This is a genomic window from Rhizobacter sp. Root1221, assembly GCF_001425785.1.
In the GTDB taxonomy this organism is placed as follows: domain Bacteria; phylum Pseudomonadota; class Gammaproteobacteria; order Burkholderiales; family Burkholderiaceae_C; genus Rhizobacter.
The window spans coordinates 169,167-224,274 of the sequence record NZ_LMDI01000034.1 but is presented as its reverse complement, the minus strand read 5'-3'; the positions used below and the strand labels follow the sequence as shown (position 1 = coordinate 224,274).

Annotated in this window: 60 protein-coding genes (2 of these 60 only partly in view); 20 read left to right on the top strand and 40 right to left on the bottom strand. The window is 68.9% G+C overall.

Translation table 11 applies throughout. The annotated features are described in order from the left end of the window. The 6 genes from ASC87_RS21955 to ASC87_RS21930 form a co-directional block, all read right to left on the bottom strand. Positions 1-382: the 5' portion of a 1-acyl-sn-glycerol-3-phosphate acyltransferase gene (locus ASC87_RS21955; protein ID WP_056667391.1), read on the bottom strand. It extends 368 nt beyond the left edge of the window; 382 of the gene's 750 nt are visible here — the first part of the coding sequence; the start codon lies at positions 380-382; its stop codon lies off the left edge, out of view. 6 nt (positions 383-388) lie between these two features. Next, positions 389-985, bottom strand: a complete 597-nt coding sequence (gene gmhB, locus ASC87_RS21950) for a D-glycero-beta-D-manno-heptose 1,7-bisphosphate 7-phosphatase (protein WP_056667386.1) — start codon at positions 983-985, stop codon at positions 389-391. A 13-nt stretch (positions 986-998) separates the two neighbouring features. After that, complete coding sequence (gene glyS, locus ASC87_RS21945; protein ID WP_056667384.1) at positions 999-3,110, bottom strand: glycine--tRNA ligase subunit beta; 2,112 nt, start codon at positions 3,108-3,110, stop codon at positions 999-1,001. Between the two features lie 5 nt (positions 3,111-3,115). After that, complete coding sequence (gene glyQ, locus ASC87_RS21940; protein ID WP_056667381.1) at positions 3,116-4,036, bottom strand: glycine--tRNA ligase subunit alpha; 921 nt, start codon at positions 4,034-4,036, stop codon at positions 3,116-3,118. A 79-nt stretch (positions 4,037-4,115) separates the two neighbouring features. Beyond that, positions 4,116-5,636, bottom strand: coding sequence for an apolipoprotein N-acyltransferase (gene lnt / locus ASC87_RS21935; protein ID WP_056667658.1), 1,521 nt, complete (start codon positions 5,634-5,636; stop codon positions 4,116-4,118). Positions 5,637-5,736: 100 nt separating this feature from the next. After that, on the bottom strand, positions 5,737-6,627 hold the full coding sequence (locus tag ASC87_RS21930) for an HlyC/CorC family transporter (protein WP_056667377.1): 891 nt from the start codon (positions 6,625-6,627) through the stop codon (positions 5,737-5,739). A gap of 167 nt (positions 6,628-6,794) precedes the next feature. Between ASC87_RS21930 and ASC87_RS21925 the strand changes: the two genes are divergently transcribed. The 5 genes from ASC87_RS21925 to hslU all read left to right on the top strand — a co-directional run bounded on the left by ASC87_RS21925 (position 6,795) and on the right by hslU (position 12,584). Continuing rightward, a complete protein-coding gene (locus ASC87_RS21925) occupies positions 6,795-7,829 on the top strand; it encodes a GTP-binding protein (protein WP_056667375.1) in 1,035 nt (344 codons plus the stop codon). A gap of 199 nt (positions 7,830-8,028) precedes the next feature. Further along, on the top strand, positions 8,029-8,946 hold the full coding sequence (dksA, locus tag ASC87_RS31005) for an RNA polymerase-binding protein DksA (RefSeq protein WP_235582241.1): 918 nt from the start codon (positions 8,029-8,031) through the stop codon (positions 8,944-8,946). Between the two features lie 16 nt (positions 8,947-8,962). Continuing rightward, positions 8,963-10,621 carry an STAS domain-containing protein gene (locus ASC87_RS21905; protein WP_056667362.1) on the top strand — a complete coding sequence of 553 codons (1,659 nt, stop codon included), beginning with the start codon at positions 8,963-8,965 and terminating at the stop codon, positions 10,619-10,621. An 83-nt stretch (positions 10,622-10,704) separates the two neighbouring features. Further along, positions 10,705-11,241, top strand: a complete 537-nt coding sequence (hslV, locus tag ASC87_RS21900; RefSeq protein ID WP_056667354.1) for an ATP-dependent protease subunit HslV — start codon at positions 10,705-10,707, stop codon at positions 11,239-11,241. Next, positions 11,238-12,584, top strand: coding sequence for an ATP-dependent protease ATPase subunit HslU (hslU, locus tag ASC87_RS21895; RefSeq protein WP_056667351.1), 1,347 nt, complete (start codon positions 11,238-11,240; stop codon positions 12,582-12,584). The genes hslV and hslU overlap by 4 nt, the downstream gene beginning before the upstream one ends. A gap of 114 nt (positions 12,585-12,698) precedes the next feature. Here the strand turns inward: hslU and ASC87_RS21890 are convergent, their stop codons facing one another. Both ASC87_RS21890 and ASC87_RS21885 read right to left on the bottom strand, forming a co-directional pair. Then, on the bottom strand, positions 12,699-13,466 hold the full coding sequence (locus ASC87_RS21890; RefSeq protein WP_056667348.1) for a type III pantothenate kinase: 768 nt from the start codon (positions 13,464-13,466) through the stop codon (positions 12,699-12,701). 22 nt (positions 13,467-13,488) lie between these two features. Continuing rightward, positions 13,489-14,133: a hypothetical protein gene (locus ASC87_RS21885; RefSeq protein WP_157604194.1), complete on the bottom strand. Its 645-nt coding sequence runs from the start codon at positions 14,131-14,133 to the stop codon at positions 13,489-13,491. Positions 14,134-14,312: 179 nt separating this feature from the next. Here ASC87_RS21885 and ASC87_RS21880 point away from each other — a divergent pair, with 179 nt between their 5' ends. After that, on the top strand, positions 14,313-15,149 hold the full coding sequence (locus ASC87_RS21880; protein WP_056667340.1) for a PPK2 family polyphosphate kinase: 837 nt from the start codon (positions 14,313-14,315) through the stop codon (positions 15,147-15,149). 91 nt (positions 15,150-15,240) lie between these two features. Here ASC87_RS21880 and ASC87_RS21875 read toward each other — a convergent pair whose 3' ends face one another. The 3 genes from ASC87_RS21875 to ASC87_RS21865 all read right to left on the bottom strand — a co-directional run bounded on the left by ASC87_RS21875 (position 15,241) and on the right by ASC87_RS21865 (position 17,179). Then, positions 15,241-15,846, bottom strand: coding sequence for a hypothetical protein (locus ASC87_RS21875; RefSeq protein WP_157604193.1), 606 nt, complete (start codon positions 15,844-15,846; stop codon positions 15,241-15,243). Positions 15,847-15,923: 77 nt separating this feature from the next. Continuing rightward, complete coding sequence (locus ASC87_RS21870) at positions 15,924-16,217, bottom strand: 2Fe-2S iron-sulfur cluster-binding protein (protein WP_056667336.1); 294 nt, start codon at positions 16,215-16,217, stop codon at positions 15,924-15,926. Continuing rightward, entirely contained in the window at positions 16,214-17,179 is a 966-nt protein-coding gene (locus ASC87_RS21865) for a GlxA family transcriptional regulator (RefSeq protein ID WP_056667334.1), read from the bottom strand. The genes ASC87_RS21870 and ASC87_RS21865 overlap by 4 nt, the downstream gene beginning before the upstream one ends. 110 nt (positions 17,180-17,289) lie before the next feature. Between ASC87_RS21865 and ASC87_RS21860 the strand changes: the two genes are divergently transcribed. Together ASC87_RS21860 and ASC87_RS21855 are read left to right on the top strand one after the other, a co-directional pair. Further along, positions 17,290-17,928 carry a cysteine hydrolase family protein gene (locus ASC87_RS21860; protein WP_056667332.1) on the top strand — a complete coding sequence of 213 codons (639 nt, stop codon included), beginning with the start codon at positions 17,290-17,292 and terminating at the stop codon, positions 17,926-17,928. A 43-nt stretch (positions 17,929-17,971) separates the two neighbouring features. After that, on the top strand, positions 17,972-18,586 hold the full coding sequence (locus tag ASC87_RS21855; protein WP_157604192.1) for a histidine phosphatase family protein: 615 nt from the start codon (positions 17,972-17,974) through the stop codon (positions 18,584-18,586). A gap of 67 nt (positions 18,587-18,653) precedes the next feature. Here the strand turns inward: ASC87_RS21855 and ASC87_RS21850 are convergent, their stop codons facing one another. Next, on the bottom strand, positions 18,654-19,511 hold the full coding sequence (locus tag ASC87_RS21850) for a DUF72 domain-containing protein (protein ID WP_056667655.1): 858 nt from the start codon (positions 19,509-19,511) through the stop codon (positions 18,654-18,656). Between the two features lie 116 nt (positions 19,512-19,627). On the opposite strand from ASC87_RS21850, the gene sugE reads away from it, so the two are divergent. Beyond that, a complete protein-coding gene (sugE, locus tag ASC87_RS21845) occupies positions 19,628-19,942 on the top strand; it encodes a quaternary ammonium compound efflux SMR transporter SugE (protein ID WP_056667652.1) in 315 nt (104 codons plus the stop codon). Here sugE and ASC87_RS21840 read toward each other — a convergent pair whose 3' ends face one another. Continuing rightward, positions 19,943-20,473: a glycine zipper 2TM domain-containing protein gene (locus ASC87_RS21840; RefSeq protein WP_056667325.1), complete on the bottom strand. Its 531-nt coding sequence runs from the start codon at positions 20,471-20,473 to the stop codon at positions 19,943-19,945. It abuts the gene before it with no gap. Positions 20,474-20,557: 84 nt separating this feature from the next. After that, positions 20,558-20,932: a hypothetical protein gene (locus ASC87_RS21835; RefSeq protein WP_056667322.1), complete on the bottom strand. Its 375-nt coding sequence runs from the start codon at positions 20,930-20,932 to the stop codon at positions 20,558-20,560. Positions 20,933-21,089: 157 nt separating this feature from the next. Between ASC87_RS21835 and ASC87_RS21830 the strand changes: the two genes are divergently transcribed. Beyond that, positions 21,090-21,278, top strand: coding sequence for a hypothetical protein (locus ASC87_RS21830; protein ID WP_056667317.1), 189 nt, complete (start codon positions 21,090-21,092; stop codon positions 21,276-21,278). Positions 21,279-21,490: 212 nt separating this feature from the next. After that, complete coding sequence (locus ASC87_RS21825; protein WP_056667314.1) at positions 21,491-22,993, top strand: AMP nucleosidase; 1,503 nt, start codon at positions 21,491-21,493, stop codon at positions 22,991-22,993. On the opposite strand, the gene ASC87_RS21820 is transcribed toward ASC87_RS21825, so the two are convergent. The 10 genes from ASC87_RS21820 to ASC87_RS21775 form a co-directional block, all read right to left on the bottom strand. Beyond that, entirely contained in the window at positions 22,987-23,685 is a 699-nt protein-coding gene (locus tag ASC87_RS21820) for a 4'-phosphopantetheinyl transferase superfamily protein (protein ID WP_056667311.1), read from the bottom strand. The two genes, ASC87_RS21825 and ASC87_RS21820, sit on opposite strands and share 7 nt — an antisense overlap. Continuing rightward, the gene (locus ASC87_RS21815; RefSeq protein WP_056667308.1) at positions 23,667-24,905 is read right to left on the bottom strand and encodes a beta-ketoacyl-ACP synthase; all 1,239 of its coding nucleotides are present in this window, start codon (positions 24,903-24,905) and stop codon (positions 23,667-23,669) included. The genes ASC87_RS21820 and ASC87_RS21815 overlap by 19 nt, the downstream gene beginning before the upstream one ends. After that, on the bottom strand, positions 24,902-25,636 hold the full coding sequence (locus ASC87_RS21810) for a 3-ketoacyl-ACP reductase FabG2 (RefSeq protein ID WP_056667305.1): 735 nt from the start codon (positions 25,634-25,636) through the stop codon (positions 24,902-24,904). Before ASC87_RS21810 ends, ASC87_RS21815 begins: the two co-directional genes overlap by 4 nt. After that, positions 25,633-26,085 carry a hypothetical protein gene (locus tag ASC87_RS21805; protein WP_056667301.1) on the bottom strand — a complete coding sequence of 151 codons (453 nt, stop codon included), beginning with the start codon at positions 26,083-26,085 and terminating at the stop codon, positions 25,633-25,635. The genes ASC87_RS21810 and ASC87_RS21805 overlap by 4 nt, the downstream gene beginning before the upstream one ends. 1 nt (position 26,086) lies before the next feature. Then, positions 26,087-27,268 carry a beta-ketoacyl-ACP synthase gene (locus ASC87_RS21800; protein WP_056667298.1) on the bottom strand — a complete coding sequence of 394 codons (1,182 nt, stop codon included), beginning with the start codon at positions 27,266-27,268 and terminating at the stop codon, positions 26,087-26,089. Next, on the bottom strand, positions 27,265-27,828 hold the full coding sequence (locus ASC87_RS21795) for a DUF3261 domain-containing protein (RefSeq protein ID WP_056667294.1): 564 nt from the start codon (positions 27,826-27,828) through the stop codon (positions 27,265-27,267). Before ASC87_RS21795 ends, ASC87_RS21800 begins: the two co-directional genes overlap by 4 nt. Then, on the bottom strand, positions 27,825-28,907 hold the full coding sequence (locus tag ASC87_RS21790; RefSeq protein ID WP_200954443.1) for a class I SAM-dependent methyltransferase: 1,083 nt from the start codon (positions 28,905-28,907) through the stop codon (positions 27,825-27,827). Before ASC87_RS21790 ends, ASC87_RS21795 begins: the two co-directional genes overlap by 4 nt. A 42-nt stretch (positions 28,908-28,949) precedes the next feature. Further along, positions 28,950-30,182 carry an NAD(P)/FAD-dependent oxidoreductase gene (locus ASC87_RS21785; RefSeq protein ID WP_056667291.1) on the bottom strand — a complete coding sequence of 411 codons (1,233 nt, stop codon included), beginning with the start codon at positions 30,180-30,182 and terminating at the stop codon, positions 28,950-28,952. Positions 30,183-30,197: 15 nt separating this feature from the next. Then, complete coding sequence (locus ASC87_RS21780; protein ID WP_056667288.1) at positions 30,198-31,079, bottom strand: class I SAM-dependent methyltransferase; 882 nt, start codon at positions 31,077-31,079, stop codon at positions 30,198-30,200. Between the two features lie 86 nt (positions 31,080-31,165). Continuing rightward, positions 31,166-32,161 carry a succinylglutamate desuccinylase/aspartoacylase family protein gene (locus tag ASC87_RS21775; protein ID WP_056667280.1) on the bottom strand — a complete coding sequence of 332 codons (996 nt, stop codon included), beginning with the start codon at positions 32,159-32,161 and terminating at the stop codon, positions 31,166-31,168. Between the two features lie 33 nt (positions 32,162-32,194). Here ASC87_RS21775 and ASC87_RS21770 point away from each other — a divergent pair, with 33 nt between their 5' ends. Then, positions 32,195-33,502: an MFS transporter gene (locus tag ASC87_RS21770; protein WP_056667277.1), complete on the top strand. Its 1,308-nt coding sequence runs from the start codon at positions 32,195-32,197 to the stop codon at positions 33,500-33,502. Positions 33,503-33,645: 143 nt separating this feature from the next. Next, positions 33,646-33,858, top strand: coding sequence for a hypothetical protein (locus ASC87_RS21765; RefSeq protein ID WP_056667646.1), 213 nt, complete (start codon positions 33,646-33,648; stop codon positions 33,856-33,858). Here the strand turns inward: ASC87_RS21765 and ASC87_RS21760 are convergent. The 15 genes from ASC87_RS21760 to purT form a co-directional block, all read right to left on the bottom strand. Continuing rightward, positions 33,842-36,169, bottom strand: coding sequence for an MMPL family transporter (locus tag ASC87_RS21760; RefSeq protein WP_056667273.1), 2,328 nt, complete (start codon positions 36,167-36,169; stop codon positions 33,842-33,844). The genes ASC87_RS21765 and ASC87_RS21760 overlap by 17 nt on opposite strands. After that, positions 36,150-36,767 (bottom strand): outer membrane lipoprotein carrier protein LolA, encoded by a 618-nt coding sequence (locus tag ASC87_RS21755; RefSeq protein WP_056667270.1) that lies wholly within the window; start codon positions 36,765-36,767, stop codon positions 36,150-36,152. Before ASC87_RS21755 ends, ASC87_RS21760 begins: the two co-directional genes overlap by 20 nt. Beyond that, on the bottom strand, positions 36,764-37,183 hold the full coding sequence (locus ASC87_RS21750; protein WP_056667268.1) for a thioesterase family protein: 420 nt from the start codon (positions 37,181-37,183) through the stop codon (positions 36,764-36,766). Before ASC87_RS21750 ends, ASC87_RS21755 begins: the two co-directional genes overlap by 4 nt. Positions 37,184-37,216: 33 nt before the next feature. Then, positions 37,217-38,770, bottom strand: coding sequence for a histidine ammonia-lyase (gene hutH / locus ASC87_RS21745; RefSeq protein ID WP_056667266.1), 1,554 nt, complete (start codon positions 38,768-38,770; stop codon positions 37,217-37,219). Then, positions 38,767-39,687, bottom strand: coding sequence for an acyltransferase (locus tag ASC87_RS21740; RefSeq protein WP_056667643.1), 921 nt, complete (start codon positions 39,685-39,687; stop codon positions 38,767-38,769). Before ASC87_RS21740 ends, hutH begins: the two co-directional genes overlap by 4 nt. Beyond that, complete coding sequence (locus ASC87_RS21735) at positions 39,684-40,436, bottom strand: glycosyltransferase family 2 protein (protein WP_056667264.1); 753 nt, start codon at positions 40,434-40,436, stop codon at positions 39,684-39,686. Before ASC87_RS21735 ends, ASC87_RS21740 begins: the two co-directional genes overlap by 4 nt. After that, positions 40,429-42,123 carry an AMP-binding protein gene (locus ASC87_RS21730; protein ID WP_056667260.1) on the bottom strand — a complete coding sequence of 565 codons (1,695 nt, stop codon included), beginning with the start codon at positions 42,121-42,123 and terminating at the stop codon, positions 40,429-40,431. The genes ASC87_RS21735 and ASC87_RS21730 overlap by 8 nt, the downstream gene beginning before the upstream one ends. After that, entirely contained in the window at positions 42,116-42,682 is a 567-nt protein-coding gene (locus ASC87_RS21725) for a hypothetical protein (RefSeq protein ID WP_056667250.1), read from the bottom strand. The genes ASC87_RS21730 and ASC87_RS21725 overlap by 8 nt, the downstream gene beginning before the upstream one ends. 25 nt (positions 42,683-42,707) lie before the next feature. Continuing rightward, positions 42,708-42,962: an acyl carrier protein gene (locus ASC87_RS21720; RefSeq protein ID WP_056667247.1), complete on the bottom strand. Its 255-nt coding sequence runs from the start codon at positions 42,960-42,962 to the stop codon at positions 42,708-42,710. Positions 42,963-42,990: 28 nt separating this feature from the next. Further along, positions 42,991-43,263 (bottom strand): phosphopantetheine-binding protein, encoded by a 273-nt coding sequence (locus tag ASC87_RS21715; protein ID WP_056667243.1) that lies wholly within the window; start codon positions 43,261-43,263, stop codon positions 42,991-42,993. Then, positions 43,250-44,026 (bottom strand): 1-acyl-sn-glycerol-3-phosphate acyltransferase, encoded by a 777-nt coding sequence (locus ASC87_RS21710; RefSeq protein WP_056667240.1) that lies wholly within the window; start codon positions 44,024-44,026, stop codon positions 43,250-43,252. Before ASC87_RS21710 ends, ASC87_RS21715 begins: the two co-directional genes overlap by 14 nt. Further along, positions 44,019-44,759, bottom strand: a complete 741-nt coding sequence (locus tag ASC87_RS21705; protein ID WP_056667234.1) for a beta-ketoacyl synthase chain length factor — start codon at positions 44,757-44,759, stop codon at positions 44,019-44,021. The genes ASC87_RS21710 and ASC87_RS21705 overlap by 8 nt, the downstream gene beginning before the upstream one ends. Before the next feature lie 191 nt (positions 44,760-44,950). After that, complete coding sequence (locus ASC87_RS21700) at positions 44,951-45,343, bottom strand: hypothetical protein (protein WP_157604190.1); 393 nt, start codon at positions 45,341-45,343, stop codon at positions 44,951-44,953. Between the two features lie 234 nt (positions 45,344-45,577). Then, entirely contained in the window at positions 45,578-46,288 is a 711-nt protein-coding gene (locus ASC87_RS21695; RefSeq protein ID WP_157604189.1) for a hypothetical protein, read from the bottom strand. 179 nt (positions 46,289-46,467) lie between these two features. After that, positions 46,468-47,673, bottom strand: a complete 1,206-nt coding sequence (gene purT, locus ASC87_RS21690; RefSeq protein WP_056667226.1) for a formate-dependent phosphoribosylglycinamide formyltransferase — start codon at positions 47,671-47,673, stop codon at positions 46,468-46,470. A gap of 86 nt (positions 47,674-47,759) precedes the next feature. On the opposite strand from purT, the gene ASC87_RS32800 reads away from it, so the two are divergent. The 4 genes from ASC87_RS32800 to ASC87_RS21670 all read left to right on the top strand — a co-directional run bounded on the left by ASC87_RS32800 (position 47,760) and on the right by ASC87_RS21670 (position 51,347). Beyond that, positions 47,760-48,527, top strand: a complete 768-nt coding sequence (locus tag ASC87_RS32800) for an ABC transporter ATP-binding protein (RefSeq protein WP_056667223.1) — start codon at positions 47,760-47,762, stop codon at positions 48,525-48,527. Beyond that, positions 48,524-49,315 (top strand): ABC transporter permease, encoded by a 792-nt coding sequence (locus ASC87_RS32795; RefSeq protein ID WP_056667220.1) that lies wholly within the window; start codon positions 48,524-48,526, stop codon positions 49,313-49,315. Before ASC87_RS32800 ends, ASC87_RS32795 begins: the two co-directional genes overlap by 4 nt. A gap of 15 nt (positions 49,316-49,330) precedes the next feature. Then, positions 49,331-50,344 carry an ABC transporter substrate-binding protein gene (locus ASC87_RS21675; protein ID WP_056667217.1) on the top strand — a complete coding sequence of 338 codons (1,014 nt, stop codon included), beginning with the start codon at positions 49,331-49,333 and terminating at the stop codon, positions 50,342-50,344. A 166-nt stretch (positions 50,345-50,510) separates the two neighbouring features. Further along, positions 50,511-51,347: an HDOD domain-containing protein gene (locus ASC87_RS21670; protein ID WP_056667214.1), complete on the top strand. Its 837-nt coding sequence runs from the start codon at positions 50,511-50,513 to the stop codon at positions 51,345-51,347. Positions 51,348-51,444: 97 nt separating this feature from the next. Here ASC87_RS21670 and ASC87_RS21665 read toward each other — a convergent pair whose 3' ends face one another. After that, positions 51,445-52,338: an alpha/beta fold hydrolase gene (locus tag ASC87_RS21665; protein ID WP_056667211.1), complete on the bottom strand. Its 894-nt coding sequence runs from the start codon at positions 52,336-52,338 to the stop codon at positions 51,445-51,447. Between the two features lie 206 nt (positions 52,339-52,544). On the opposite strand from ASC87_RS21665, the gene ASC87_RS21660 reads away from it, so the two are divergent. The 3 genes in view from ASC87_RS21660 to ASC87_RS21650 are tightly spaced (at most 58 nt apart) and all read left to right on the top strand, a layout consistent with a single transcriptional unit that may run on beyond the window. After that, a complete protein-coding gene (locus ASC87_RS21660; RefSeq protein ID WP_235582240.1) occupies positions 52,545-53,702 on the top strand; it encodes a hypothetical protein in 1,158 nt (385 codons plus the stop codon). Continuing rightward, positions 53,693-54,826, top strand: coding sequence for a hypothetical protein (locus ASC87_RS21655; protein WP_056667208.1), 1,134 nt, complete (start codon positions 53,693-53,695; stop codon positions 54,824-54,826). Before ASC87_RS21660 ends, ASC87_RS21655 begins: the two co-directional genes overlap by 10 nt. 58 nt (positions 54,827-54,884) lie before the next feature. After that, positions 54,885-55,108, top strand: the 5' end (the start) of a protein-coding gene (locus ASC87_RS21650; RefSeq protein WP_056667205.1) for a hypothetical protein. It continues 427 nt past the right edge of the window; the window shows 224 of its 651 coding nt (coding positions 1-224); the start codon lies at positions 54,885-54,887; its stop codon lies off the right edge, out of view.

The following is a 55,108-nucleotide window of genomic DNA, read 5'->3' as shown; positions in this document are numbered from 1 at the left end:
TGCGGTCGATGTGGATCATGTCGATGCGGCCCATCGCCCAACCGAAAAACGGGATGTACAGCAGCTCGCGCTTGAACACGTAGCAGAGCGGCCGCGGCATGATCGTGGGGTACGCGAACGTCTCCCACGTGCTCTGGTGTTTCGACAACAGGACCACCGGCCCGTCGGGCAGGTTCTCCATGCCGTGCACGCGCTTTTGCACACCACAGATCACCTTGCAGCCCCAGATGGCCGTGCGCAGCCAGCCGGCACACAGCCAGTAGATGGGCGCCCCGCGCACGAACATCGAGTAGATGAGCACCGCGATGGCCCAGGGCACGACGGTGATGGACATCCAGAGCAGGAACAGGATCGACCGGATCGCGGTCAGCAGGTTGGTCATCAAGGTTCAGTCAAGTCGTCCGAGGCTGGCTTCGCCCAGCCCGGCATTGCCGCGCACGAGTCGTTCCTGCTGGATCATGTGTTCGGCAAAGGCTGCCAGGTCGTCGTGCACCACGGTGCCAGGCACCAGCTGCGACACGCCGGGTTCGGTGGCTGCGCCCTTGCCGGTGCGCACGAGGTGGGGCTTGCAGCCCAACGCCACGCCGGCCTGCAGGTCGCGCAGTGAATCGCCCACCACCGGCACGGTGGAGAGGTCCACGCCGTACCGTTCGCCGATCTGGCGGAACAGGCCCGGCAGCGGCTTGCGGCATTCGCACGTTTCGTCGGGAGTGTGCGGGCAGAAGAACACCGCGTCGATGCGGCCGCCCACCTTGGCGAGCAGCGCATTCATCTTCGCGTGCATCGCATTCAGCGAGGCCATGTCGAACAGGCCGCGGCCGAGGCCCGACTGGTTGCTGGCGATCACCGTGTGCCACCCCGCGTGGTTGAGCCGCGCGATGGCCTCGAGCGAGCCCGGGATGGGCAGCCAGTCGTCCGCCGATTTCACGTAGTCGTCACGGTCTTCGTTGATCGTGCCGTCGCGGTCGAGGATGATGAGGTTCATCGCGGGAGTCCAGTCAGGATGCGAGCTTCGAGAGGTCGGCCACGCGGTTCATCGCGGCGTGCAGGCTGGCCAGCAGCGCCAGGCGGTTCGCACGCAGCGCCGGGTCTTCGGCGTTGACCATCACGCCGTCGAAGAACGCATCCACCGGGGCCTTCAGCACGGCCAGCGCCTGCAGCGAGGCGCTGTAGTCGCCCCGCTCGAACGCGGCGGTGGACGGGCCGTTGGCCGTGCGCAGCGCCTCGAACAGCGCCTGCTCCTGCGGTTCCACGAACCGGGCCGGGTCGGGCACGGTGCCGGCGACCCCTTCGGATTTGTTCAGGATGTTGCCTACGCGCTTGTTGGCGGCGGCCAGGCTCGCGGCCTCGGGCAACGCGGCAAAGGCCTTCACGGCGGCCAGCGCACGCGGCACCTCGTGCACCCGGCTGCTGCGGCGGCTCAGCACCGCGTCGATCTCCTGGGCGGCATACCCCTGGTCGCGCAGGCTCACCGCCAGGCGGTCGAACATGAAGTCGACCACGAGGCCCACGGTCTTGGCGGGGTCGGCGATCAGCGGGCCGAACGTCTTCACCGCGGTGTCGATCAGCGCGTCGATGTCGAGCGCCAGCTCACGTTCGACGAGCATGCGCACCACCCCGAGGGCGTGGCGGCGCAGCGCGAACGGGTCCTTGTCGCCGGTGGGCAGCTGGCCGATGCCGAACAGGCCCACGAGCGTCTCGAGCTTGTCGGCCAGGGCCACGGCCACCCCGACGTCGTTGCGCGGCAGTTCGTCGCCGGCGAAACGCGGCTTGTAGTGGTCCTCGATGGCGGTGGCGATGGTGTCGCCTAGGCCGTCACCTCGGGCGTAGTAGCCGCCCATGATGCCCTGCAGCTCGGGGAACTCGCCGACCATGTCGGTCAGCAGGTCGGCCTTGGCGAGGTTCGCCGCGGTGTCGGCCTGCGCGGCCAGGTCGGCGCCCCCCAGGCGTTCGCCGATGGCACGGGCGATGCCCCGCACGCGCTCGACGCGTTCACCCTGCGTGCCCAGCTTGCCGTGGTAGACCACCTTGGCCAGGCCCTCGACACGGGACGCGAGCGTCTTCTTGCGGTCCTGGTCGAAGAAGAACTTGGCATCGGCCAGGCGGGGGCGCACCACCCGCTCGTTGCCACCGACCACGCGGCTCGGGTCGGCCGGGCGGATGTTGCTGACGATCAGGAACTTGTTCGTGAGCTTGCCCGCGGCATCGAGCAACGGGAAGTACTTCTGGTTGGCCTTCATCGTCAGGATGAGGCATTCCTGCGGCACCGCGAGGAACTCCTCCTCGAACTGGCACAGCAGCACGTTCGGGCGCTCGACCAGTGCGGTGACCTCGTCGAGCAGCGCCGGGTCGTGGATGGGCACGAGGCCTTCGCGGTCGGCCGCCACCTTGAGCTGGCGGGCGATCTCGGCGTGGCGGGCGGCAAACCCGGCGATCACGGCGCCCTGCTCCTCGAGCTGGCGTGCGTAGTGGTCGGCGTCCTGCACCACCACCGGGTCCACGTCCGCCTCGAAACGGTGGCCATGGGTTTCGCGGCCCGACACCAGGCCCAGCGCCTTGATGGACACCAGGTCGGCGCCGTGCAATGCCACGAGCCCGTGGGCCGGGCGCACGAAGTTCACGCTCGTCCAGCCGTCGGCCAGCTGGTACTGCATGACCTTCGGGATGGGCAGCTTGGTCAGCGCTTCATCGAGCGCCTTCTGCAGGCCGTCGGCCAGCGTGGCGCCCTTGACCACCGTGTCGAGGAACAGCGCCTCGGCCTTGCCATCGGGCTGGCGCTTGAGCTGAGGCACCACGGCCGCATCGAACCCGAGGGCGCCGAGCTTCTTCAGCAGCGCGGGCGTGGGGTTGCCGGCGGCGTCGAGTGCCACCGCCACGGGCATCAGCTTCTGCGACACCGGTTTGTCGTCGGCGTGGGCGCGCACGCCACTGATGTGTGCACCGAGCCGGCGCGGCGACGCGAACGCGGTCACGGCCGACTGGGCGGTGGCCAGGCCCGACGCACGCAGGCTCTCGGCCAGGGTGTGGGAGAAAGCCTCGCCGAGCGCCTTCAGCGCCTTCGGCGGCAGCTCTTCGACGAACAGTTCGAGCAGCAGGTTCTGGGTGGTCATGGTCTTCAGGCCGCCTTCTTGTGGTCCAGCGCGGCAATGACTTCGTCGGCCCACGCCTTCGGCGCCATCGGGAACCCGAGGCGCGCACGGCTCTCGAGGTAGCTCTGCGCGACGCTGCGCGCGAGGTTGCGGATGCGGCCGATGTACGCGGCGCGTTCGGTGACGCTGATGGCACCCCGGGCATCGAGCAGGTTGAAGCTGTGCGCGGCCTTGAGCACCTGCTCGTAGGCGGGCAGCGCCAGCTGCGTCTCCATCAGGTGTTTGGCCTGCTTTTCATGGGCAGCGAAGGCCGTCAGCAGGAAGTCCACGTCGCTGTGCTCGAAGTTGTACGTGCTCTGCTCCACCTCGTTCTGGTGGTACACGTCGCCGTAGCTGAGCGTGTCGGTCCACTTGAGGTCGTAGACGCTGTCCACGCCCTGCAGGTACATGGCCAGGCGCTCGAGGCCGTACGTGATCTCGCCGGTGATCGGCTTGCACTCGATGCCCCCCACCTGCTGGAAGTACGTGAACTGCGTGACCTCCATGCCGTTGAGCCACACCTCCCAGCCGAGGCCCCAGGCGCCGAGCGTGGGGTTCTCCCAGTCGTCCTCGACGAAGCGGATGTCGTTGGCCTTCAGGTCGAAACCGAGCGTTTCGAGCGAGCCCAGGTACAGCTCGAGGATGTTGGCCGGCGCGGGTTTGAGCACCACCTGGTACTGGTAGTAGTGCTGCAGGCGGTTCGGGTTCTGCCCGTACCGGCCATCCTTCGGGCGGCGGCTCGGCTGCACGTAGGCGGCCTTCCAGGGTTCCGGGCCCAGCGCGCGCAGGAACGTGGCGGTGTGGCTGGTGCCGGCGCCGACTTCCATGTCGTAGGGCTGGAGCAGCGCACAGCCCTGGCGGTCCCAGTAGTCTTGCAGGCGCAGGATGATTTGCTGGAAAGTCAGCATGGTGGTGGTGTCACGGGAAAAAGGGGCAAGAGGCGGGATTTTACGGGCCCGCCGTCCCGCCGGCGCGGTTTGGCGCGGTTCAGTCCTCGCGGCGGCGGAGCACGAGCGCGAACAGCATCGGGACCAGGGCGCCGAGCGCGAGCGGCAGCAGCCCGAAACGCGCCGCCCACCAGGCGAACGGCGTGATGCCGACCCGGCCGGTCACCGGCGCCACCAGCACGCCCTGGGTGAACGGCGCCAGCGCGTCGGTCACCCGGCCGGTGTGGTCGATCACCGCGGTGGTGCCGGTGTTGGTGGCACGCACCATGGGACGCTGGAACTCGAGCGTTCGCATGCGGGAGATGTGCAGGTGCTGGTCCACGGCGATGGTGTCGCCGAACCAGCCGATGTTGGTCAGGTTCGCGAACATGGTGGGGGCCACATGTTCGTCGGCGAACCGGGCCGCCAGTTCCTCGCCGAACAAGTCCTCGAAGCAGATGTTGGGAGCGATGCGTTCGGTCTTGACCGGGAAGGACGACGCCACCCGCGGGCCGCGGCCGAAGTCGCCGAGCGGGATGTTCATCAGGTTCGTGAACCAGCGGAAGCCGGCCGGGATGAACTCGCCGAACGGCACCAGGTGGTGCTTGTCGTAGCGGTAGAAGCCGTCGGTCATCTTGACGGTGTCACGCGAGATGCCCACGGCCGAGTTGGTGTAGTTCGTCTCGAGGTTGCCGAGCGGCCGGCCGAAGAGCCCCGCCTGCGGACCGCGCTGGAAGTGCTTGAGCAGCGGTTGCCAGTATTCCGGCGGCAGTTGCTCGGGCAGCAGTGGCACGATGGTTTCGGGGGCGATGACCAGGTCGCCCTTGGCGGCCATCAGCTTGTCGGCCGCCCAGGCCAGGTTCTGCGGCAGCACCTCGACCGCGAACTTCTCGTTCTGCGGCACGTTGGGCTGCAGCAACGCCAACTGCAGCGTGCCGCTCGCCCCGCTGAACGTGGGCAGCTTCAGGAAGGCAAGGCCCGCGAGCACGATGCCGGCGGCGCAGGCGCCCACGACGGCAGCGCCGCCCGGTTGGGAGGCGTCGCGCAGGCCCAGCACCAGCAGCGCCGCCACCACCGCGGCCACCGCACCGATGCCGTACACCCCCACGAGCGGCGCGAGCGCAGCCAGCGGGGAATCGACGTGGGCATAGCCCGAGGCCGCCCAGGGGAAGCCGGTCAGGATGAACCCGCGCGCCAGCTCGGCCAGCAGCCAGCAGCCACCGAAGATCAGCGCATCGAGCCAAAGCCGGTTGCGCCGCATCATGGCAAACAACGCCATGGCGGCGGCCAGGTACAGCGCCAGGAACGCCGACAGCGCGAACACCGCGCCACCGGCCAGCGGCGCCGAGAGCCCGCCGTAGCGGTGCATGCTGACGTACAGCCACCAGGTGCCCACGCACAGCCACGCCGTGCCGAACGCCCAGCCGAGGAACGCCGAGCGTCCGATGCCGGCACGGGCGACCCGGTGCGCGAGCCCGGCCGCGCACAGCAGCTGCAGCCACCAGAATTTCGGGTAGGCGGTGGGCAGCGCGTGCAACCCACCCAGCAACACCACGAAGATCAGGTCGAAGCCGACGAACACGCGGTCCGTGGCAGACGCCTTGCGGCGCGACGACGACTGCTGGCGGCCGGCTCGCGGGTCGGGTTGTTGTTTGGACGAAAGTCTCGTAGATCGTTTTTGTTCAGGCACCATCGCTCCCCAAGGCCACTTCCTGGCTGCGGGTGACCTTGAACCAGCGCACCGCCCCGCCCCGGGTCAGCATGACCGAAAACACGAGGTTCGCGATTGTCACGGATTCCCCGCGCCGCGGCACCCGGCCCAGTTCCTGGGCCACGAGGCCGCCGATGGTGTCGAAGTCGTCCACGGGCAGGTCGACCACGAAGGCCTCGTTGACGGCCGCGATGTCGGTGTCACCGGCCACCCGGTGGCTGCCGTCGGCCAGCGTGTAGATGCCCGACTCGCCGTTCTTGTCGTCGAATTCGTCCTCGATCTCGCCGACGATCTCCTCGAGCACGTCCTCGATGGTGATCAGCCCGGCGGTGTTGCCGAACTCGTCGACGACGATGGCCAGGTGGTTGCGGTTGGCGCGGAAGTCGCGGAGCAGCTCGTTCAGGCCCTTCGATTCGGGCACGAACACGGCAGGCCGCAGCAGCGTGCGCAAGTTCAGTTCCGGGGCCCGCTGCAGCTTGAGCAGGTCCTTCGCCATGAGGGTGCCGATGATGTTCTCGCGCGACCCTTCGTACACCGGGAAACGGGAGTGCCCGGTGTCGATGACGGCCCAGAGCAGCTCCTCGTACGGGGAGTCGATGGAGAGCACGTCCATGCGGGGCGTGGGCACCATGGCATCGCCGGCGGAGAGGTCGGCCATGCGGATGACCCCCTCCAGCATCATGCGGGATTCGGGCGCGATCAGCTCGCGGTGTTCCGCGTCGGCCAGGGTCTCGATCAGTTCGTCGCGCGAGTCGACGCCCGGCGAGACGAACTCGACGAGCCGCTCGAACAAGCTGCGCTTGTCGGCGTGGGGGGCATGCTTGTCCCCTTTGAAAGGGCGACTCGGGTGAGGGTCGGGCATCGCGCCGGGGCGGGGAGTTCAGATGGCAAAAGCTTAACAGCAGTAGGCATATGCCCGCGCTGCAAGGCTTGACACATCTGGTACCTTCTACGAAATTCCTTGTCAACCCCGGCGCCCGAACCCCCTTTCCGGGGCCCCCGGCGCACTCCCTCCTCAGCAGGCCTCCCATGAGTCTCATCCCCGCCACCATCCTGACCGGCTTCCTCGGTTCGGGCAAGACGACGCTGCTCAAGCGCGTGCTCACCGAGGCCCACGGCCAGAAGATCGCCGTGATCGAAAACGAGTTCGGCGACGAGAACATCGACAACGAGATCCTCGTGCAGGACAGCAAGGAGCAGATCATCCAGCTGAACAACGGCTGCGTCTGCTGCACCATCCGTGAAGACCTCCGCAGCACCCTGGCCGACCTCGCCGAGAAGCGCCGCAAGGGCGAACTGCAGTTCGACCGGGTGGTCATCGAAACCACCGGCCTGGCCGACCCCGGCCCGGTCGCCCAGACGTTTTTCATGGACGACGAGGTGGCCGAGAACTACCTCCTCGACTCCATCCTGACCCTGGTGGACGCCAAACACGGCGACCAGCAGCTCGACACCCGCCAGGAAGCCCGCATGCAGGTGGGTTTCGCCGACCAGATCTTCATCAGCAAGGCCGACCTGGTGGACGGCCCGGCGCTGGAGGCCCTGAGCCACCGCGTCAGGCACATGAACCCCCGTGCACCGCAAAAGCGCGTCAATTTCGGCGACGTGCCCTTGTCCGAGGTGTTCGACCTGAAGGGCTTCAACCTGAACGCCAAGCTCGAGATCGACCCCGACTTCCTCAAGGCGGACGACCACCATCACCACGATCACGGCCATGATCACGAGCACGGCGAACACTGCGACCACCCGCACCACCACGCCCACGACGACGACGTGAAGTCGTTCGTCTTCCGCTCGGACAAGCCGTTCAACCCGGCCAAGCTCGAAGACTTCCTCGCCGCCATCGTCCAGGTCTACGGGCCGAAGATGCTGCGCTACAAGGGCGTGCTGAACATGAAGGGCAGCGACCGCAAGGTCATCTTCCAGGGTGTCCACCAGTTGATGGGCAGCGACCTCGGCCCCACCTGGGCCAAGGGCGAGAAGAAAACCAGCAAGATGGTGTTCATCGGCCTCGACCTGCCGTCCGACGTGTTCCGCCAGGGCCTGGAGCAGTGCCTCGTGTGAGGCTTGCTCAAGGAATCGCGGAACCGTCCGAAATGACCTGAATCCCCTGCGGGGGCCTGCCGCCGGGCGGCAGGGGGGCTGTGCCGATCAACGGGCAGCGGACGCGCAACGTGGCTACAATCCGCGGCGCCCGATCTCCGCTCCCGGGGTGCACATGGCCCCCATAGCGGGTATAACTGCCGTTGCGAGGAGATTTCCAGTGAGCAAGACCCCGGTCCAGCGAACCAGCGCAAGCAAGCCAGCGGCGAAGAAGCCGGCACCGGCGGCGAAGGCCTCTGCCAAGTCTCCGGCAAAGGCGTCTTCCACCGCGAAGCCGGCAGCCAAGGCAGTCTCCAAGCCCGCAGCCAAGGCCGCGCAACCTCCCGTTCAACCCAAGTCAACCCCGACCGCCGTGCCGACCAAACCTGCCCCCAAGACTGAATCGACCCCGGCGAAGCCAGCCGCCAGAACGGCCGCTGCGCCCGTGGCCGAAACCACGGTCGCGGACTCGTCGGTCGTCAAGGCCTCGTCTCCGCGTGTCGCGGCCGCCCGGGCGGCCGCAGCGCCCCCGGCCGCCCCCATTCCGCCGGCCACCTCGCGCTTCGCGGACCGCTTTGCGCCGCCGAGGCCTCCCACCCGCCAAATGAATTCTTCCGTGATCGACGTGACCAAAACCCCTCACAAGGCCGACCCCAAACTGGCCAACGCCTGGAAAACCAAGTCCGGTGCCGAGCTGACCGAGGCCGAAGTGCTCGCCATGCCCGACAGCGAGTACATGAAGGACAAGCAGATCGAGTTCTTCCGCGCCAAGCTGCAAAGCCTGAAGGACGACCTGCTCAGCAACGCCGGCGAAACCACCGAGCATCTGCGCGAAGACACCTCCATCGTGCCCGACCCGGCCGACCGCGCCACCATCGAGGAAGAGCACGCCCTCGAGTTGCGCACGCGCGATCGTGAGCGCAAGCTCCTGAAGAAAATCGCACAGTCACTGGTCCGGCTCGACTCGGGCGATTACGGTTTCTGCGACGAAACTGGCGAACCCATCGGCTTGGGCCGCCTGATCGCCCGGCCGACCGCTACACTGTCCCTCGAGGCCCAGCAACGCCGAGAACTCAAACAGAAGATGTTCGGCGACTGACGAACTTCCCCTCGACATGGCGGACAACAAAGACAGCTCCAGTTTTTTCCGAAAGGTCGTCAAATTCGTAGCCAACCCGGCCACGGATTGGGCGCAGCTCGGTGCGCCCACTGAAGACGCGCGCGAGAGCGAGTACGCCAAGTCGGAACTGAAAGCCATGATCGAGCGCAAGCGGCGCAACGACTTCGTGCGCAAGCGCGAATTCGACATGCTCCGCAAGGTGCGCCGCGAGGGCCTGACCAGCGAGCAGCTGGCCACCCTCGGTGGGTCGTCCCGCATCGACGACTCCGAAGCCCGCATGCCCGAAAGCGGGGCCAAACCCTACAGTGGCGTGAAGGCCAAGATCGACGAGATCGAGCAGCAGATGGTCGGTGACGGCCTTGCCTCGCCGTCGCGCCGCACGCCGTCGTTCTACGACGCGCCCACGCAGCCCGCCGCCATCGGCTACGCCGCCACCCAGCCCGACAGCAGCCTCAGCCGCGGCGCGCCGCCCGCGCCTGCCGCCGTGGTGATGAGCCCGGGGCTGTCACCGCTCAACGGCAGCGCCGAATCGTCCGAACTCGGGCGGCCATTTGCCGCCGAGGTCAGCGAGGTCGAACACGACCCCGAACTCGACGAAGCCGTCATCGCTTTCGCCAACGCCGATTTCGAACTGTGCGAGGAATCGCTCGCGTCGCTGACATCCAGCGCTGGCCCGCGGGCGCAACACGCTGAAACCTGGCTCGCGCTGTTCGACCTGTACCGGGCCATCGGCCAGCAGCAGAAGTTCGAGAGCCTCGCCCTCGATTACGCCCAGCAGTTCGGCTGGTCGGCACCTCAATGGTTCTCGATGCCGCGCCTCGTGGCCGAAGCCGCCAGCGAGGAACGCCGCCCCAGCAATGCCCGCATCGACGGCAACGTGGGCTGGGTGTGCCCCACCCTCGTCGAAGCCGACACCGTGGCCGAACTGCGCTCGCAGACGCTGCAGATGCCGCTGCCGTGGGTGTTCGACTGGAGCGCCCTGCAATCCATCGACGCCGAAGGCTGTGCCCGCCTGAGCGAACTCTTCCGCAGCTGGATGGGCCAGTCCATCGACATGCGCTGGGTGGGTGGCGAACGCCTCCTCCAGGTGCTGCAAGACACCGCCCCCGCCGGCGTGCGCGATGCCGACCCCGTGTTCTGGCAAGTGCGCCTCGACGCGTTGCGCCTGGCCAACCGCCCCGACCAGTTCGACGAAGCCGCCATCGACTACTGCGTCACCTACGAGGTGTCGCCGCCGTCGTGGGAACCCGTCACGTGCCAGGTGCGCATCAGCGGTTCGAACCTCAGCACCCAGTCGCCGCCCCTGTCGGTGGTGAGCGACGTGTCCACCAGCTTCCAGGAGTCCCAGCTCATCGACGAGCCGGGCGTGGTGCAGGTGGCCGGCGTCGAACTCTCGGGCCAGCTGGTGGGCGACATCAGCGCCACGCTGGCGAAGATGCACGACGACCTCGGCAGTGCCACCATCGTCAACGTGTCGTGCGCGCGCCTGATCCGCGTCGACTTCATCGCCGCGGGCGACCTGCTGAACTGGGTGCTCGCCCGGCGCAGCGAAAACCGCTCGGTCAGCTTCTCCGACGCCCACCGCCTCGTGGCGCTGTTTTTCGGCGCCATGGGCATCAACGAACACGCGAAGGTCAAGGTCCGCATCGTCTGACCTGACCGGCCCGGCCTTGCGGCCGTTGTCTTGTTTCGCGCGCGGGGGGTTGAACCTGGCGCGCCCGCCCGGATCTGAAGCCCATGGAAAATTATCACGGCACCACCATCCTGAGCGTGCGCCGGGGCAACATCGTTGCCCTGGGCGGCGATGGCCAGGTCACGCTCGGCAACATCGTTGTCAAATCCACCGCCCGCAAGGTGCGAAAGCTCTACCGTGACCAGGTGCTCGCCGGCTTTGCCGGGGCCACCGCGGACGCGTTCACGCTGTTCGAGCGCTTCGAGGCCAAGCTCGAGAAACACCAGGGCCACCTGGTGCGCGCCGCCATCGAACTCACGAAGGATTGGCGCACCGACCGCGTGTTGCGCCGCCTGGAGGCCATGCTGGCCGTGGCCGACCGCGAGGCTTCGCTGATCATCACCGGCAACGGCGACGTGCTCGAACCCGAGCTGGGCGTCGTGGCCATCGGCTCCGGTGGCGCCTACGCCCAGGCGTCCGCCCGCGCGCTGCTGCAGCACACCGACATGGCCCCGCGAGACATCGTCAAGCGCTCCCTCGAGATCGCGGGCGACCTCTGCATCTACACCAACCAGCAGCACACGATCGAGGTCCTGGAATGAGCACGATGACACCGCAAGAAATCGTGTCCGAGCTGGACCGCCACATCGTGGGCCAGAAGGACGCCAAACGTGCCGTGGCCATCGCGCTGCGCAACCGCTGGCGCCGCCAGCAGGTCGATGAAAGCCTCCGTGGCGAGATCACGCCGAAGAACATCCTGCTGATCGGCCCCACCGGTGTCGGCAAGACCGAGATCGCGCGCCGGCTGGCCAAGCTCGCCGATGCGCCGTTCATCAAGGTCGAGGCCACGAAGTTCACCGAGGTGGGCTACGTGGGCAAGGACGTGGACTCCATCGTGCGCGACCTGGTCGAGATGGCGGTCAAGCAGGAACGCGAGCACCAGATGCGCCGCCAGCGCGTGCGCGCCGAGGACGCCGCCGAGGAGCGCGTGCTCGACATCCTCGTGCCGCCCGCCCGCAGCGCGGGCAGCGACTTCGGCCTCACCGCCAGCACCCCTGCCCCGGCCGACAACACCGCCCGCCAGGTGATGCGCAAACGCCTGCGCGAGGGCTCGCTCGACGACAAGGAGATCGATGTCGACCTGGCCGAGCCGAAGCCCAGCTTCGAGATCATGAGCCCGCCCGGCATGGACGAGATGGCCGAGCAGCTCAAGGGCATGTTCGCCAACATCGCGCCCACCAAACGCAAGACCCGCAAGCTCAAGATCGCCGAGGCACTGAAGGTCATCGCCGAGGAAGAGGCGGGCAAGCTCGTCAACGAGGACGAGATGCGGAGCCGGGCGCTGGCCAACACCGAGCAGAACGGCATCGTGTTCCTCGACGAGATCGACAAGGTGGCGTCGCGGTCCGACACCGGCGGCGCCGACGTGTCGCGCCAGGGCGTGCAGCGCGACCTGCTGCCGCTCGTGGAGGGCACCACGGTCAACACGAAGTACGGCATGGTCAAGACCGACCACATCCTCTTCATCGCGTCCGGCGCGTTCCACCTGAGCAAACCGAGCGACCTGATCCCCGAACTGCAGGGCCGCTTCCCGATCCGTGTCGAACTCGGCTCGCTGAGCGTCGACGACTTCGAAGCCATCCTGACCCAGACCCACGCGAGCCTGCTGAAGCAGTACCAGGCGCTGCTGGCAACGGAGGGGGTCACCCTCGAACTGTCACGTGACGGCATCCGCCGCCTCGCCCAGATCGCCTGCGACGTCAACGAACGCACCGAGAACATCGGCGCCCGCCGCCTGTCCACCGTGATGGAGCGCCTGCTCGACGAAATCAGCTTCGACGCCCCCAACCGCAGCGGCCAGACCATCTCCCTCGGTGCCGCCGATGTCGACGCCAAGCTCGGCGAACTCGCCAAGAACGAGGACCTGTCGCGCTACATCCTCTGAACGAGCCGAGCAAGCGAAGCGAAGCACCAGATCAAGCTACCGCCGAGCCCGGGTCCCCCGGGCGACCGCGGGCGCCCCCTTGGGGGGCAGGAGCGAAGCGACGTGGGGGCCTAATTAAAGTGCCAAGCGGTGGGACTGCAACGCCAAGAGGCCATCGAACACGAGGCGCTCCACCGTCTCGAACTTCAAGTCCGTGATGGCCGCGAGCTTCGGCGACGCCCCGCCGCTCATCAGCAGCACCGGCTCCTGGCCGCAACGTTCGCGCAGGTTGCGGTGCATGCGTTCCACCGCCCCCACCATCGCGCTGGAACCGCCGGTCATCAGCGCGTCGCTGGTGTTGGTGGGGAAATCGACGATCTCGCCGGTGGGCACCTTCAGCCCGGCCGTGCTCATCTCGAGCGCCCGCTGCATCACGCCGAAGCCCGGCAGGATCAGGCCGCCCAGGAAGTTGCCGTCGGCATCGAGGGCGTCCACCGTGACGGCGGTGCCCACCATGACGACCAGCACCGGCCGCGGCCCGCCGTGTGACAGCACCCGCTGCCGGGCGCCGATCAGCGCGACCCAGCGGTCGGTGCCCAGGCGGCCCGGGTGGTCATACCCGTTGGTGACGCCGGCGGCATGCGCCGACGACACCACCCAGCGCGGGTCGATGTCCCAGAGTTCGAGCTGCTCCTCGACGCGGCGGCGGATGCCCTCCCCCGCGACCACACACCCGAGCATGCTGCCCGGCGGGGCCAGGTGTTTCCATTCGGTGTCGGCGAGTGTGTCGATGGTTTCGAGGAACACCGCGCCGTGCGCGATCAGGGGTGCGCCCGGGAACGGCGAAGCGTACTGCCCCCACTTGAGGCGGGTGTTGCCGATATCGATGGCCAGGAAACTCATGCGAGGCACGAGGGCTGGAGGGTCAGGTCACGGTCTGGGTCGACAGCAGTTCTCGAACGCGCGACATCGTCTGGCTGGCCCACAGCCCCTTGAAAGGCTTGGTGATGCGCAACTCTACCTCTTCCAGCAGGAGTTCCAGGTCGGCGCGAGAGCGGGCCCGGCGCAGGCGCAGCAGCGTGAGCGACCCGGCCATCGGCGCCTCGGCTCGCACGGCCCGCACCATCAGGTCGCGGGCCTCCTCGAACGAGGCGTCCTGGCCCTCGCGAATCAGCGAATCGAGTTCACCCATGTCCGACGGCGGCGGCTCGTTCAGGACGGAATCGATCAGCGTGGACTCCGGCTGCAGCGTGAGAGACGCAGGCAGCAGGCTCACGACGGAATCGGGGCCCGCGGATGGCAGGTCGACCAGGAGCGGACGCGGTGCCGGCGGAATCTCGGCAAGCGGCATGGGCGCGCTGACCGAAGCGTCGACCTCCTGGGTCAACTCGATCATGCCCAGTTCGACCAGCTCGTCGAAGCAGTTCTCGGCCGCGCCCGCCTGCATCGCCGTCTGGCGCACCTGCACTTCGCCGCGCTTGCCGTCAACGAGCAGCAGCACCGTGCGGTGACGCTGGCTCAGCTTGCGTTGCCGGCTGGCGAGTTCCGCCACGGCTTCAGGGGTTTTCACGGGGACGGATCGAGTAGCCAACTTCAAACTCCTGCTGCCTCTGCCTCGGGGGTGCCTTGCCCCGTCGTTCTGGGCCGGATTGTGCAGGCAATCCGCCCCGCCGTCCTCCCCCGTCGTGGGTGGACGGCTCGCCCTACACTGCCGGGAACCCCGATGAACACGGGTCAGGAGCCGGATCGATGCCTTCCAAGCCCACCGACGCAAGCCCTTACCAACACGCCAAGGCCGGCGCCGGCTCGAACCGGTTCCATCTCACCCGCGTGTCACCAAGCGACAAACCGTTTTCTTCCGGTGACAAGGTTCGTGATCGCGCGCGGGTGGATGAACTCGCCGTCGAACTCGACGTGCGCCAGAACCTGCTGTACGCCGACCGGCGGCACAAGTTGCTTGTGGTGCTGCAGGGCACCGACACCAGCGGCAAGGATGGCACGTTGCGCGGTGTGTTCGGCCGCATGAGTGCGCTCGGGGTCAAGACGATCGGCTGGAAGGCGCCCACCGAGTCGGAGCGCGCCCGCGACTACCTGTGGCGCATCCACCAGCAGGTGCCGGCCGCTGGCGAGATCATGGTGTTCAACCGCAGCCACTACGAGGACGTGCTCGTGCCTCCGGTCAACGGCTGGATCACGAAGGCGCAGACGAAACAGCGGTACGCCCACATCAACGACTTCGAGCGGATGCTCGTGGAGACGGGCACCACGGTGTGCAAGTTCATGCTGCACATCTCGAAGGACGAGCAGCGCGACCGCCTGCAGGAGCGCCTCGACGACCCCACCAAACGCTGGAAATTCGCAGCCGACGACCTCTCGGTGCGCAAGCAATGGGACGACTATCAGGCCGCCTACGAGGCGCTGATCTCGGCCACCGGGACCCCATGGGCGCCGTGGACGGTGGTGCCGGCCAACTCGAAGACCCACCGCAACCTGATGATCGCGACGCTGCTCAAGCGCACCCTCGACGGGCTGGACCTCGCGTACCCGCCGGACGACCCGGCACTCGCCGGCCTCATCGTGAAGTGACCCACAGTTCGGCTGCGCGTCGCAGGAAGCTGGCGCTGACAGCAAAACGCCTCGGAGGACCGGGGCGTTTTTCATCGGATGCGCGGGCCGGTCAGACCGGCGTCCAGGCGATCGTGTAGTCGATGGCGGTGGGATACCCGTCGGCGCCCAGCGTGTCACCACCGAAGTAGAGCCGGTTGTTGTAGCGGATCATCAGGTCCTTGTCGGACGCGGCCTCTTGCTGCACTGTCACGCGGTACAGCACCAGGGACGAGTTGGGATCCTGGATGATCAGCTCGCCGTTCACGACGTCGGCGTCGACATCTGATGCGACCGTGGCCCTGATGTCGTCCAGGGCGCTCGTGAAGATGCCGCGGCGTGCCGTGGTCGTGCCGCTGTTCGGGGCGCTCACGGTCACCGTGCCGGCATCGGCCAGTGCAATGGTGGGGAAGTCCACCACCGCCACCAGCACCCCACCGCACGACGGGCTGGCAGCGTAGACACGCTGGCTGAGCGCAATGCCCGTGGTGCTGAACGTGATGGTCGTGCGTGTCGACCCGACCGGTCCGTTCGTCATGGCCTCGCATCGCGTGAAGCTGCCGCTCACCGTCGTGGTGTCGCCCGGATCGACGTCACCATCGGGATCGTCACCACCACCGCACGCGGCCAGCACGGCCGCCACGGAACACACCCCCACCAACCGCCAGAATTTCTGCATTGTTGCCCCTTACACAAAAGAGTCCCGCGCGAGGATAGCGCAACCACGGCAGGGCGTCTGCTCCAGACCCGGCCTGGTCAGGCGCCGGCCGCGTTTGGCACCTGCAACGTCAGCGCCGACTCGGGCCGCGCCACACACGGCAGGATGTAGCCCTCCCGCTTTTCCTCGGCACTGAGCCCCGGCCACGCGATGCGGTAGCTGACCTGCCCGGCCACGGCCAGGCACATGCAGGTGCGGCAGGTGCCGTTGCGGCACGAACTGGGCAGCACCACACCGGCGGCCCGCGCAGCGGCGAGCAAGGTGTCGTCGCGCGGGGCGTCGAATTCCCGGCCCAGCGGCTCGATGCGCACGATGAAGATGTCGCCGCTCACCGTGCGGCACCCTGGAACTCGCGCCGGTAGGCCGATGGCGAGGTGTCGAGCGCAGCCGCGAAGTGCTGGCGCATCGAGAGCGCGGAACCGAACCCGGCCTCGGTGGCAATGTGGTCGATGGAGCGGCGAGTGGTCTCCAGCAACTGCTGCGCGAGCGCCAGGCGCTGCCCCTGCAGCCAGCGGCCCACCGTGGTGCCGGTGGCCTCGCGGAAGCGCCGCGTGAACGTGCGCCGGCTCATGCGTGCGCGTTCGGCCAGCGCGTCGAGCGTGTGGGGCTCGTCGAGATGGCCGGCCACCCACTCGAGCAGTTCGGAGAGGCGGTCGCCCTGTACCACCGTGCGCACGGGCAACGCGATGAACTGGGCCTGGTTGCCCTGGCGGTGCGGCGCCACCACCATGCGCCGGGCGGCGCGGTTGGCCACTTCGGCCCCACACACACGGCGCATCAGGTGCAGGCAGCAGTCGAGCCCGGCGGCGGTGCCGGCGGACGTCAACACGTTGCCGTCGTCGACGTACAGCACGTCCGCGTCCAGGCGCACTTGCGGGTACCGTTCGGCAAACTGCGCCGCGAGGTTCCAATGGGTGGTGGCCGGGCGGCCGTCGAGCAGGCCGGCCTCGGCGAGCACGAACGCCCCGAGGCACAGGCCCACCAGGATGGCGCCCCGCGCATGGGCGTCGCGCAACGCCTGCAGCAGCACCGGCGGGGCGGGCCGCAGGTCGTCGTGCCACGACGGCACCACCACGATGCCGGCATCGGCCAGTGCGTCGAGCCCGCGCTGCACGTCGATCCGGAACCCCGCCTGCGTGCCGAGCAGCCCGGGCGCCCACGAGCACACCCGGGTCTCGAACCGGGGCACGCCGGCATCGGACCGGTCTTCACCGAACACGAGGCACGGCACGGACAGGTGAAAGGGGCTGATCCCGTCGAACGAGACCACCGCCACGGTGGAGGCTGGCAACATGGCCCGATTCTAGCGAAAGTTGTCGTTCGGGCCACTGTTGACCCGGGACCCTGGTTCGCAGAATGGCACCCATGGACAGCCTTCGCTGCCCGCCACCAGGAAAACACACCATGACCGCTCCCCGCCGTGCCCTTGTCGTGATCGACGTGCAGAACGAATACTTCACCGGCAACCTGCCCATCGAGTACCCGCCGGTGGACATCACGCTGCCGAACATCGGCCGCGCGATGGATGTGGCCGCGGCGGCGGGCATCCCGGTGGTGGTGGTGCAACACACGGCGCCGGCTGGTGCGCCGGTGTTCGACAAGGGCACCCACGCCTGGGAACTGCACCCCGAGGTGGCCCGGCGTGCGCGCGACCACTACATCGAGAAGCACCAGGCCAGCGTCTTCACCGGCACCGATTTCGAAGGCTGGGTGCGTGCGCACGGCATCGACACGCTCACGATCGTGGGGTACATGACCCACAACTGCGACGTGTCGACCACGCTGCAGGCCTCGCACCTCGGCCTCAAGGCCGAGTTCCTGGCCGATGCCACGGGTGCGCTGCCGTACGAAAACAGCGCCGGACGGGTCAGCGCGGAAGAGATCCACCGGGCGTTCAGCGTGGTGTTGCACAGCAACTTCGCGGCGGTGGCCACCACGGCGCAATGGACCACGGCCGTGCGCGCCGGCGAGGGGCTGCCGATGGACAACGTGCCGATGTCGAACCAGCGCGCCCGGGCGACAGCCGCCGAACACCGGGCGTGATAGAACGGCGGGGCCCAACTTGTGCCACAGCCCGGCCCCGCCCATGTCGATCATCTTCGTCCGCCACGGTGAAACGCTGCTCAACGTGGCCCGCACGCTGCAACCCGCCGACACCCCGCTGAGCCCCACCGGCCTCGCGCAGGCCCAGGCCGTGGCCCGGCGCCTGGCCGGCATGGGCATCGGCGGCATCGTGAGCAGCGACCTGCCCCGCGCGCGGACCACGGCCCAGGCCATCGCCGACGCCACCGGTCTGCCGGTGCGCGAAACCCCGCTGCTGCAGGAACGCAACTTCGGCGACCTGCGCGGGCGGTCGTACGACAGCCTCGGCTACAACCCGCTCGACATGGAAGAGGCCCCGCCGGGTGGTGAATCCGCGGCGGTGTTTTTCGACCGTGTGGCGCAGGCCTTCGACGACGCGGTGCGCCACCGCCATGCCCTCTCGGCGCCCCTCGTGGTGGTGACTCACGGCCTCGTGATCCATGCGCTGCTGCAACGCCACCTGCATGTGGCCGGACCCCATGCGGTGCCGGTGCGGATGGGGAACACGTCCCTCACGGTGTGTGACGCGCTGCCGCCCCACGGCGTGAGCCTGGTGGACTGCACGGGGCATTTGTCGGGTGCCGTCGTGGACAAGGCGGCGAGTTTGTCGGGGGGCTGAGAGACTGGGGGGCTTTCGATCACGCCCGCCATCCCGCGAAGCCCCCCCTGGCGGGGCGCGGGGCGTGTCACAGCGGCGGCGGCGGCTCCCACCCCAGGCGCTGCAGCAGTGCCTGGGCGGCCAGCGGCGCCTTTTCCTTGGCGCCGGCGATGAACAGCATGAACACCTCGCGCGGGCGGCCCGCCTTGCCGGGGGGTTCCACACGCGGCAGGTCGGCGGGCTCACCGCCCGCCTGCCAGCGCTGCGCCACCTCGGCCCAGGCGTCGAGGGCCTTGGGCGCGTAGCCGGCCTTCAGCGTGGGCTGGGTGCGCATGAGCCGGGCGTAGACGAAGGGGCCGGTGAGGTCGGCGAAGACGGGGTAGTCGTCGGAGTCGGCGAACACGGTGGCCACGCTGTGTTCACGGGCCAGCGCCAGGTACTCGGGCACGGCGAAACTCGGGTGCCGCACATCGAGCACGTGGCGCAGCGGCAGGCCGTCCACCTCGGTGGGCAGCATGTCGAGGAAGGCGGCGAGGTCGGCGGCGTCGAAGACCTTGGTGTCGGCGAACTGCCACACGAGCGGCCCGAGCTTCGGGCCCAGCTCGGCAATGCCGCTGTGGATGAAGCGGTGCACCGAGTCACCCGACTCGGCCAGCACGCGGCGGGTCGTGGCGTAGCGGGAGGCCTTGACGGAGAACACGAAGTTCTCAGGGGTATCGTTGCGCCACTTGGCAAAGGTGGACGGCTTTTGCGATCCGTAGAAGGTGCTGTTGATCTCGATCATCGACACCTGCCGGCTCGCCCAGGCCAGTTCCTTGGACGCGGGCAGTTTCTCGGGGTAGAAGGTTTCGCGCCACGGCGCGTAGTTCCAACCACCGATACCGACCCGGATGGGGGGTTTGTTCACCAACAGGCACCTCGCCAAAAAGTTCGCAACAGGGCCCATCTTCACGCATGACGGCTGCAAGCCCCCTGCCAACATGGGTGGTTACCGCACCACAACCAAGGCGGGTCCATGCGCTGGCTAGACTGGCCGCCCGTTGCACCCCGATGGAGAACGTGATGCCCTGGACCCTGCTCGTTGTCGCTGGCCTGTTCGAAGTGGCCTGGGCGGTGGGCCTGAAATACACGGACGGCTTCTCGAAGCCGATGCCCACGGCATTGACCGTGGGCGCGATGCTCGCGAGCATCGGCCTGCTGGGCCTCGCGATGAAACACCTGCCGGTGGGCACTGCCTACGCGGTATGGACCGGCATCGGCACGGTGGGCACGGTGCTCCTCGGCATCGTGCTGCTGGGCGACTCGGCCTCGCCCGTGCGCCTCGGGTGTGTCGCGTTGATCATCCTCGGCATCGCCGGGCTCAAGCTGACGGCCTGATCACAGCCGGATCAGCTGGTTGCCCTCGACCCGCACACGGTCACCCACCTCCAACCCGTCGCGCGAATCCACCCGCACGCTGCGGATGTCGCCGTCGTCCATGCGCACCGACACGCGGTAACCCACCACCTTCTCGGATCGGCGCTTCTCGATCTGGTTGCCCGCCACCGCCCCGCCCACGGCACCCAGCACGGTGGCGGCCTTCTGGCCACTGCCGTCGCCAATCTGGTGGCCCACGACACCCCCTGCCACACCACCGATGACCGCCCCGGCACCCGTGGGCCGCGCCGTTTCGGTGAGGGCCTCGACCCCGGTCACCCGGCCCAGGTGGCGAACCACCGGCGGCGCTTCGCGGTCGGCCGCCGGCCGCACGCGCGGGGCCGGCGCCGGTGTGGTGACCGGTGCCGCCGCGCCTTGTGGCGGATTCACCGGGTCACCCCGCTCCGGGCCGCAGGCGGTCATCACGGCCGCGGACGCGATCGAGGTCAGCACGACCAGCAGTGTGGAAGGGAGATGGCGGGGGACGTTCATGAGGAGCCTCGTCGATCTGGTGCAGTGACCGGATCTTCCCGCCAGGCGCTGGCGGGGGCTGCCCGCCGACCGCGGATCGGGCCGTCAGCCGCCGCCGAACCGTCCGTAGGACAACACCAGCCCGGCGGCCAGCAGCACCAGCAAAACGGCGTTGAGCGCCACGAGCCAGCGCGCCCGGGCCCGCAGCACGCCGATGGCGTCGACGACAGCCGCGTTCTGCTCGGCCAACGCGGCGATCAGCTTGGCCGACGCCTGCTCGCGGTCGGCCATCTCCTGCAGGCGCACCTCCAGGAGCCGAAGGCGTTCGTTCGGGTCGGCGCCGGGGGGCACCACGGGCGCGGGCTCGTCTTCCGTGCGGGAGAACATCTTGCGCGCGCCCTTGACGATGGCCGGTGCGGCCGTGATCACATCCCCCCAGGGGACCACCTTGAGTGCGGTGATGAAACTGCCGAGTGCCACGGGGAAGGTCCTTCCAGTAAAAGGGACGGGGGGACGGCCCAGTGTAGTCATCCTCCTACGAGGTGTCGCTCGGTCGCCTGATACCCGGAATGCGACTCGGGCGGCAGCATCTTGTTCCATGAACCGGCGATGACGACGGCTCACCAGGAGCAGCACCATGAGCAACGACGAAGCGTGGACGGAAGACGTGAACCGCTGGTACTACGGAGGCACTGCCCCGGAAGCCTACCGCGACGAATCGTCCGCCGAAGAAGCCATCGGCTACGAGGCCGCCCACCCGGCGCTGCAAGCCCTGCACTGGCCCGATGCCCCGTGGCTCGCCGCCACGGCCCCGCTCGTACCGTGATCCCGCCCCGGGTCGCCTCACCGAGAGTCGCCCGGATGTGAATTCCGTTCCGCCACCCGGGAAGACGCCACGTCCAACGCGTGGCGCTGGGCCACCGCCGCGGGCCGGGTGGCATCGAGGGCGAGTGGCTGTCGGCCGCGCAGGGCGGTTCGTCGATGGGGCCTACTTGGGCGTGTCACCCGCCCGCCCCGCGGACACCGCACAATGGGACCATGGCCACACCCACCCTTCTCAAAGCGCAGTCCTTCACCGACGCCGACGCCGCCCTGGCCCATGCGTCCACCATCTACAACGCCGGCATCGGCCACCTCCGTGACAGCCTGCAGCGGTTCGTCGCCGGCGAAACCCTCGGGCAGCACGTGCGGGCGTGTTACCCGTACCTGCGTGTGCACACCGACACGGTGGCCCGCGCCGACAGCCGGCTCGCGTACGGGTTCGTGGCCGGCCCCGGCACGTACGAAACCACGCTGACCCGCCCCGACCTGTTCAACGACTACTACCGCGAGCAGTTCACGCTGCTGCTGAAGAACCACGGCGTGTCGCTCGAGGTGGGCCTGAGTTCCCAGCCCATCCCGGTGCACTTCTCGCTCGCCGAAAACGATCACCTCGAAGGCAGCCTCACCCGCGAGCGCCGCCTGCTGCTGCGCGACCAGTTCGACCTGCCCGACCTGGCCGCCATGGACGACGGCATCGCCAACGGCACACACGAACCGGAACCCGGCCCCGACGGCCGCCCGAAGTTCCCGCTGGCGCTGTTCACCGCTCCGCGCGTGGACTACTCACTGCACCGGCTGCGCCACTACACCGGCACCGCGCCCGACCACTTCCAGAACTTCATCCTGTTCACGAACTACCAGTTCTACATCGACGAGTTCGTGCGCCTGGGCCACGAGGCCATGGCCAAGGGTGACAGCGAGTACACCGCGTTCGTGGAACCGGGCAACGTGGTCACGCGGCGCTCGGGCCTGCCCAGTGAACCCGGGGACGACACCGGCATCGCCCCGCCGCGGCTGCCGCAGATGCCCGCCTACCACCTGATGCGGGGCGACCGCGCCGGCATCACCATGGTCAACATCGGCGTGGGCCCGGCCAACGCGAAAACCATCACCGACCACATCGCGGTGCTGCGCCCGCACGCGTGGATCATGCTGGGCCACTGCGCCGGCCTGCGCAACACGCAGGCCCTCGGTGACTACGTGCTGGCCCACGGCTACGTGCGCGAAGACCACGTGCTCGACGAAGACCTGCCGCTGTGGGTGCCGGTGCCCCCGCTGGCAGAAATTCAGGTGGCGCTCGAATCCGCCGTGGAGGAGATCACGCAACTCAAGGGCTACGAGCTCAAGCGCATCATGCGCACGGGCACGGTGGCCAGCACCGACAACCGCAACTGGGAGCTGCTGCCGTCGCACCATTCGGCCACCACCCCGGAGCGCCGCTTCAGCCAGAGCCGGGCCATCGCACTCGACATGGAAAGTGCCACCATCGCGGCCAACGGCTTCCGCTTCCGGGTGCCGTACGGCACGCTGCTGTGTGTCAGCGACAAACCCCTTCACGGCGAGATCAAGCTGCCGGGCATGGCGAACCACTTCTACCGCGAGCGGGTGGACCAGCACCTGCGCATCGGCATCCGCGCCGTCGAGCTGCTGCGCTCGCAGGGGGTGGACCAGCTGCACAGCCGCAAGCTGCGCAGCTTCGCCGAAGTGGCGTTTCAGTGACCGCCTGAATCGGCCACCCGCCACGCGGCGGGCGGCCGGCCGCCGAACGGGCCGGGCCGGAACCATGCCGGCAGCCCGCCTTCGTGCACCCACGCGAGCGTCACGCCGGCATCGGCCCACGTCCAGGCGTTCCCGCCCTCACCGGGGCAGGTGGCCACTTGCGCCAGGCGCCCGGGGCTTGCGCCCTCGGTGCGGCGTTTCAGCCAGGCTTCCTTCAGCGTCCACCGTTCGCGGAACGCTGCGTCACGTGCCGGGCCTTCGAGGGTCACCAGGTGGGCCCGCTCGTCGGGCGTGCACACCGCGGCGGCCAGCGCCAGCGTGTCGCGCGGGCGGCCGGGCGTTTCCAGGTCGAGGCCGGCCGGCGTGGCCGACAAGGCACCGGCCACCCACTCCCCGCTGTGGCTCAACGCCAGGTGCACGCCGTTGGCCGGCGACAGCACCGTGGGAGGCAGGTCGTCCGGGGCCGACAGGACCCATCCGAACGGATCACCACCGAACGTGCCGGCCAGCAGGCGCCGCAGCAGCAGGCGGCCGGCCAGGAACTCGGCGCGGCGCTTGCCTGAGGTGATGCGGTCGAGCCGGGCCCGTTCGGGCGCGGACAACACGGCCACCAACCCGGTTTCCGCCTCGGCCGCGAGCGGCGCGGTGCGCTCGAGCCAGAGGACCGCGCGGGTCAGCGGCTGTTCGGCCACCGCCGGAAGATCAGCGAGGTGTTCAGGCCGCCGAACGCGAAGTTGTTGCTCATCACGACGTCGGTCTGCAGGTCGCGGCCGGTGCCGGTGACGTAGTCGAGCGGTGCGCAGCGCGGGTCCACGTCCACCAGGTTGATCGTGGGCGCGAACCAGCCGTCACGCATCATCTCGATGGTCATCCACGCCTCGAGCGAGCCGCAGGCGCCCAGCGTGTGGCCCATGTAACTCTTGAGCGAGCTGATGGGCACCTGTTCGCCGAGCACCTTGCGGGTGGCCTCCGACTCCATGATGTCGCCCTGGTCGGTGGCCGTGCCATGAGCGTTGACGTAACCGATGGCGGACGCCGGCAAGCCGGCATCGTCGAGCGCGAGCTGCATCGCGAGGCCCATGGTGTCGGCGTTCGGGTGCGTGACGTGTTTGCCGTCGCTGTTGGTGCCGTAACCGATCACCTCGGCGAGGATCTTCGCGCCGCGCGCCTGGGCGTGGGACAGTTCCTCCAGCACCAGCGTGCACGCACCTTCGCCCAGCACCAGGCCGTCACGGGCCGCGTCGAACGGGCGTGGTGTCTGCTCGGGGGCATCGTTGCGCACGCTCGTGGCGAACAGCGTGTCGAACACTGCGGCGTCGATGGCATGCAGCTCTTCCGCACCGCCGGCCAACATGGCCACCTGCTTGCCCGCCTGGATGGTCTCGTACGCGTAGCCGATGCCCTGGCTGCTGGACGTGCACGCGCTCGACGTGGTGATCACGCGCCCCGTGATGCCGAAGAACACCCCGATGTTGACGGCCGCCGTGTGCGCCATCGACTTGATGTACGTGTTGGCGGTGATGCCCTCGGTGGTGTTGCCGGTGATCATCTTGCCGAACGCACCGATGGCCCCCGGCGAACCGATGGACGAGCCGTAGGCAATGCCGAGGCGGCCGCTGCCGAGCAACGGGTCGCCCACGAGGCCGGCGTCTTCCAGCGCGAGTTCAGTGGCCCGCACGGCCAGCACGGCCACGCGGCCCATGCTGCGCATGGTCTTGCGGTTGTAGGTGTCGGGCAGCTCGAATGGCTTGGCCATGGAGCCGAGCCGGGTGTTGAGCCCCTCGTAGATGAGCCACTCGGGCATGACCTGCACGCTGTTGCGCAAGCTGCGCAGCTGGGTGCGCACCGTGGACCAGTCATGGCCCAGCGGACTCAGGGCACCAACGCCCGTGACAACGACACGCTTGGTCATCCCACCATCCCCCCGTTGACCGATATGACCTGGCGGGTGATGTAGGCCGCATCCGGCGACATCAGGAACGCCACGAGCGCCGCGACTTCGTCGGGGCGGCCCATGCGGCGCATCGGGATGATCTTCATGGCTTCTTCCTGTACTTCCGGCGAAATCATCTCGGTGTCGATCAACCCCGGCGCCACGCAGTTGACCGTGATGTCGCGCTTGGCCAGTTCGATCGCCAGCGCCTTCGTGGCGCCGATGATGCCCGCCTTGGCGGCGCTGTAGTTGGCCTGGCCGCGGTTGCCCACGAGGCCGGAGACGGACGCGAGGGTCACGATGCGCCCCGCCTTGCGGCGCCGGATCATCGGCATCACGAGCGGGTTCAGCACGTTGTAGAAGGCGTCGAGGTTGGTGTGGATCACCGCATCCCAGTCCTCGCCGGACATCGCCGGAAACGCATTGTCACGGGCGATGCCGGCATTGCACACCACCCCATAGTAGGCGCCATGGGCTTCCACGTCGGCCAGCAGCGCGGCAGCGGCGCTGGCGCGGTCGGCCACGTCGAAGGCCAGCACGCGGGCCTCGCGGCCCAGGGCGCGGGCTTCATCGGCCACGGCCTGCGCCTGGTCGACCCCGTTGCGGCAGTGGATGACCAGGTCGTGCCCCGCCGCGGCAAGCCGCAGCGCGATGGCCCGGCCGATGCCGCGGCTGGACCCGGTGACGAGGATGGTGGAGTCGGACTTCACGGAGAAACACCCTTGAGGAGGCTGGTGCCGGCTTCCGGCACAAAGACGGACAACCGGGCCGTGGCCAGCTCGGTGTCCTGTTGGAGGATGCGGCAGTCGAACATGCCGAGGCCGTTGTCGGCGACGAACTCCTGGTGCGCCTCGACCCGCAGCACCATGCCCGGCACGAAGTCGGACACGGCCGCGTGGTAGCGCCGGGTGCCGAGCAACATGCCCTGGCGGGGCTCCCGGCCCTCGGCCAGGTCGCGTGCGCCAGACCAGGCCGCGATGGTCTGGGCCATGTATTCGATGCCCACCCAGCCGGGCACCCGGCCGTCATGCACGAACAGGCCGTCGGCCGGCACGGTGACCTCGGCCACGGCGTGCAGCGGGCCCGCGTCGAGCAGGCGATGGATCAGCAGCATCGGGTCGCGGTGCGGCACGTAGGATTCGATGGGCAGCAGGGCCATCTCAGGCGGCTCCCAGCAGCAGGGCGGCATTGCTGCCCCCGAACGCGAATGAATTGCTCAGCACGTGGCGAGGCGCCCGGCCGAGCGTCTCACCCGGGGCCACGAGGTGCAGCGGCGGCAGCGCGGGGTCGCGCGCGCCATCCCACCAGTGCGGCGGCAGGCGGCCCGTGGGGTTGTCGACGAGGGTCATCCAGCCGATGGCGGCTTCGATGGCGCCGGCCGCGGCCAGCGCGTGCCCGGTGAGTGGTTTGGTGGAACTGGCGGCCACCGCGGTGCCCAGCACTTGGGCGACCGCCCCGCTTTCCATCGCGTCGTTGAGCGGCGTGGCCGTGCCGTGCAGGTTGACGTAGTCCACCGCGGCGGCGTCGAGCCCCGCGCGGGCAAGCGCCTGCTGCATCACATGCACCGCCCCGCGGCCCGACGGATCGGGGGCGGACATGTGGTGGGCATCGGACCCCTCGCCCCACCCGGCGAGGTGCACCGGCCCCGGGTCGCGGCCCATCAGGAACAGCGCGGCCCCTTCGCCGATGTTGATGCCCGAGCGGTTCGCCGACATCGGGTTGCAGCGCGCCGCCGACACCGATTCGAGGGCACTGAACCCCGCGATCGTGAACTCGCACAGCGCGTCGACCCCACCGGCCACGACCGCGTCGACCAGGCCGGCGCGCAACAGCCGGGCGCCCGACGCCAGCGCCTTCGCTCCCGACGAACAGGCCGTGGAGATGACGTGGGCCGGTCCACACACGCCAAGTTCACGCGACAGCCATTCGGCCGCGTTGCCCATCTCCTGCAGGGCGTAGTCGAACCCGTCGGGCCAGCGGCCCTCCTGCTGCCACAGGCGGCTGGCACGTTCACCTTCCTCGACGCCGGCCGTGCTGACCCCGAGCACGATGGCCACCCGCGCAGGGCCGAAGCGGGCGATGGCGGCGTCCACCGCCGGGCGCACCTCGGCCAATGCGGCGGACAGCACCGCGTTGTTGCGGCTGCGCTGGCGCGCGGGCGCGCCAGTGAGCGGCGGCACGTGGGCCGGCAGCACCCCCAGGTGCAGGGGCCGGCCCGGGGTGTACCGGTCGGTCTCGACCACGCCGCCGGCGCGGGTGGCGAACAGGTTGTCGCGCATGGCCGCGGCGCCCAGCCCGAGGGCGCTGACCACCCCCATGGATTGCAGGTACACGTGGGTCATGGCGAGGTGCGGGTGTCGACCACGAGGTGGTAGCCGTCGCGCACCTGGTCGATCTCGATGCGCGACGCGGACGGAAAGGCCACGGTGGCCACCGTGGTGGTGTGCTGGCGCAGCACCCGGCCCGACACGGTGGTGTCGAGGAACCAGCCGGCCGGCAGCGCGGCGCGCACGGCGGCCTCGGGCCACAGCGCCAGCTGCAAGTCGCTCAGGATGCGTTCGCCCGACACCACGGCGGGCAGCCACGGCGAACGGGTTTCGGTGAGGTGCTGGCCGTCCCATTCGAGGCGGGCGGCCGTCTGGCCCATGCTGACCAGCGCCATCCGCACCGCCGAGGCATCGGCTTCGAGCAGCACGTCGATGCGGTGGGTCTGCCCCTTCACGGTGGCGGCCAGCTGCTGCTGCACCGCCAGCTCGCGCCCGAGCGACGCCGGCGACAGCCGCAGCACGGGCACGGCATCGGCCGGGCCGCAGTCGGCGGCGGCCTTCAGGGACGTGCGCGACGTGGTGGCACAGCCGGCCAGCGCCACGGCGATCAGCAGGGTCACCGCGAAGCGTTTCACGGGGCCACCTTGGCGAAACGCAGCAGCGTGTGGCAATACCCGATGCCGTCGCGCGACGTGACGAGGCGCAGGCCCGCCTCTTCGGCCAGGCGCACGTAGTCGTCGCGTTCGTAGACCTTGCTGTTGCCACTGGCCATCGCCGTGAAGTACGGGGACGTGTTGATGAGGCAGTAGGCCGCGATGTCGTAGCGCTGCGTGTCCCACAAGGTGTCCAGCACCAGCACCTGGCCGCCGGGTGCCAGGGCGCCGGCCGCACGTTGCAGGATGGTGGCGATGGCCGCTTCGCTGAAGCAGCTGAGGAACTGGCTCATCCACACCACGTCCATGCCCTGCGGCAGCGCGGCGTGCGGATCGAGCAGGTCGGTCGGGTGATAGTGCGCACGGCGGCCGTGGCCGGCGGCGCCCACGTTGTCGCGTGCCACCGCCAGCTGGCGCGGCAGGTCCACGAGGTGCAGTTCGACGGCCGGGTCGGCCGACAACGCCGCGAGGCTGAACTTGCCGGTGTTGGCCCCGATGTCCATCAACCGCTTCGGTGCGGTGGCGAACACATCGGGCAGGATGGACGGGAACGAGGTGTCCGAATAGAGGTGGTCGAACGCGAACCAGCTGGTGCGCGCGGGTTCGGGCAGGTCCGCCATGCCCTCGTACAGGGTGGGCCAGGGCCCGAGCGTGGCGAGGCCCGCCGGCTTGCCCGTGCGCAAGGCCTCGTCGAGCTGGTGCAGGCCCAGGTAGCAGACGTCGTGCATGAAGTCGAAGTTGGTCTGCGTGACGGCGTCGCTCAGCACGCAGTAGCCGGCCTTGTCGAGCACGTAACGTCCGCCGACCCGGCTCACGACCCCGGCCGACAGGCACGACTCGAGCACGACCTTCAGCACATACGCGGTCCACCGGCCCGTGCCGGCCAGTTCGTCGATGGAGCGGCCGGTGTCACCGGCGTCCGACAAGGCATCCAGCATGCCGTGCTTCCACGCCAGGCGGACACACTGGAAGACGACCGGCCCGAAGGCGATCTTCTGCGCTTCAAAACGGGCGTCGAAGGCCGATTGGCCAACGGGCGAAAAGCGCTTGTTCGTCAGCAAAGAGCCTCCGGTGAAAAGTCGAGTATCCCAGCTGACAACCTGTCAGCCGCAAAGTTCCATCAGCACCGCGAGGCGGCGCTTCGGTTCGGCGACAAACGGGTTCTTCGTGTCCCACGCGTAGCCGGCGAGGATCGACGAGATCATGCGGTGCACTTCGGGCGACGAGTCCTTGTGGAAGATGATCTTCTGGAAATCGCCCGCGTACCAGGCCTCGACGTAGGCACGGAACGTGTCCACGCCGGCCTTCAGCGGCTCGGCGTAGTCACGCTGCCAGTCCACCGTGTCGCCGGCGGCCTCGCGGCGCAGGCAGTCGGAGGCCAGGCTGGCCGACTTGAACGCGATGGTGACACCGCTCGAGAACACCGGGTCGAGGAACTCGCCGGCGTTGCCCAGCAGCGCGAAGCGGTTGCCCCACAGCGACTTCACGTTGGCCGCGTAGCCCACGATCTGGCGGGCCGGCGTGTCCCACACCGCATTGGCCAGCAGGGCCGACAGGCCCGGGTCTTCGGCCACGATGGCACGCAGGCGTTCGGTTTCGGTGCCGGTGTACTGCGACAGGAACTCGTTGTGGGCGACGACACCGAGCGAGCAGCGGCCGTTGGAGAACGGGATGGTCCAGTACCACACGTCCGGAAACTTCGGGTGCACGGTGACGCGGATCTTGTGGCGGTCGAACGTGCCGAGCGGGATGTGGTCTTCGATGTGCGTGAAGATGGCGCCACGCACGGGGAAGTTGGACGGGGTCTCGAGCTTGAGCAGGCGCGGCAGGATGCGTCCGAACCCGCTGGCGTCGAGCAGGAACCCGGCTTCGATGGTGCGCGTCAGGCCCTCGGCATCGCGCACGGTGACCCGGGGACGTTCGCCGGTCACGTCCGCTTCGACCACCTCATGGCGGTAGCGCACCTCGGCGCCGGCCTTTTCGGCTGCGTCGGCCAGCACCTTGTCGAACGCGGCGCGCTGCACCTGGTATGTGCTGCCCCAGCCTTCGGAAAACTTGTCGCGGAAGTCGAAGTCGGTGTACTGGCCATTGCAGGCGAACGCGGCGCCGTTCTTGTACTGGAAGCCGGCCTCGACCACATCACGCAACATCCCCGCCGCCTCGATGTACTCCATGCTCTGCGGCAGCAGGCTTTCGCCGATGGAAAAGCGCGGAAACTGCTCGCGCTCGACGATGAGCACCTGCCTCCCCTGCTTGCGCAGCAGGCCGGCGGCCACGGCGCCTGCCGGGCCCGCGCCGATGATGAGGATGTCAGTGTGTTCGGTAGGGGTGGACATGGGATGGGTACCGGTTCAGCAGGGAGATGGAGCAACGGCCGGGGCGCCTTCGCGGACGGCCTGGACATATCGGAACGGACAACCGGCCTCATCGGTTTCCACCTGGAAGCCGTGCGCGGCGAGGCGCTCGGCAAAGGGCTGGCGGTGCCACGGGTCGAGGAACGGCTCGAACACACTCAGCGACAGCCACTTGAAATACGCGCCGCGCCAGCCGTGGCCGCGGATCACCGGCCACCACGACAGGCGCCACTGCACCGGCGACGGCTCCAGCACCGCGAGGCGGCCGCCCGGACGCACGATGCGGCGCAGCTCGGCGAGCACTTCCTCGAGGTACTTCGGCGGCACCTCGTGCAGCAGGAAGCAGATGGCCGCGCCGTCGACCGAGGCGTCGGGCAGGCCGGTGCGTTCGGCCATGCCCTGCACCCAGCGGATGCCCGGGTAGGCCTTGGCGGCAACCTGCAACAGGTAAGGCGACGGGTCGAGCCCCAGCACCTCCGGCACCCCGGAGGCCTTCAGCACTCCCGCCATGTGGCCGCCGCCGCAGCCCAGGTCGATCACCCGCGTGGCCCCGGCCAGCGCCTGCGCGATGCGGGCACGGCCAGCGGCCATGGTGCCGAGCATGGCCCGGTCGAACCCGCGCGAATACCCGGCGCTGATGTGCTTCGAATAGTTGCCGTTGGGCAGGTTGTGGAATTCCTGGAGGATGTACTTCGAGATGCGGTCGGCACCCGGCAGCCCGTCGGGCAGTGTCACCCGCTCGCGCGAACGGCTCATCACCCGGCGCAGCAGCCGGAACGCGGTCGTCGGGCAGCTCCAGTCGAGCCGGTCAGGCCAGGCGTCGGGCAGCTCCACAGCCGCCCAGTCGATCGTCGATTCGGCAAAGTACGCCTCGGTCATGGCCCCACGTTGTCCGTTCCAGAATAACAAGCGATTTTCGCCGATTGCACGGGTGTTCGATTCACCCATGAAGGGGGACCGGCCCCCTAGTTCGACTTCGTGGGGATTTGCGCACGGTACCCGGGCCGGGCGAAGTAGAACCATTCCTGCCCGGGTTCGGCCCGGGGATTGGGGAAAACCACGTGGCCGTCGGCAGGCGCCCGCACCACGGTGCCGTCGTGGCGGGTGCCGATGGGGTCGCCGGACGCCACCGGGTCGAAGCTGGACCAGTCGCGGGCAAACCGGTCGTCCGGGTGCAGGCGGTCGGTCACGTCGGCCAGCGTCAGCAGCCGGAAACCGGGGGCGGGCGGCATCAAGGTGTCGCCGGTGAGGCCCAGCAGCGCCAGCGCCTGGCCGATGGCCCGGTAAGCCACCTCGGGTGCCTCGGGGTCTTGGTGCTGGCCGCATTCGAGCGTGATGCCGTAACCGCCCTGCGAGCGCATGTATTCGGTGGTGCCCACGCCATAGGCCGGGCCGGTCTCGAAGCCAAGGGACGGGTCGCGCGCGCGCCGCTGCGCCACGCCGCGGGCGTAGCTCTCGAGCCACCCTTCCACCAGCCGGGTGGGACCCAGGTGCATCGCCAGCCGCGTTTCGGCATCGGCATGGGCAAAAGGCTCCAGCGGGCCGGCGTTGTCGAGCGGGCCGATCATCGCGAACGGGCGGCCCGCGGTGTGGAACGAGTGCAGGTCGAGCAACACGTCGTGCGCGGCGAGCCAGGGGCACAGCACGTTGGCGACATGGTCTTCGTAGTCCTGCGGATGGGCGCTGGGCACCAGGCGGCGGTTCAGGTTGCGCTCGCCCTGGCGGGTGCCGCGTGCGGCGGCCATCGGGTTGGCCACCGGCACGAGGGTCAGCAGCCCGCGCGACACCACCCGTTCGCCCCGCTCCAGTTCACCGAGTAGCCGGCGGATGGCGATGGGCCCGCACACCTCGTTGCCGTGCACGCCGCCGAGCACGATGAGCCGTGGCCCCGGCAGCAGGCCGGAGAACTGGTGGGCGCGCAGATGGCCGAGGGGGCCCTGGAAAACGTCGGAGGAGACCATGGTCCATTGTGACGCGGCCGGTAAACTGACCCGATGGCCCTGTTTCCCCAGAACGCGCTCAACGACGGCGTGCGCAAGCGCGAGGTGTTCGGCTGGGCCATGTACGACTTCGCCAACTCCGGCTACACCACGGTCGTGCTGACCGCGGTGTTCAACGCGTACTTCGTGTCGGTGGTGGCCGGCGGGGCCTCGTGGGGCACGCTCGCCTGGACACTCACGGTCGCGGCCTCCAGCCTCGCCGTGATGCTCTCGCTGCCGGCGGTCGGTGCCTGGGCCGACTTGCGCGCCGCGAAGAAACGCCTGCTGGCCCTCACCACCACCGCCTGCGTGCTGGGCACGTGCACCCTCGCCTTCGCCGGCCCGGGCGACCTGTGGCTCGCCGTGCCTGCGGTGATCGTGTCCAACATCGCCTACTCGTATGGCGAGTCGCTCATCGCCGCCTTCCTGCCCGAACTGGCCCGGCGCGACTCGATGGGCCGGGTGTCCGGCTGGGGGTGGAGCCTCGGGTACCTGGGCGGCATGCTCGCGTTGGGCCTGTCGCTCGCCTACGTGATCACCGCCCGCGCGCGAGGGGTACCGGCCACCGCGTACGTGCCCGTCACGATGCTGATCACCGCGGGGGTCTACGCCGCCGCGTCGCTGCTCACGTTCTCGCTGCTGCGTGAACGGGCCGTGCCCGCAGCACCGCAGGCAGCCCAAGGCGGCGTCTCCGGGTCGCTGCGCCGGCTGGCCGCCACGTTCCGCCAGGCCCGGCGCTACGGCGACTTCGCCTGGTTCCTCGCGTGCAGCACCAGCTACCAGGCTGGCATCTCCATCGTGATCACGCTCGCCGCGGTGTACGCCAAAGCGGCCATGGGCTTCAGCGACACCGACACGATGCTGCTCGTGTTCCTCGTCAACATCGCGTCGGCACTCGGCGCTTTCGCATTCGGCTACTGGCAGGACCGCATTGGCGACAAGCCGGCGTTGCGGCTCACGCTGGTGGGGTGGATCGCGATGACGATGCTCGCGGTCGCGGCCACCGGGCCGGGCCTGTTCTGGGCGGCGGCGGTGGTGGCGGGGCTGTGCATGGGGTCCAGCCAGTCGGCAGGCCGCGCCATGGTGAGCCAGTTCACCCCGGAAGACCGCCGCGCCGAGTTCTTTGCTTTGTGGACATTCGCCACCCGCCTGGCGGCCATCGTGGGCCCGGTGACCTACGGGGTGCTCACGCTGCTGACCCGCGGCAACCATCGCATTGCCATGGCAGCCACCGCGGCGTTTTTCATCGGCGGGCTGCTGTGCCTTCGCCATGTGGATCTCGCGCGCGGCGCCACGGCCGCACGGGTGGCTTCCCCCCCCTGAATGGGGCAGTCGATCCGCCGCAAAGGTGTGTGACTTCCGTCATTTTGATGATCACCTCCCACATATGGGGCATGGCAGGCGCGAGGGTGTGCGCCTACTCTGACTTCAAGGCCGCAGAAGATCGCTGGTCAGAGGAGCCCACCATGAACACTTCGTCGATGAACCCGTGCCGCTATGAGTTGCGTTTCCAGCCGCTGATCCCCGATGGCGAGGTGTTCGCGTTCCCGTGTGATGCCGCAGGCCACGTCGACATGGACGGCCTGAGCGAACGGGACCGCCGGGAGTACCTGTATGCGCGGGCCGTGATGGGCCGCGCGGTGGCGATGCCCTCCGTGCGGGTCAGGGCCGGCCACTGACCGGCGGGCGGAACATCGGCGCCAGCATCCACACCAGCAGCACCCCGAACAGCAAGGTCAAACCGAACGCACGCAAGGCCGGCGTGGCCGACAGGCCCAGCAGGCCGAATGACAGCCAGGTGCTCGCCGCGCCGAGCGCCACGGCCAGCCAGGCCGACGGGTCGCCGTCGTGTTCCAGCAGGAAGATGCCGTAGTCGACCCCGATGCCCAGCAACAGCACCAGCGCGAGCACCGTGAACAGCTGGAACGGCTGCCCCATCCACCCGAGGATGGCCACGGCCAGGCCGCTCGCGATCACCGCGGGCAATGCCGCGCGCCACGCCAGGTGGCGCAACCGCCACCACAGCACCGCATACACCGCCACGTGCCCCAGCAGCAGCAGCCACGTCATCGCCACGCGGTAGCGGCCCAGCAGCGCGGATATCTCGGCGGTCTTGTCCACCCAGCGCACCCCATCGAGCCCGTCGGCCACCGCGGCCAGTTGCGGCAGCAGCGCGGGATCGCTGAGGCCGCGCACCATCACGACACTGGCCACCCCACCTCGCACAGGGCCCAGCCACAGGTCGCGCGCGGGGGCGGACACCGGGTCGGCGAACCAGCGTTCGAGCGTGAGGGGCGCGGTGTCGAAGGGCGCGCGCGCCAGCGATTCACCCAGCTGGGTGTTGACGGCCGACACCACCTCGGCCTCGACCCGGGCCGTCAACGCGGCGTCGGCCGCCTGCCGCTGGGCGGATGGCACCCAGTCGGACACGGCCCGGTAGCCCGCCACCCGGCCGGTGTGCACCAGGCCGTCGAGCCGCACCTTCAAGGCTTCCTCTCGTTCGAGCACCTGTTCCGGCGAACCGCCGCGCACCAGGTAGAACTGCGCGGGGCTCGGCACCCCGAGCAGGCGGCCCACGTCGCGCTGCGATTGCATCAGCACCGCGGGCGAGCCCTGCAGCTGGCGGATGTCGTCGCTGGTGTGGAGTTGCCACCACCCGCCACCACACACCAGCAGCAGCGCGGCGTAACCCCAGAGCGAGCGGCGCGTGAGCCGCAGGCGCGGCCATCCGGCGAGGCTGCCGGCCACCGCGGCGGCAAAGCGTGTGGGCCGCACGGTGCCGCGGTCGAGCCACGGGAACCAGCACACCGCGGTCAGGAACGCAGCCGCCAGGCCCACGGCCGAAAACACGGCCATCTGCCGCAGGCCGGGGAACGGCGCGAGGCCGAGCGTGAGGTACGCGAGCACACTGGTGGCCAGCGCCAGCGCGAGGCCCGGCAACAGCTGGCGCATCATCGACCGCGGTGCCACGTCGGGGTGGCCCTGGCGGGTGGCGAAGTAGTGGATGCCGTAGTCCTCGGCCACCCCCACCAGGCTTGCGCCAAACACAAGCGTGATCATGTGCACCTGGCCGAACACCCACGCGGTGACCGACAGCGCGGCCGCCACGCCGATGCCGAGCGACAGCGCCACGAGCACGATGGGGCGCAGCGAACGGAACGCCAGCCACACGAGCAGCAGCACGGCGGCCAGCGAACCCCAGCCGATGGTGTTGATTTCCCGGTTCGCCTGCACCGCCGCGGCCTCGCCGTGCAGCGGCACGCCGGCCCGCAGCAGCGTCACCGCCGGGTCGACGGCACGCGCGGCCGCGTCCGCACGGCCCAGCGCGTCGCCCAGCACGGGGTTGCCGTCGAGCGCGAACGCACGCCCGGACACTTCGTAGGGCAACGCGATCCATTCGCGGCCACCCTCGCTGAGCCAGAGTTCCTGGTCCCGCGGGCGCAGCCGGGTGTCGGCCGCCCGCTCGGACCACCAGCCGGTCCACAGGCCCAGCGGGTCGGTGGCCCAGTCGGTGAGGCGGGCACCTGCGGCCGGCTGGTACAGCGTGGCCAGGGCCTTCTGCACCCAGGCGGCTGCCGGTTGCCGGGCAAGTTGTTGCCGCTGCGCGGGCGTGAGCAGGCGGTCACGCCAGGGCCGGTAGAAGCCGACGGCGCTCTCCAGCGTGCGGGTGTCGAGCCCGGCAGCGGGTTTCAGCGGTGATGGTCCGGCCGCCAGGCCGGTGCGCCACGCGGCGGCCGCAGCCCGGGCGGTAGCCCAGTCGGCCGCACCGAGCAGCACGAACACCTGGCGCGACGCCGCATCGGCCAGCCGGCGCGTGGCCTCGCTGACCTCGGGTTCGTGCTCGTTCTCGGGCAGCAGCGCCAGCACGTCGGTGTCGAGCGCCGGGTGCTGCCAGAAGTGCCACTGGTGCACCGCCACCGCCAGCACGATGGCCAGCCACACGAACGCGGCGGTGGCCCAGGCCCGCCGGTCAGTCGAAACGGGCGGCATCGTCGGGGGTCAGGGCCTGGGCAGTGGTGTGGCCAGCCAGCAGGATCTCGCTGCTGTCGCCGGCGGCTTCGGCAAAACGCACCTTGCGCACGAAACGGTCACCGTCGAGTTCGATGCGGGTGACCCATTGCGCGAGCGCCGCGTCACGCGGCTTGAGCACCAGGCGCCAGCCCTCCTTGCCCACCAGCGATCCGTCCACCTCGAACCGGGCGGACAACACCGCCAGGTTTGCCGACATCAGCGCGAACAGCATCTCGTTGACCGCCCGGATGCCTGGCTCGTGGCTGGCGTCGACCTGGGTGTTGACGGTGCCATCGGCCTGGCGCGACAGCAGGCGGTCGCGCGTGACGATCAGCGCGGACGCAAACGGTTCGCGCGTGGCCCACACGACCCCGCGGTCGCGTGCGACGAGGAAATCGCCCCGCGACACCAGCGGGTTGCGGAACCCCTTGACCGACTTGCGCTGCTCGAACGTGCCCTTGAGCACCGGCGCATCGGCCAGGCGCTGGCGCACCTGGCCCAGCACGGTGCCATCGGCCGCGCGGACGCCGGCGGCGGCCACCCCGAGCGCCGCGGCGCAGAACGATCGGCGCTTCATGCACTCACCCCCAGGCGTTCCCACAGCACCGGCGGTGACACGAAACACATCTCGCGGGTGGTGATGTCGACGGCCACCTGCGTGGTGTGTGCCACGGTCAGCTTGCGGCCCGAAGCCTGGTCGCGGATGACGTACTCGATGCGCAAGCGGTTCTCCCATTCGACGATTTCGCAACGCACGACGATGGGTTCGCCATACACCGCCGAACCGACATACTTCAGGCGAATGTCCACGATGGGCCAGGCGTAGCCCGAGTCGCGCATCTCGCGGTAGCCGTAGTTGAATTTCTCGAGCATCGCGGCACGGGCCGCCTCGAGGTACTTCACGTAGTTGCCGTGCCACACGATGTCCATCGGGTCGACATCGTAGAACTCGGGGCGCACCGTGTGCTCGTGGGTCAGGTCAGGCTGGGTCATGGGTGCACCGGGCGGCCATCGGGAGGCACGGATTCAAGGGTTCCAGACGGCGTCGTCGCGCACGCGCAGCAGTGCCTGCAGGTCGCGGTCGAGGGCACGGTCTTCCACCACCAGCGGCACGCGGTCGGACAGGTCGCTCTCGAACGCGGACAGCGCGGCCGACAACACCAGCGCCGGCTCCACGCGCCGGCGCAGCGCGAGGCCCTGGCGCGCGGTGATCAGCATGGCGGCGAGCACCTGCTCGGTGAGGTCGAGCACGCGCAGGCAGTCGCGTGCGGCAATGGTGCCCATGCTGACCTTGTCCTGGTTGTGGCACTCGGTGGACCGCGAGAAGACCGACGCGGGCATGGTCTGCTTCAGCGCCTCGGCCGTCCAGGCGGAGACGCTGATCTGCAGTGCCTTCAGGCCATGGTTGATGGCCGCGCGCGGGCCGGTGGCCCCCGACAGGTTGGACGGCAGGCCGTGGTTGTAGCGGGTGTCGACCAGCAGCGCCATCTGGCGGTCCAGCAGGTCGGCGACGTTGGCCACGGCGTTTTTCAGGCCGTCCATCGCGAAGGCGATGTGGCCCCCGTAGAAGTGGCCGCCGTGCAGCACCCGCTCACCTTCGGCGTCGATGATGGGGTTGTCGTTCGCGCTGTTGAGCTCGTTCTCGATCAGCGTGCGGAAGAACGGCAGTGCGTCTTCGAGCACACCGATCACATGGGGGGCACAACGCAGCGAGTAGCGGTCCTGCAGGCGCTGCTCGTTGCGGCTGGCGCGGTCGGCCGTGCCGGTGTCCAGGTCGGCACGCAGGCGAGCGGCCACCCGCTGCTGCCCGGCGTGTGGCTTGACCGAAAACAGGGTTTCGTCGAAATGGTGGGCGTTGCCGCTGCTGGCCACCACGTTGCACGCGGTGAGGCGCGTGGCGAGGCGCGCCACGCGGTCGGCCCGCTCGAAGGCCAGGCACGCCAGCGCGGTCATCACCGCGGTGCCGTTCATGATGGCCAGGCCTTCCTTCGGCCGCAGGCGCAGCGGGGCGATGCCCAGCTCGGCCAGCACCTCGCCGGCCGGGCGGGTCTGGCCCTGGTACAACACGTCGCGCTCACCGCACAACACGGCGGCCACGTACGACAGCGGCGTGAGGTCGCCGCTCGCGCCCACCGACCCCTCGGCGGGGATCAGCGGCAGCACGTCGTGCACGAGCAGGTGCTCGAGCTGCTGCAGCAGCGCCACGCTGACGCCGGACATGCCTTGCGCCAGCGACGCGAGGCGCACCGCGAGCACCGCGCGCGTTTCCTCGGGTGTCAGGAACCGGCCGGCACCACAGCCGTGGTACGTGTACAGGTGGTGCGGCAACTCGGCCACCAGGTCGGGCGGGATGGTGACGGTGCAGGAGTCGCCGTAGCCGGTGGTGACACCGTAGACCACCCCGTCCTCGCGCAGCAAGCGGTCGAGGAACTCCGCGCCGCGGGCAATGCGCGCGGTGAACGCGGGCGCAGTGGACAGTTCGGCGCGCGCGCGGCGGGCGGACAGCGCAACGATGTCCTCCAGGCCGAGGCGGCTGCCGTCGAACAGGATGCGAGGAAGGTCGTGGGCGGAAGTTGTCATCGGGAACCCCAGAACGGGAAAAAATTGAACCACTCGTACGGTGCTTTCGCGAGCAACGTCTCGATCCGTTGGGCGAAGCGCGCGGCGAGGGTGGCAAACACCTCCTCGCGGGCCTTGCGCGGCAGCACCACTTCTTCGGCGAGGCAATCGAAGTGCACGGCATAACCGTCGCCGTCGCGCAGACACGCCATCAGGTACAGCGGGCATTTGAGCAGACCGGCCAGCACGTACGGCCCCACGGGCCATTCGGCCTCGTGGCCGAGGAACGGCGCACGCACGGTTCGGCCACCGCCCACGGGCACGCGGTCGCCAGCGATGGCGACGAATTCGCCGCGGGCCACGCAGTCGGACAGCAACACCGCGGTGGCGGGGGTGATGTCGGTCACCTGCAGCAGGCGCACGCGGCCGTCAGGGTCGAGCCGGCCCAGCAGGCGGTTGAACTGTTCGGCGTGGGCGGTGTGCACCAGCACGTTCAGGCGGATGCGCCGCGTGCTGTTGACGGCCGCCTGGCACATCTCGAGGCAGCCCATGTGGGCCGTGATGAACAGCCCGCCCTGGCCGCGCGCGATCATCGCGAGGATGGCCTCGATGCCGAAGAACCGCAGGCGGTCGAAGCGGTATCGCCCGCTCATCGAGAGGATCTTGTCGAGCAAGGTGTCGCCGAACGACAGGAAGTGCCGCAGGCCCTGGCGCCAGCCCGGCGGCGCGCCGAGCGCGCCGTGGGCCGCCTCCATCCGTTGCAGGTATGCCATCGACGCCTGCCGCGCCACACCCTTCGTGGCCCGGTAGTAGAAGACCACGGGGTACAGCACCAGCAGGAACGGCACGCGGCCGAGCAGGTTGTGCACCCCCACGAGGAAGCGCATGCCCCACACGAACGTGCTTTCGCCGAGCTCGGCCCAATGCACCGGTTTCACCGGACCACCTTGCGCCACAGCAGCAACGGCAGGCGCACCAGCATGCCGAAGAACAGCCGGGCGTGCATGCGCGAGATCAGCACGTTGTCGCGCAGCGCCTTGAAGTGCGAGATGCCGTCGAGCGGGTAGGTGACCCGCGTGGGCACGTTGGCAAACCGCACCCCACGCCAGTACAGGCGCACGAGCACCTCGGTGTCGAAGTCCATGCGGCGGCCGAGCGTGGCGCTGTCGAGCACCGCCACCGTGGCATCGAGCGGGTACACGCGGAAGCCGCACATGGAATCGCGGATCTCGAACGACAGCGTGTTGATCCAGACCCACACGTGCGTGAGGTAGCGGCCGTAGAGCCGCCCTTTCGGAATCGACGCGTCGTACACGGGCGTGCCGCACACGAGTTCCGTCACCCTCGCGCGCGCCGTGGCCAGGAACTTCGGGATGTCGCGCGGGTCGTGCTGGCCATCGGCGTCGATCTGGAGGGCGTGGGTGTGGCCGCGCCGCTGCGCCTCGCGCAGGCCGGCCATCATGGCCCCGCCCTTGCCCTGGTTGACGGGCAACCGCATCAGCGACACCCCACCGCCGGCCGCGGCCAGTGCATCGAGCACGGCGGCGCAGCCCGGTTCGCTGCCGTCGTCGACCAGGATGCAGGGCAAGCCGTGGCCACGCACGGCCGCCACCATGGCGCCGATGGTGCCGGGGTGGTTGTAGACAGGGATCACGACCACTGGCAGGAAGGTGCCGGGTTCACGCATCGTCATCGGCTCCGAACACGACCGAACCGGATGCGTGGGTGCCCTCCTCCGACACATAGGAAAAGCCGAGCACCCGGTCGGCGGGACGCCAAGTGAGCGTGAGGTCGACCTGCATGCCAGGCAACACGGGGCGCTGGAACTTCAGCGCGTCAAGCCGCAGGAAGCGGCGCGGCACCGGGAAACACTGGCGGCCGAAGTCCACGGCCCAGTCGATCTGCACCACACCGGGCAGCAACGGCGTGCCGGGGAAGTGCCCCTCGAACGGCAGCAGGTCGGCGTGCACGTCGAGCCGTGCCACGGCCTTCAGTGCCTCGCGCAGTTGCCAGTCGGGCACCGGCTGCGTGGCGCGGAACAGCGCCTGCAGCGTGGCCAAGGGCGTCTTGCCCTGGGCGTTGGTGGGCAGGTGGTCGACATAGCGGAAGCGGCGCGGCAACGCGACCCGTTCCACCACTTGCAGCAGTTGCTCGCGCAGGTGGTCGTTCAGCACCCGCTTGCCTTGGTCGAGCCGGACACGGCCGGCGGCCGTAGGCACACCGACCACCGCCAGCCGTGGGCGGTCACCGGGCAATGCGATGACACGGGCCTCGGCCAGGTCACCACCGGCCAGCAGGGCCTGCTCCATGGCCGTGAGTGACACCCGCTTTTCCTCGATCTTGACGATGCGGTCAGCGCGGCCGCGCAGCACGAAGCCGTCGCCGTCGGGCTCGACCAGGTCGGCGGTGTTGTACCAGTGGGCGTCGGGCAAGTGGCCCGACTGCACGGCCAGGTGGCCGTCTCCATCGGCCCGCCACTGGATGCCGGGCAACGCTGTCCAGCGGTCGCCGTGGACGGCACGCTGGCGCCACGCGATGCCACCGGTTTCGGAACTGCCGAACACCTCGATGGGCGACCGGCCCAGCAGCACCAGCGACGAGGCGGCGGCCTCGGGTGACAGCGGGCCGCCCGACGAAAACACCGCCACCAGGCCAGCACGGGCCGCGGCCCAGTCCAGCGTGTCGGGCAAGCGCTTCAGGTGGGCGGGGCTCGTGATCAGCACCGCCGGACCGTCGCCGAGCTGGTCGGCCATGGTCTCGGGGTAAGGCAGCCGTTCGGCTTCCAGCACGCGGCCGGCGGCCAGCGGCCACAGCGCGTGGAACAGCAGGCCGTAGATGTGCTGGTGCGACACGGTGGCGAACACCCGGGCCGGGCCGCAGGCGTCAAGCAACGCGCCGAAAGCAGCCTGCAGCGTGTGCATCTCGGCGTCGAGCTGTGCCAGGGCCTTCGCGATGGAGAGCGGTTCGCCGCTGGACCCCGATGTGTGCACGGCCAGGCCGGTGCGCCAGGGGTCAAGCGGGGCGAGGGGCACGTGCGGTGCGTCGGGCCGGGGCAGCAAGGCCCCGGGCAGGTCGCCGGCGCAGGCATCGACCGTGGGCAGCAGGCGCGCCAGCGTGGCCGCCTGCGTGTCACCCGGCAGGCTCACGTGTTTGCCCGCGTGCCACGCGCCGAAGAGCGCGCAGGCGAACACGAAGGTGTCTTCGAAGTACAGCGCGACACGCTCGCCGGGCACCGCGGCAAACGCCGCACGCCAGGCCTGCACGCCAGCGACGAACGCGGGGCGCCCGAGCACCGCCCCCCGCACTCGCGCGACTGGCCGGTCGGCCAGGCCGGGGCGAGACACCACCTCAGTCAGCGGAAGCCACTCAGCCATGGGCCACCTTGGCGTCAAGGCGCGCACGCACGCGGCGCCGCACCAACCATTCGCCTGCGAACAGCAGCCCCATCAGGCCGTAGCTGATGAGCCCGTTGTAGAGCGCCCAGACCTCGTTCGAGCCCCACAACGCGGTGGCGAGCGAGATCAGGCCGTTGACGACAAAAAAGCCGCACCAGACCTGGGTGACCCGGCGGGTGTAGACCACGCCCTCGGGCGGCAGGTCGGGTTCAGCCAGGCGTGCGATGCGCTCGATGGCCGAGGGCCCGCGCACGAGGCTCACCGCGAACACGATGAACATCACCGAACTGACCAGCAATGGGTACAGCTTGAGCGGCATCAGCGAGTTGCCGGCAAACCCGAGGGCGGCCAGCACCCCGGCGCCGGCCGCCGCGGCCCACCAGAACGCGGTGCGAGAGGCGAACGCGCGCAGCAGCGCCATGCCGCCAAGCAGCAAGGCAAGCCACTGCGGCTGCAGGCGCGACACGCCGGCGTACACCAGGAAGGGATAAGCGAGCGTGACCGCGCCCACCAGCACGGTCAACGGGCGGACGGACATCGGGATGGTTCGGAAGGAAAGTCTCTCAGGCTGCGGAATCGTGCATGAGCGTGTGCAACGCGTCGACGATGTCCTGCACGGTGCGCACGGACTTGAAGGCGTCAGGCTGCAGGCGCTTCCCCACGATCGGCTTGAGCTGCACGATCAGGTCGACCGCGTCGATGCTGTCGATGTCGAGGTCGTCCTTCAGGGACGACGACGGCGAGATGCGATCGGGCGCGATGTCGAACGTCTCGTGAAGGATGGTGACGATCCGTTGGAAGATGTCGTCTTTGGTCATGGCTACAACGCGTAAAGCGGCAAAAGGATCAGGTCGGGGCGACGGGCTTGCGGTTCGCGGACACGAAGGCCGCCAGCGCCTTGACACTGGCGAAGTGCTTGCGCGTCTCGGCCGAATCGGCAGACATGTGCACACCGTAGCGCTTTTGCAGCGCCAGGCCCAGCTCCAGGGCATCGATGGAGTCGAGGCCAAGGCCTTCCACGAACAACGCGGCGTCCGCGTCGATGTTGTCGGGGCGGATGTCTTCCAGCGCAAGCGAGGAAATGATCAACTCCTTGATCTCCAGTTCAAGTGGCAGCACGGCAAATCTCCAGGGAAAAATAATCGGTCAGGTGGGCGGTGAGCTGGCGCGTCGCGATGGCGGCAGAGCGCGCCTCGAGGAACGGAGCCACCGGGATGTCGTCGCAAACCTCGATGACGAAGTGACCGCGCCGGGGAGGCACGCAGTACCACGGCGTGCCCTTGGTCAGCATGGGGGGATGGCAGCGGATGCGCACGGGGGTGATGTCCACCTCGCCACGTACCGCGATGTTGGCTGCGCCCCGCTGCAGCGGCAGCACGCCGTCGAGCGGGGTGCGGGAGCCTTCGGGGAAGATGATCAGGTTGTTGCCGCGGCGCAGCGATGCGACGCAGTCGTCGACGAGGCCCGAACCGGTGTCGTTGCAGATGAATCCGGCGGCCATGACCGGGCCGCGCGTGAATGGATTGCGCGCAAGCGATGCCTTGACGATGCAGTCGGCGCGCTCGACGAGGGAGACCAGGAACACCACGTCCACCAACGAAGGGTGGTTGGCCACGATCAGCCGGCCCTCGCGGCGCTGGAGCTTGTGGAGACCACGCACCTCGATGCTCAGCACCCCCACCCGGCACATCATGGCGACGAACACCCGGAACGTGCCGCGGATGATGGCCTTCACACGCACCGCCCGCTTCTCGGGGTCGGGCGTGAACAGGCGCACGAGCGGGAACACCACCACGCGCAGGATCAGCCCTCCGATGCCGAAGGCCGAGAAACACACGCCGGTGCCGACGATGCGCCAGAGTTGGTCAAGGCGGTCACGCATGATGGCGCTGCCAGGTCCAGGTGGTGCCGCCGGCCACACGCTGCAGGCGCGGGGCGTCGGCGGCAACGAACCGCATCAGGTCGAGTCCGTAGGGCAGCTGGGGGTGATCGGGCGCGGGCGCGTCGTGGGCCGGCGTGGCCGCCAGCGTGTAGCGCACCTGCCCGGGCACAGGGGCGGTGACCCGCCAGGCCCAGGCATACATCGTGGCGGGGCCGTCCTCGAACGTGACGTAACCGTCGGGCAGCGGAGCGTCGCAGAAGACCACCAACACCTCGGGCGCGCCATCGGCCAGCAGGCCCGCGGCCTCGACGACGCCGGCCGCGGCCGTGCCCGGCCCCGCCGCGACCGACACGTAATTGGCGTGATCGCCGCGGATCAGCGAGTACATGGCACCAATGGCGTTGTGCACTGACAACCCGAATGCCGTGGGCGACAGCGGCTCCCGGCGGACCAATTCGGCCAGCAGCGCCAGCGACCTGGACGCGTCGCCGTAGCGGGAGGCGAAGACGACCGGCACCTCCGGGGCGGGCGTGTGCAGGTCGAACGCGACCTGCAGCGCCGTGCGGCCAAGCGTGTTCAACCGCCGCCGCACCATGGGCGGCACCTGGGCCAGCGCCGGCTGCGGCTCGCCAGCGGGCACGGCCGGATCGGCCGACCACGCGCGCCACTGGTCAGCCGTTGCCAGGCCGGGGCCGCAGGCGGCCCATGAGGGGATTGAAAATTCGAGGTTCACACGTTGCTCGGGTGGACGGGCGTTTCGGATGCGCGTCTCGGGCGCGGCAAGCCCCTTGTCCCTGATGGGGCCGCGACGCTCGCAGCCCTCGCTTTTTTCACCCGATTGCTCCAAGTCGAGATTCTACGAAAGCCCCTTGCATCGACGACGCGTGTTCGGGGCCCCCAAAACGGTGTGTTCGAAACAGCATGTCAGCGCGGAAAAGGCCGAGTCAGTGCAAACCCGTGCACATCGCCCCCTTCGGCCAAGGCACCCGGCCGCCCCGGTGCCTGCAGGCGATCGATCTCGGCGTAGGCGAACTGGAGTTGCACTTCCATACGGCTCAACGCGGCACGGTGCTCGGCGGCTGACGCGGACAAACGGGTCTGGATGGCCAGCTTTTCCTGGTCGAGCGCCGTTTGCAGGCGAACATTGGTGGCGCGAAGGCCTTGGGTGCCCGTGGCGTACTGTTGCCGGGTGGCGGCAACGAACTTGCGCCGGCGCTGTTCGGCGCGGCGTGCGCACACCTGCCATGCAGCGACACCCCCCACGATCATCCCGAGCCCCGCGGCCGAGCACGCCGAGACCCACCAAGCCAGACTCATCCGAGCGCCCCTTGTCGTTGCCGCGCCCCGGACCCGCCGGGCCGACAAAAACGCATGGGCGAACAGTAACAGCGGGAACCCTCGTACGGCGGCTTCAGTGCCCCAGGAAACCGGCGTCGCGTGACAAAGTGGTCGCACGGGCACGGAACTCTGGCGCGGCAACGCGCTCATGAAAACGCCGGGCCGCCCCAGGTTCCCTGAGCCCCTACGGGGGCAGGTCGGCCCCAGGAGCCCTCAAAACTGCCCCTTGACGTAGACCCCGATGCCGTTTCGTCGCACCTTCAGCGACATCCGGTAGCCCGAATCCAGCTGGAACGCAAGGCTGCGCGACGCTCCGTCAAGCCCGAACTTGTTGCTGCGGGCCTTCCATTCCACCCCCACCTTGGTGCTGATGCGGTCCGTCGTGTCGGCATCGAAGCGCCGGGCACCGAACGCATCGGCAAACAGCGTGGACCGGGGATTCACCTGGAGCCGGTATCCCACCATCAGCACGGAACTGCCATAGGCGAGGGTCTGGGGGCCGCCCGCTTCGGGTGACGGCACGACGTAGCCGAAGGTGCCGAAGCCGACCCCGAAGTTCGAGGCGCCGCGGGTGACCCACCAGCGGTAGGTCACGCCCCCCATGTGCGAGAGGGGCCGGCCATAGGCGTCCAACCCGTGGTTGCCGGCCAGGGCCCGTTCGCTGTCCGCAACGTGGGCGCGTTCGACGGTGATCTTCGGGGGAGCGGAAGGGGTGACGGCCGGGGCGATGCGCCCCAACAGCGAATTCATCGTGTCGGCGGACGCCGCATTGCCGACGGCAGGAATGACGGCGCTGGCCTGGGCCCGGGCCGCGCCGGCACCGAACACGCCGAGCACCGCCACCAGGGTGCTGGCGGCCAAGCCCGCCCGGTGAGCCTTCGAGAGAAGGCTGGTGGGCAGACGTTGCGCCAGCATGGTGTTCATGGTGACCTCGCGGACAGATGGCTCGAGTATGAAACCCGGGGAAGCCCAGCGCCCGCATCGCGAAGCGCGAGACCGTGACTGAAATATCGCTCCCTCCTCTGTTGACCGCTATCGGCAGCACCATCGACCGCATGTAGGACAAGGCTCCATGCCCCGTCCTCCTGCATGCCGCGTGCGCTTCAGGCCCGGCGCGGGCGCACCTTCGACGCGGCTTCCTTGGCCCGGGTACGGGCCACTTCCACGTCGTTGTCGTACGCCAGCGCCACACCCATGCGGCGCTTCTCGAAGCTCTCGGGTTTGCCGAACAGCCGGAGTTCCGTCTGGGGCACTCGCAGGGCTTCGTCAACACCATCGTAGGCAATTCCGGTCGCCTCGACACCCCCGTAAATGACTGCACTTGCGCCCGGGCTCTTCAGCGCGGTGCTGACCGGCAGGCCGAGGATGGCGCGGGCGTGCAGCTCGAACTCGTTCTGCCACTGCGTGGCCATCGTCACCATGCCGGTGTCGTGCGGGCGCGGGCTGACCTCGCTGAACCACACCTGGTCGCCCTTGACGAACAACTCCACGCCGAACACGCCACGGCCACCGAGGTTGTCGGTGACGGCCTTCGAGATCTCGCGCGAGCGCTGCAGCGCGGCCGGGTTCATCGGGTGCGGCTGCCAGCTCTCGACGTAGTCGCCCTTGACCTGCACGTGGCCGATCGGGTCGCAGAAATGCGTTTCGGTCTCGCCGTCGGTGCCGGCGGCGCGCACGGTCAGCTGGGTGATCTCGTAGTCGAAGTCGATGAACCCCTCGACGATCACGCGGCCGTGGCTCACGCGCCCGCCGGCCATCGCGAAGTCCCAGGCCTTCTGCACGTCGGCCGGGCCGTCGATCTTGCTCTGGCCCTTGCCCGAGCTGCTCATCACTGGCTTCACCACACACGGGTACCCGATCTTGGTGTCGATCGCCGCCTGCAGCTCGGCCAGCGAATCGCAGAACACATACGGGCTGGTGGGCAGGCCCAGCGTCTCGGCGGCCAGGCGGCGGATGCCTTCACGGTCCATCGTGAGGCGGGCGGCACGGGCGGTGGGGATCACGCGGACCACGCCTTCGGCCTCGAGCTGCTCGAGCATCGGCGTGGCGATGGCCTCGATCTCGGGCACCACCAAGTCGGGCCGCTCGGCCTCGATCAGCGCGCGCAGCTGGGCCGGGTCGCTCATCGTGATGGTGCGGGCGTGGTGCGCGACCTGCTGGCCCGGGGCGTTTTCATAGCGGTCGACCGCGATGGTCTCGACCCCCAGACGCTGCAGCGCGATCAGCACTTCCTTGCCGAGCTCGCCGCTGCCCAGCAGCATGACCTTGACGGCCGACGGCGACAGCGGTGTTCCGAGAGTGATGCTCATGGTGGGACTCGTTCGATGGGTAGAAGGGAAAGGGCGCAATTGTCCCCCAGCCCGGCGATCACCCCGGCTTGCGGCACACTCCCGGCATGCCCGATGCCCTGATCTCACTGACCCACGTGGACAAGACCTTTGCGTCCGGCACGCGGGCGCTGCAGTCGGTTTCGCTGGCCGTGGCGCCCGGCGAATTCGTGTCCATCCTCGGCCCGTCCGGGTGTGGCAAGAGCACTGTGCTGCGCCTGGTGGCGGGCCTCGACACCCCCTCGGCCGGCCAGGTCGATGCCCCCGCGTGGCGCGCGCCCGCTCACGCCCGCACCGCGTTCGTCTTCCAGGACGCCACGCTGCTGCCGTGGGCCGATGTGTTCGACAACGTGTGGCTGCCGCTCCGGCTGGCCGGGACCTCCCGCGAAGCCGCAGCCCCGCGCATCGAGGCGCTGCTCGCGCAGATGGGCCTGGCCGACTTCGCCCGGGCCTACCCCGCGGCACTGTCGGGTGGCATGAAGATGCGTGCGGCCATCGCACGGGCCCGCGTGACCGACCCGCAGGTGCTGCTGATGGACGAACCGTTTGCCGCGCTCGACGAAATCACCCGCCAGCGCCTGAACACCGACCTGCTCGCGGGCTGGTTGGCCGCGCCCATGGCCGTGATGTTCGTCACACACAGTGTGTTCGAGGCGGTGTTCCTCAGCCAGCGGGTGATCGTGATGGGCGCCCGGCCGGGCCGGGTGGTCGACGCGATGGCGATCGGCGAGCCCTATCCGAGAACGCCCGCGTTCCGAACGTCGGCCCGGTATGCGGACGCCTGCCAGCAACTGTCGGCCTCGCTGGAGGCGGCCATGGCCGGCAGCGCGGCGTGAGCGCCCGCGCGGTGGTCGACCGGCTGTTGCCGGCGGCGGTGCTCGTGGGCCTCGTGGCCGGCTGGGAGCTGCTCGTGCGGCTCGCCGGGATTCCCCACTACACGCTGCCCGCCCCGTCCCTGGTGGCGCAGACCCTGTGGGCCAACGGGGGGTCGCTGGCGGGCAGCTGGTGGTTCACGCTGAAGGTGACGTTCGGCGCACTGGCCCTCGCGGTGGCCGGTGGCGTGCTGATCGCGTCCGTGTTCGCGTTGTCGCGCCCGCTCGAGCGGGCCTTCCTGCCGGTGGCCGTGATGCTGCAGGTCACCCCGGTGGTGGCGGTGGCCCCGCTGATCCTGATCTACGTGGAAAGCACCACGGCCGCATTGCTGCTGTGCACCTGGATCGTCGCGTTTTTCCCGATCCTGTCGAACACGGTCATCGGGTTGCGGGCCGCGGACGCCGGCCACCGCGACCTGTTCCGCCTGTACCGCGCCACCCCCTGGCAGCGGCTGCGGTTGCTGCTGGTGCCCACCGCCTTGCCGTACTTCGCCGCCGGGTTGAAAATCTCCGGCGGGCTGAGCCTGATCGGCGCGGTCACGGCCGAGATGGTGGCCGGAGCGGCCGGCCGCGAAACCGGGCTGGCCTCGCGCATCCTCGAGGCCAGCTTCCGCACGGAAACACCCAAGATGTTCGCCGCGCTGGTGCTGCTGGTGTTGACCGGCGTGGCGATCTTCTGGCTGTTCGACCGCCTCGCGCGCGCGCTGCTCGGCCACTGGCACGCCTCCGAGATGCCCCGCACCGAACCCTGACCCCTGGAGCCCCGCATGACGTTCCTGTCCCGCTTGACCCTGGCCGCACTGGCCGCCATCGCCGGCGCGGCCCACGCCAACGACCAGGTCACCTTCGCCACCAACTGGAAGGCCCAGGCCGCCCACGGTGGCTTCTACCAGGCCATCGCCGACGGCACCTACCGGCAACACGGGCTCGACGTGAAACTCGTGCCCGGCGGCCCGCAGGTGAACAACCGCCCGCTGCTGCCCGCCGGCCGCATTGATTTCCTGATGACCGGCAACCTGCTGCACAGCTTCGACAACGTGAAAAACGGCGTGCCCACCGTGGTGGTGGCCGCGATGTTCCAGAAGGACCCGCAGGCCCTGATCGCCCATCCGGGCCAGGGCTACGACAGCTTCGAAGCGCTGAAGAAGGCGCCGGTGGCGCTGATCGCGAAAGACGGCCAGTTCAGCTGGTGGCAATGGCTCAAGGTCACGCACGGCTTCCGCGACGAGGCCCTGAAACCCTACAACTACAACCTCGCGCCGTTCCTCGCGAACCCGAAGGCCATCCAGCAGGGGTACTCCGTGGCCGAACCCATCTATGTGCAGAACCAGGGCAAGTTCAAGCCGGTCGTGCACTTGCTGGCCGACCACGGCTTCAGCACCTACTCCACCGTCATCGAGGCCCGCACGGACACCGTGCGCGACAAACCCGACCTCGTGAAACGGTTTGTCGACGCCTCCGCGATCGGCTGGGTCAAGTACCTGTACGGCGACCGCCGCGCGGCCAACGCGCTGATGCTCAAGGACAACCCCGAGATGACGGTCGAGGAACTCGAGGCGTCGGTGGCCCTGATGAAACAGCAAGGCATCGTGGACTCGGGCGAGGCGCTGCAAAACGGCATCGGCGCCATGAACGCCGCCCGCATCCAGGACTTTTACGCGCAGATGGTCAAAGCCGGCCTCTACAAGCCGGGTGAAGTCGACCTGTCGAAGGTGGCCACGCTGCAGTTCGTCAACCGCAAGGTGGGTGTCGACACGAAGGCGGCCCTGGTCAAGCCGTGAGTTGAAGCAAGCGAAGCAAGCGCCAGATCAAGCTACCGCCGAGCCCGGGTCCCCCGGGCGACCGCGGGCGCCCCCTCGGGCGGCAGGAGCGAAGCGACGTTGGGGGGCTCAAGATCCACAAGCGCATGCCGATACCCAGGGGAACATCCCTGTCCGTGAGGAACCCGTGAACGCCTTCGTGCCGCTCAACCAGCCGCTGCCCGACCTCGACACCTGGACCACCTGGTTCCGGCAGGCCGAGATCCCGGTGCTCGGCAATTCAGCCGATGCGCTGGAGGCCATGCGGGCGAACGAGGATGACGTCGACGCCAACCTGATCGGCGAGATGGTGGCCGACGACCCGCTGATGACGCTGAAGATCCTCGCGTTCGCGGCCACGCACCGCCCGGAGCGCCGGGTCACCGACGTCGAGACGGTGACGGCCGCGGTGGTGATGATGGGCATCTCGCCGTTCTTCCAGGCCTTCGGTCCGCAGCCCGCGGTGGAAGACCGCCTGACCCCCATCCCGGCCGCCCTCGAAGGCGTGCGCGACGTGCTCCGCCGCGCACACCGTGCGGCCCGCTTCGCGTTTGCCTTCGCGGTGCACCGCACCGACCTGGACGCCGCCGTGATCCACGAGGCCGCGCTGCTGCACGATTTCGCCGAAATGCTGCTGTGGTGCCACGCACCCCACCTCGCGCTGCGCATCCGCGCGGCCCAGCAGGCGTCACCGTCGCTGCGTTCGAATGCCGCGCAACGGGCCGTGCTGAACATCGAACTCGGCGACCTGCAACGCACGCTGATGAAGGCGTGGCGATTGCCCGACCTGCTGATCCGCATCACCGACGACAAGCAGGCGCAACACGCCAGCGTGCAGAACGTGGTGCTCGCGATCCGCCTGGCACGCCACAGCGCCAACGGGTGGGACAACCCAGCCATCCCCGACGACATCGCCGACGTGGCCCGGCTGCTCAACCTGTCTCACGACGCCGCACTGGAATTCGTTCACAACGTGGAGGCGTGAACCGTTGCAAGCCCGCACGCGCCCCCCTTCAGTGTGATTGCCCGCCCATCACCCGCCGCCGGACACTGGCCGGCGTGAAGACACAGCCCCGTCCCCATCAGGAACCCCTCGCCACCCAGCGCAGGGTTTCATCGAACACGACCGGCTGATCCACGAGATGCACATGCGCCACGCCTTGCACGTGCCGGTTGTCGGCCCCCTCCAGCGTCGCCGTCGACGGCGGGAACACGATGTTGTCGCAGTGGCTGTAGAAACACGTGAAACGGCCCCGAGTCTCGGCCGACTCCTTCGACTCGAGGAACGCGAGCAAACCGCTCTGGTGTTGCATGTCGCGGGCATTCGACGCCTTGCTGAACCGCGCGGCCCAGGTGCCGTGGTGGGGCGTGCCGATCGTGATGACACGGTGCACGGCCCCCTCCCCGCCCGCCAGCCACGCGCGCACCACCAGCCCACCCATGCTGTGGGCCACCACCACGGGCGGCAGTCCGGTGGCCGCCTCGACACGGGCCACCGCCTCACCCACCGCTGCAGCGTAGTCGCGGATCCCGCCGAACACCGGCTCGAGGTTGACCGCCACGTGGGGCACGCCGCGCGCGCGCAACTGTGGCAGCCAGGTGTTCCAGAAACCGCGGTTGCAGACGAACCCGTGCACCAGCACCACGCCCCGCGTGCCCACACCGGGTGGCAGGTGGTCGGGCCACACGTTGGACCGGAACGGCTGCGACCAGCAGAACACGCGCGGCGACGTGGTCACCTCACCCCACCAGGCACGCACCAGCTGGCCCACGGTGGCGCGGGGTGCAGGGTCGTCCTTGTGTTGCCATGCGGCCACCACGAACTCGAGCGCCATGAACGCGAGGTAGCCGCCCACCACCACCAGCACGCCACCGGCGGCCCAGCCGGGGTGCCCCAGCACCAGGGCCAGGCCGCCCCATGCCACCGCGAACGCGATCAGGCCGAGGGTCACGAAACGTTGAAGGCGCGCCAGCATGGCAACGATGCTAGCAGTGGCCTCCACGTGTCACGGAAAATACAACTGATTACAAAAAGAGGGGGCTTCCCCCCCGCACTCAGGCGCCTTTCGGATGCCATGTGCCATGGGAGAATTCCGCCCCGATGGGCCTTCCAGCCCGCTGTACAGCCCCGTCTCGCGGGCCTTTATCTCGCGTCACTTTCCACTCCCCGAAGGACATCGCCTTGAGGCAGATCTTGTTCACCTTGCTCGCGTTCGTCGGCCTGCCCGCCTACGCCGCAGCCACCGTGTCACTCGCCGGGTTCTCTTACTCCGGCGACTACCAATCCATCGCGTCGCGGTTCCCGTACACGCAGCGGTTCGCCAAGCAGATGGCCGAGCAGAACACGTCGATCGACAAGGTCATCGGCCAGACGCTCACCAACACCAAGATCGGCAACTTCACGGTCCAGCAGGGTGAACTCGCCCAGCTGAAGGGCCGCGACCAGGCCATTGCCGTGTCGCTCGTGATGACCAGCGAAACCGTGTCGTACGAACGCTTCGGCCGGGCCTACAAGCTGTTCGTGAACCTGCGCGGGCAGGCGCTGTTCTTCGACTTCAAGTCGATGACGGTGCTGCGTTCGTACCCGATCACGGCCGCCTACCTCGACGTGCTCGGCGCCCCGCCGTCCGACGAGGAACTCGACGACCGCGTGCGCAAGCTGTTCCTCGGTGACGGCCAGAAGGCGGGCCTGGTGCAGCGTTTCGCCAACCAGATGGCCGCGGCCACGCTGCCCGAGACCGTGCCGCGCTTCCTGCAGGTCAACAAGGTCACCATCTCGCCGGAAGCCCGCAACGAACTGCCCGAAGCACTGAAGGGCACGCCCAACACCGCCGAGACGTGGCTCGCCGACCAGCTGAGCGAGATGATCGCCAGCCGCACCGGCACACCGGTGCTGCCTTACGCGAAGGGTTACGCCATCGGCAACTCGATGGCCATGCGGTTTGCCGACGGCACCGTGTTCAACCTGAAGATCCCGGAGGCCGACTACGCGTTTTCGGTGGACCTGACCGGCTTCAAGCGCATCAAGAGCGGTGAATCCGCCGCCGGCGCCAGCTACATCTACGGCACCTACGTGGACCTGAAGCTCATCGAGCCCGTGTCCGGCCGCGCCTACCTCGACTCGAAGTTCAAGAACGGCGAAGTCAAGCTCGTGCCCGCCACCCAGAGCGAGATCGACGATTTCCCCGCGTACTCAGACTCCGTGCGCGGCCTGTTCGGCAAGCTCACCGCGGTGCTCGGCGGCAAGGACGATCCGTGGATCAAGTCCGCTGCCACCCCCACCTCCGACCTCAACGCTCAAATTTCTGCCACCAAGACGGTACTCCAATCATGCAAGTAATCCGCACCCTCCTGCTCGCGCTGCTGGCCTTCAGCACGCAGATCGCGCTGGCACAGGTCGAAAACGCCAAGGGCTCGGCGACCATCACCTACGCCAAGAAGCTCACGCCCGAAGACAAGACCAAGGCGTTCCGCGAAGCCCAGGTCAAGGCCGTCGAACGCTACTACGCCGAAAGCGGCGACTCCGAGAGCGCCAACTTCGACAACGTGCGCGACAAGGTCCTCGAGAACCTCGACAAGTTCGTGCTCAGCGCCACGCTGATCAGCGACCAGGACATGCCGGACAAGAAGCAGTACAACGCCGTCGTCCGCATCGAACTGAACGTCGCGCGCCTGCGCAACACGCTGAAGGCCAACTCGGCCATCGGCGCCACGCCGGCAGGCAACAAGTCGCCGCTGACCTTCGTCTTCATGGCGCGCCAGGTGGCGTCCGTGAAGAGCTACGACGCCCGTGTCGTGCAACGCGCCGAAGTGCGTGGTGAAGCCTCCGGCAGCCTGCAAGCCCGCGAAAAGACCGCCGAATCCGAACGCGTCGGCCGTGGCGGCGTGAAGACCAACACCGCCGTGGACCGTTCCGTGAACGCATCGGCCAGCCGCTCCATCACCACCGAAACCGGCGGCAGCTCCACCCAGAAGTCCGACGACAGCACGTGGCGCCTGATCCCCGCGCAAAGCCTGAACGCGCAATTCACCGGCATCTTCGCCAAGGCCGGCTTCGACGTGGTGGAAGCCGCCTACGTCGAGCCGCAATCGAAGGGCCTGCTGAGCGTGAAGTCGATCGAACGCGACTACGAAACCGGCAACGACCTGAGCCCCGAGACCCTGCGCAACACCGCCCAAGGCCTGAAGAACGCCGAAATTCCGTACCTCGCGCTCGGCACGCTCGACGTGGGCACGAAGGACGCCGATCCGGCGACCGGCCTCGTGCGCGTGTACGTGACCGTTTCGGGCAAGATCCTCGACCTGAACTCGCGTTTCCCGCGTGTCGTGTCCTCGGTGGGTCCGGTCCAGTTCGCCGGCACCGGCCCCACGGAAGCCGTGGCGCAGACCAACGCGCTCAAGCTGGCCGCCGAGAACGCCGCCCGTGAACTCGTGAGCCAGATCAACAACGTGGGTGTGCGCTGATCCGCACCGTCCCGCCTCTCTTTTGCACACCCTGTTCGCACTGAAGGAGCTTCTCCCCATGATCGCCAAGAAAACCGTCGCCATCGCCATCACCGCCTTGTTCCTGGCCCCGGCCGTGTCCATCGCCCAACTGCCGAAGATCCCGTCGCTCGGCGGCGGCTCCAGTTCGTCCGGTGGCGGTGACGCCGCTGCCCAGCAAGACCAGCTGGTTCGCGCCTACGTCGGAGCCGACAAGGAAGTGCTGACCGCCCAGGCCAAGATGGCCGACGCCGTGGGCCTGAA

What these genes read in the sequence shown, in the direction of transcription:
- gmhB (WP_056667386.1), bottom strand. Translation starts at nt 985, where the DNA reads ATGAACCTCATCATCCTCGACCGCGACGGCACGATCAACGAAGACCGT.
- glyS (WP_056667384.1), bottom strand. Translation starts at nt 3,110, where the DNA reads ATGACCACCCAGAACCTGCTGCTCGAACTGTTCGTCGAAGAGCTGCCG.
- glyQ (WP_056667381.1), bottom strand. Translation starts at nt 4,036, where the DNA reads ATGCTGACTTTCCAGCAAATCATCCTGCGCCTGCAAGACTACTGGGAC.
- ASC87_RS21930 (WP_056667377.1), bottom strand. Translation starts at nt 6,627, where the DNA reads ATGCCCGACCCTCACCCGAGTCGCCCTTTCAAAGGGGACAAGCATGCC.
- ASC87_RS21925 (WP_056667375.1), top strand. Translation starts at nt 6,795, where the DNA reads ATGAGTCTCATCCCCGCCACCATCCTGACCGGCTTCCTCGGTTCGGGC.
- ASC87_RS21905 (WP_056667362.1), top strand. Translation starts at nt 8,963, where the DNA reads ATGGCGGACAACAAAGACAGCTCCAGTTTTTTCCGAAAGGTCGTCAAA.
- hslV (WP_056667354.1), top strand. Translation starts at nt 10,705, where the DNA reads ATGGAAAATTATCACGGCACCACCATCCTGAGCGTGCGCCGGGGCAAC.
- hslU (WP_056667351.1), top strand. Translation starts at nt 11,238, where the DNA reads ATGAGCACGATGACACCGCAAGAAATCGTGTCCGAGCTGGACCGCCAC.
- ASC87_RS21890 (WP_056667348.1), bottom strand. Translation starts at nt 13,466, where the DNA reads ATGAGTTTCCTGGCCATCGATATCGGCAACACCCGCCTCAAGTGGGGG.
- ASC87_RS21880 (WP_056667340.1), top strand. Translation starts at nt 14,313, where the DNA reads ATGCCTTCCAAGCCCACCGACGCAAGCCCTTACCAACACGCCAAGGCC.
- ASC87_RS21875 (WP_157604193.1), bottom strand. Translation starts at nt 15,846, where the DNA reads ATGCAGAAATTCTGGCGGTTGGTGGGGGTGTGTTCCGTGGCGGCCGTG.
- ASC87_RS21865 (WP_056667334.1), bottom strand. Translation starts at nt 17,179, where the DNA reads ATGTTGCCAGCCTCCACCGTGGCGGTGGTCTCGTTCGACGGGATCAGC.
- ASC87_RS21860 (WP_056667332.1), top strand. Translation starts at nt 17,290, where the DNA reads ATGACCGCTCCCCGCCGTGCCCTTGTCGTGATCGACGTGCAGAACGAA.
- ASC87_RS21855 (WP_157604192.1), top strand. Translation starts at nt 17,972, where the DNA reads ATGTCGATCATCTTCGTCCGCCACGGTGAAACGCTGCTCAACGTGGCC.
- ASC87_RS21850 (WP_056667655.1), bottom strand. Translation starts at nt 19,511, where the DNA reads ATGGGCCCTGTTGCGAACTTTTTGGCGAGGTGCCTGTTGGTGAACAAA.
- sugE (WP_056667652.1), top strand. Translation starts at nt 19,628, where the DNA reads ATGCCCTGGACCCTGCTCGTTGTCGCTGGCCTGTTCGAAGTGGCCTGG.
- ASC87_RS21840 (WP_056667325.1), bottom strand. Translation starts at nt 20,473, where the DNA reads ATGAACGTCCCCCGCCATCTCCCTTCCACACTGCTGGTCGTGCTGACC.
- ASC87_RS21830 (WP_056667317.1), top strand. Translation starts at nt 21,090, where the DNA reads ATGAGCAACGACGAAGCGTGGACGGAAGACGTGAACCGCTGGTACTAC.
- ASC87_RS21825 (WP_056667314.1), top strand. Translation starts at nt 21,491, where the DNA reads ATGGCCACACCCACCCTTCTCAAAGCGCAGTCCTTCACCGACGCCGAC.
- ASC87_RS21815 (WP_056667308.1), bottom strand. Translation starts at nt 24,905, where the DNA reads ATGACCAAGCGTGTCGTTGTCACGGGCGTTGGTGCCCTGAGTCCGCTG.
- ASC87_RS21805 (WP_056667301.1), bottom strand. Translation starts at nt 26,085, where the DNA reads ATGGCCCTGCTGCCCATCGAATCCTACGTGCCGCACCGCGACCCGATG.
- ASC87_RS21800 (WP_056667298.1), bottom strand. Translation starts at nt 27,268, where the DNA reads ATGACCCACGTGTACCTGCAATCCATGGGGGTGGTCAGCGCCCTCGGG.
- ASC87_RS21785 (WP_056667291.1), bottom strand. Translation starts at nt 30,182, where the DNA reads ATGTCCACCCCTACCGAACACACTGACATCCTCATCATCGGCGCGGGC.
- ASC87_RS21780 (WP_056667288.1), bottom strand. Translation starts at nt 31,079, where the DNA reads ATGACCGAGGCGTACTTTGCCGAATCGACGATCGACTGGGCGGCTGTG.
- ASC87_RS21775 (WP_056667280.1), bottom strand. Translation starts at nt 32,161, where the DNA reads ATGGTCTCCTCCGACGTTTTCCAGGGCCCCCTCGGCCATCTGCGCGCC.
- ASC87_RS21770 (WP_056667277.1), top strand. Translation starts at nt 32,195, where the DNA reads ATGGCCCTGTTTCCCCAGAACGCGCTCAACGACGGCGTGCGCAAGCGC.
- ASC87_RS21765 (WP_056667646.1), top strand. Translation starts at nt 33,646, where the DNA reads ATGAACACTTCGTCGATGAACCCGTGCCGCTATGAGTTGCGTTTCCAG.
- ASC87_RS21760 (WP_056667273.1), bottom strand. Translation starts at nt 36,169, where the DNA reads ATGCCGCCCGTTTCGACTGACCGGCGGGCCTGGGCCACCGCCGCGTTC.
- ASC87_RS21755 (WP_056667270.1), bottom strand. Translation starts at nt 36,767, where the DNA reads ATGAAGCGCCGATCGTTCTGCGCCGCGGCGCTCGGGGTGGCCGCCGCC.
- ASC87_RS21750 (WP_056667268.1), bottom strand. Translation starts at nt 37,183, where the DNA reads ATGACCCAGCCTGACCTGACCCACGAGCACACGGTGCGCCCCGAGTTC.
- hutH (WP_056667266.1), bottom strand. Translation starts at nt 38,770, where the DNA reads ATGACAACTTCCGCCCACGACCTTCCTCGCATCCTGTTCGACGGCAGC.
- ASC87_RS21735 (WP_056667264.1), bottom strand. Translation starts at nt 40,436, where the DNA reads ATGCGTGAACCCGGCACCTTCCTGCCAGTGGTCGTGATCCCTGTCTAC.
- ASC87_RS21730 (WP_056667260.1), bottom strand. Translation starts at nt 42,123, where the DNA reads ATGGCTGAGTGGCTTCCGCTGACTGAGGTGGTGTCTCGCCCCGGCCTG.
- ASC87_RS21725 (WP_056667250.1), bottom strand. Translation starts at nt 42,682, where the DNA reads ATGTCCGTCCGCCCGTTGACCGTGCTGGTGGGCGCGGTCACGCTCGCT.
- ASC87_RS21720 (WP_056667247.1), bottom strand. Translation starts at nt 42,962, where the DNA reads ATGACCAAAGACGACATCTTCCAACGGATCGTCACCATCCTTCACGAG.
- ASC87_RS21710 (WP_056667240.1), bottom strand. Translation starts at nt 44,026, where the DNA reads ATGCGTGACCGCCTTGACCAACTCTGGCGCATCGTCGGCACCGGCGTG.
- ASC87_RS21700 (WP_157604190.1), bottom strand. Translation starts at nt 45,343, where the DNA reads ATGAGTCTGGCTTGGTGGGTCTCGGCGTGCTCGGCCGCGGGGCTCGGG.
- ASC87_RS21695 (WP_157604189.1), bottom strand. Translation starts at nt 46,288, where the DNA reads ATGAACACCATGCTGGCGCAACGTCTGCCCACCAGCCTTCTCTCGAAG.
- purT (WP_056667226.1), bottom strand. Translation starts at nt 47,673, where the DNA reads ATGAGCATCACTCTCGGAACACCGCTGTCGCCGTCGGCCGTCAAGGTC.
- ASC87_RS32800 (WP_056667223.1), top strand. Translation starts at nt 47,760, where the DNA reads ATGCCCGATGCCCTGATCTCACTGACCCACGTGGACAAGACCTTTGCG.
- ASC87_RS21675 (WP_056667217.1), top strand. Translation starts at nt 49,331, where the DNA reads ATGACGTTCCTGTCCCGCTTGACCCTGGCCGCACTGGCCGCCATCGCC.
- ASC87_RS21665 (WP_056667211.1), bottom strand. Translation starts at nt 52,338, where the DNA reads ATGCTGGCGCGCCTTCAACGTTTCGTGACCCTCGGCCTGATCGCGTTC.
- ASC87_RS21655 (WP_056667208.1), top strand. Translation starts at nt 53,693, where the DNA reads ATGCAAGTAATCCGCACCCTCCTGCTCGCGCTGCTGGCCTTCAGCACG.